The organism is Martinezella sp. CNPSo 3732, from assembly GCF_057784515.1.
On sequence record NZ_JBXSOO010000003.1, the window covers coordinates 228,296 to 285,634 of the forward strand.

Below are 57,339 nucleotides of genomic sequence, written 5' to 3' on the forward strand. Positions count from 1 at the left end.
GGCCCCGTGCGGTTCGAAGACCCCTTCGCTTCCCGATGCGAAGGAGAAGAAGGGAAACTTCACCTTGAGTTCGACATCATCGAGGATATCGGTTTGCACGCCGAGCCGCCGAGCCGCTTCTACGACATCGCCGACATAAGCTATTTCACCGCCCCGCTTCGGCCCGACAACAAGGCAGCCAACCGGGGCATAGAATTGAATGCCGCTATCCCGTTCGATATCCGCATAACGGGCGATCGAACGGTTTGCGAGACGAGCCCAGTCCGTGTCCGGGTCGATCGTGCGCGTGATGCGGCCTTCGTCGTAATGACTGCCGAATACGCCCTGATGGCTGGCGCGATCTTCAGGTTCATCCGGCCCGATGACGGCAACCCCGTCCGTTCGGTTTGCCAGGTGACGGGCAGCGGCTGCCCCCATCATGCCCCGGCCAACGACGATGAACCTGAAATCCGCTGCCATGCTGTAACCCTCATCCATAGTCGCGATTTCGATAGCACGGAAAGCGATTCCGCCCTACCCGAAATGCTAGCATGAATGTCAGTCCAGAAGTGCAAGCACCTTGCCGCAATAGCGCTTCGAGATCGGGTTCATGCGCGTGGCGCCATGGCCGGCATTGTATTTGAGGATGGTGTTGCAGGTCGGTCCACCGCCGAGATCCTGCGCCATGGCGAGATATTTCATGCCGAACTTGATGTTCGTTTCGGGATCGTAGAGATCTTTGGTGCGGCCGGTATAGCCCATCAGCTTGGCGGTCGCCGGCTTGATCTGCATCAGGCCGATTTCGCCTGCACTTCCACGAGTTTTCGGATTGAAATTGCTTTCGATCCGGATGACGGCAGTGGCGAGTTCAACTGCAACGCCGTTTTGTTTTGCATATTTGGCAATCAGCGCGGAATAGCGATTTTGCCGTGCGAAGGAGGTCTCGGCGTCGCGCAATTCGGCGGGAACATTGGGAACCGGAAAGCCGGTGGTGCGGCTGACGATCTTGAGAGGAACCGTTTTCTGCTTTGCGTGGCGCTCGCCCGCAGAGGCGCAATCGTATCCCACCAGCAGCACGCCCACGCATGCCACAGCCGCAACAATCAAATTTTTCATGTAGTCTTTTGTCTCCAGGGGCGGGACCACAGATAGCGCAAGCCATCACGTCCGGCTGGAGGCAAAAAGAGCCGCCGGAATGCACAGTCCCCATTAGTCGTCTACGGTCGCGCGACACACAAACCCAGACGGCGCGACCGCCGTTCAGCGAGCGTCGTTAGACCAATGCAATGCGGAGATAATAGGGAAAAGCTGTGGCGCAGCAGGGAGTTACGCTTTTTTACATCCATAGCCGGCTATAAATGCAAAGGACACGATCGAACGAATTAGGAATAACGGGGCAAAGCCGAGAGCAGGCGATGCAGCGTATCGATCGTGGAGAAGTCAGCAATGCCGTCCACTCGCTCCTGCCGGAAATGGCGCTGGAAGGCTTCAACGTCGCCCTTCAATTTTTCCGAGAATTCGCCATTTATTTCAGTGCTATAGCCATAAAGCGAAAGCATCGACTGCAAGGCTTCGATCGGCTGTCCCACATCACCCTTTTGGAAGAATCGGCCGCCGGTGATCGAAGCCGGCTCAACCCAGTGCCCGACACCGGCCGCAGCCAGTCGCGCCCAGGGGAATTTCTCACCCGGATCGACCTTGCGCACCGGCGCAACATCGGAGTGTCCAAGCACACGTTCGGGCGCGATTGCCCAGCGTTGGCCGCAATCGCGACACAGTTCGATCACCGCCTCGACCTGAGCATCAGGGAATTCAGGCAGTCCGCCGGGATGGCCGGCATTGGCGATCTCGATGCCGATAGACGCTGAATTGATATCGGTCTCGCCATGCCATGAGCTCTTGCCCGCATGCCAGGCACGACGCTCTTCCGGGACTAGCTGCATGACGCGCCCATCCTCGAAGACGAAATAATGGCTGGACACCTGGCTCTCCGGACGACAGAGCCAATTGAGAGCGCCCTCAGCCGTGCCCATGCCGGTATAATGCAGAAGGATGATGTCAGGCCGACGCCCATCCCGCCTCTCGCTATGATTCGGCGAAGGCTGCACATGGGCGCGAGCGAAATCGGCCTTGAATGCACTCATGCTGCGCGGCGTTCTTTCTCGATCTCGGCATAAGCCGCATTCAGAGCCGCCATGCGCTCGTTGGCGATGACATGGAACTCTTCCGGCACCCCACGCGACACGAGGCGATCCGGATGGTTCTCGTAGACGAGGCCATGGTAACGGCGGCGGATGGTCGGGAAATCGTCGTGGCGCGAGACACCGAGCACCTTATAGGGATCGCGACCGCCAACGTTTACATGGCGGGCCATGATCTGCTCGAACCGCTCCTCGCTCATATGGAAGATTTCGGCTACATGCTGAAGGAAATCCATTTCCTTCTCATGGATCAGGCCGTCGGCCTTGGCGATATGGAAAAGACCGTCGAGCACGTCTTCCAGCACCGGGCAATTCTTCGTGCAGGTCTCGCAAAGGGAGGACAGCCGCTCCGCATAGGCTTCGTAGCCGGCCACGTCCTGGCGCGCCAGATTATAAAGACGGGCGACATTTTTCGCTTGATCAGACGGAAATTCGAAGATCTCCCGAAATGCATTGACTTCGTTTTCCGTCACCACGCCATCTGCTTTCGCCATTTTGGCGGAAAGAGCGATTATAGCGACGGAAAATGCCACCTTACGGCGCGTTTCCGGATCGCCTTCGAAGACGGTGCGAATAGCCTCGACCACCGCCGACAGGGCATTGCCGGCAGTGCTACCGATAGCATTCAGCAATTTTTCCCAGAACGACATGCCGGTCTCGATATCCTACTAAACAGTAGAACACCTTGATCAAATAATGGTTGCCATTGCAAGCAGTCCATTCGTCGCAAGCCCGAAAACACTTTTCACAATTTGGTAATGATGCTGCAAATGCGAACGTCGTCCGAACGCCCTCGCCCGGCTTTTGAAGACGAAACAAACCACCGCTTTCTTAAATTCTTTACTTTACACCCTTGCCTGCCTGTCGCATCCATTCCACCGCAACCATTGAAATGAAGCAGCTTGCCTGCAAGGAGGATCCCATGGCCAAACAGAAAGTCGCAATGCTCACTGCCGGTGGATTGGCGCCCTGCCTTTCGTCTGCCGTTGGCGGGCTGATCCAGCGCTATAGCGATGTGGCGCCTGATCTCGACATGATAGCCTATCGTTCCGGCTATCAGGGGGTTCTGCTGGGTGACAGCATCGAGGTGACGCAGGCCATGCGTGAAAAGGCCTATCTGCTGCATCGCTATGGCGGCTCGCCGATCGGCAACAGCCGCGTCAAGCTCACCAACATCGCAGACTGCGTGAAGCGTGGCCTAGTCAAGGAAGGCGAAAACCCGCTGCGCGTCGCAGCCGAGCGACTGGCCTCCGACGGCGTCACCATCCTTCACACGATCGGGGGCGACGATACCAACACGACGGCGGCCGATCTTGCTGCCTATCTTGGCGCCAATGGCTATGATCTGACTGTCGTCGGCCTGCCGAAAACCGTTGATAACGATGTCGTGCCGATCCGTCAGTCCCTCGGCGCCTGGACGGCGGCCGAGGTCGGCGCTCACTTCTTCGACAATGTCAGCAACGAACAGACCGCCGCACCGAAAACGCTCGTCATTCATGAAGTGATGGGCCGCCACTGTGGCTGGCTGACCGCAGCAACCGCGCGCGCCTATATCCAGAAGAGCAGCGCGAACGAATATGTCGAAGGCTTCATGATGAATGCCGAGATGAAGGGTATCGACGGCCTCTATCTGCCGGAAATGGCATTCGATATCGAGGTGGAAGGCGAGCGCCTGCGCAATATCATGGAGAAGACCGGACAGGTGACGCTCTTCGTATCGGAAGGCGCCGGCCTCGACGCCATCGTCGCCGAACGGGAAGCCTCCGGCGAAACCGTCAAGCGCGACGCCTTCGGCCACGTAAAGATCGACACAATCAACGTCGGCGGCTGGTTTCAGAAACAATTCGCCGCGATCATCGGCGCCGAACGCTCCATGGTGCAGAAGTCGGGCTATTTCGCGCGCTCCGCCCCCGCAAACGGCGAGGACCTCCGCCTGATTCAAGGCATGGTCGACCTCGCGGTGGAAAGTGCGCTGAATAAGGTGTCCGGCGTTACGGGACATGATGAAGGTCAAGGCGGCAAGCTACGCGTCATCGAATTCCCGCGCATCAAGGGCGGCAAAGCCTTCGATATCTCCACTCCCTGGTTTGCCGAAGTCATGGATCATATCGGGCAGAAATACTCACAAGCCTGACCGAATGGTGATCAACCGGACCGATTGGCGATCAATCGGCCTAATCGGTGGTCAATCCGCCTGATTGACAATCAGGCGGATTGACGGATCGCAAATCCAATGTCTTTGCTGACGGCGGAAGAGGAATAGAGGAGGATTCTATGTCCATCGAAACCTGGCTCGCTTTCGCCGCCGCGTCCTGTATCATGTTGGCCATACCGGGTCCGACCATTCTCCTGGTGATATCCTATGCGCTCGGCCACGGCCGCAAGACGGCGCTGGCAACGGTGACTGGTGTCACGCTTGGGGATTTCACGGCAATGACCGCATCGCTAGCCGGTCTCGGCGCTCTTCTCGCCACATCAGCGACACTATTCACGATTCTTAAACTGATCGGCGCAGCCTACCTCGTTTTCCTCGGAATCAAGCTCTGGAGAGCCCCGATTGTGACGGGTCCTCTAGGCGACAATGACAATCTCCCAGAGGAAAAACCGTTAAAAATTCTCTTACACGCATATGTTGTAACGGCTCTCAACCCGAAAAGCATCGTCTTTTTCATTGCATTCGTTCCGCAATTTCTCGACATGTCGAAGCCATTTCTTCAGCAAACGCTTATTCTAGAGGCAACTTTCCTCACCTTGGCGGCCTTGAATTCGCTTATTTATGTGTTCGTCGCCGATATGGCACGTGGCTTCATCCGCAAGGCAAGCGTGCAACGCGTCGTTAACAGAACCGGCGGAACCCTGTTGATTGCAGCCGGTGCAGTGACCGCCGGATGGCCGCCTGAGGCGGCGCAGGGTTGCGGGGTGATCACGGATAGGTTAATGGGGATTCATAATTTTATCGATCCTGTGACCGAATTTGGCGGTCCTGTGGCCGAATTGCATCGAAATTAGGTTTGGTTTTTTCGAAAGTGACAGAATGGTAACGATCGGATTTCCCAGCCTGAAGCGCAGCGTTGCCTTGTCGGCAATGATGTGCGGCGCTCTCGCCGGGTGCGCAAGCACTCAGCAGCAGCAGACGTCTCAGGCAGAACTCCCGTCGGCACATGCCAACGTGCCGCATCCGAATACGACCCTGACCGCCACCGGCGCAACCGCGCCTGCAGGCGGCATCGCAGTGGCCGCGGTATCGCCGAATTTCATCGGTCCGCGGCAGCCGCAACAAACAGCAATGGCAAAGTCCAGTCGCGTTGTTCCGGGTACGACAAACGTTGCCGCCACAAGCCAGCAACAGATGGACGCGGGACGTTTCGGCACGCCTGTTGCGAGCGCTGCCAATCAGGGAACCGCCGCAATCGCTGCCGCAACGGGCGCTCCCGTGGGCAGCACGTCAGCCGCAGCGGCCTATGCAGCACCCGACGTGCCGCTGGTGCCTTCCGTGGTCGCGATCCCGATGCCCAATCCGGCGCGTCCCGGCGATGCCGCGCTCACACCGGTCTCCTCCCTCGCGGCTCAGAGCCAGACGACCATTCCGATGACCTCGGATGTCGCAGCCATTCAGGTCGCCGTGCCGACGCCACGTCCTGGATCGACGCCGCAGGCTGAAGTCGCCTTTGCCACGCCCGCGCAGATCGGCGTTCCGCGCTATGCGGACAACCGTATGCATTACGACTTCAATTTCGACAGCAGCGGTCCGACGGTCGTGCCGGCTGTCATGACCACCACCAACACCGCGAATTACGATTCCGATGTTCCGGCTGAGGAAAAGAGCTACGTTTCCAAGCTCATCCAGAAATACGCCAAGCTTTACGAAATTCCGGAATCCCTGATCCATCGCGTCGTTCACCGCGAAAGCCGCTACAATCCGAAAGCCTATAATCGCGCCGGATATTTCGGCCTCATGCAGATCAAGTACAATACGGCGAAGTCCATGGGCTACGAAGGCCCGGCGTCCGGCCTTCTCGACGCAGAAACCAACATCAAATATGCGGCCAAATATCTACGCGGCGCATGGATGACGGCCGACAGCAAGGCTCAGAACAAGGAAGCCAATGCCGTCCAGCTTTATGCCCGCGGCTATTACTACGACGCCAAACGCAAGGGCCTGACGGACGTCGCCAACGGCAATTACTGATTTTATCGTGATCGTTCTGAAAAGCCGGCCTAGTTCGTGGCCGGCTTTAACACATCCATGATCCGCTTCAGCAGGATTTGCGGCCGATAATCCGCCCAGGTTGGCGTCAGCCCCATCCGCACGACGACGAGATTGGCGGACGGGACGATCGCAACCGTTTGGCCGTCGTGACCAGTCATCCAAAAAGTATCCGCGGGCAAACCGAATTGGGCATTCGAGCCGCCAGGACCCGCAAGCCAGGTCTGAACCTGCGAGTAGACACCCTCGGAGGCGTTCGTGGGCGTGCGCATAGCGCCGACAAAACCTTCCGGCAGCAGGCGGTGCCCATTCCAGACGCCGTCCTGCAGCAGAAAGAGACCAAAGCGCGCCCAGTCGCGGGCGTTGGCATAGAGATAGGAGCTGCCGACAAAGGTGCCGCGCTCGTCGGCCTCGAAAACTGCGCTGTACATGCCGAGCGGTCCGAAAAGTGCCTCGCGCGGATAGGAAATGGCAGCGCTCAGATTGGGCAGCCGGTTCATCCAAAGGCGCGAAAGCAGCGCTGCTGTACCGCTGGAATAGCTGAAACGCTCACCCGGCGCTGCCAACTGATGCGCGTTGGCTGCTATGCTGGTCACGTCCGCGTCGAGATAAAGCATGCGCGTTACATCCGATACGGTGCCATAGGATTCGTTGAACGCAAGCCCGCTTTCCATGGCAAGAAGATCGCTGAGCTTGATGTCCTTGCGCGAGTCAGCGCTCCATTGCGGCAGAAGATTTTGATCGTCAAAGGACATGCGCCCGGCCAGCATGAGTCGGCCGATGATGGCGGCATTGACCGTCTTGGTCATCGACCAGCCGATCAGCGGCGTTGCCTTGCTGAAACCATCGCCATAAGTTTCAGCGACGATGCGCCCGTCTTTGACGACAACGATCGCGCGCATGGCAGGCCCGGCGAGATCCGAATTCGATACGATATCGGCGAGCTTCGCACCGACATCGCCCTGACCGAGGGTTACCATATCCCCATCCGGCCACACCGCATCGTTCTTTGGCGCCTTCACCTTGTTAAGGAAGACGGCACTACGGGCCGTTTGCAGATCACCGTCCGGCACCAGCGCACAACCGAGCGCGCCGCGATAGAGCGCACGGTTCGGCGCGAACAATCCCAAGAACCGGGCCGTAACCACGCCCTCATCCCGGTCAACATAGACGCGAATGAGCTTCAATGCCGGATTGCCTGGAGCCTGTACATCCTCCTCCATCACCTTATCCGGATCCCGCTTGGCCACGAACGTGTTGGAGCAGACGATCTTTGCCGCGTAGCCATCACCGACCTTCAGCAATTCCGGCGGATAAAGAGAGAGCCAGACGGCCCCGCCGGCGACAATGATCAGCAGCAGAACAATAAGAGCCCCGATCACTCTCGATATCAAACGCATGTCACATATTCTCCAGAAAGGTAGGCGGAGACAATCAGGAAACGCAGCAAGATGAAAGACCTATGATGGTTAGAGCTCCTTAAATATGTGCAAGGATGCTTCTCCACCGGATCTGCCAACAGCCCGCGTCATCAGACTGTAGCATTGCCGGGTTACACGCCCTGAACTTCACAAATCGGTGACAAGACTCAGATGACGGAATTCGCCCCGGATGCCGGTCTCCAAAAGAACCGGAAACTCAAGGACGCTCTGCTGCAGCACAAGGCATTGTCCAAAGCGGGTCTCTCCGAGCGCTTGTTCGGCATGTTGTTTTCCGGCCTTGTCTATCCGCAGATCTGGGAAGATCCGGATATCGATATGGAGGCGATGGAACTGCAGGCGCATCATCGCATCGTCACCATCGGTTCAGGCGGCTGCAACATGCTCGCCTACCTCTCGCAAAATCCGGCATCCATCGATGTCGTCGATCTCAATCGCCACCACATCGCACTGAACAAGCTGAAGCTCGCGGCCTTCCGCCTGCTTCCCGGTCATGCCGACCTGGTGCGCTTCTTCGGGACCCCCGACATTGCGGCCAATAGCCAGGCCTACGACCAGTTCATCGCGCCGCGCCTCGACACGGCAACGGCTGACTACTGGGATGGTCGCGATCTTTATGGCCGCCGCCGCATCACGGTCTTCAACCGCAACATCTACAAGACCGGCCTTCTCGGTCGGTTCATCGGCGCCGCCCATATACTGGCACGCCTGCACGGCGTTCGCCTCCAAAAGATGACTGAAGCCCGTACCATGCGCGAGCAGCGTCAGTTCTTCGAGGAGGAGATCGCTCCGATCTTCGACAAGCCGGCCGTCCGCTGGTTGCTCGGCCGCAAGAGTTCGCTTTTCGGTCTCGGCATCCCGCCTCAGCAATATGATGAGCTTGCAAGCCTGGCCGGTGACGATTCCATTTCCGCCGTGCTGAAACACCGCTTGGAAAAGCTTGCCTGTCATTTCCCCATGCGCGACAATTACTTTGCCTGGCAGGCATTCTCGCGCCGCTACGCTGCCCAGCACCAAGGCCCCCTGCCCACCTATCTCAAGCCGGAGCACTACGCAGCGATCCGCGCCAATGCCGATCGTGTGAGCGTCCATCACGCCAATTTCACCGAGCTTCTCGCTTCGAAGCCGGCGGCCTCGCGCGATCGTTATATTTTGCTCGATGCGCAGGACTGGATGACCGACGAGCAGCTCAATGGCCTCTGGGCCGAGATCACCCGCACGGCGCGCGAAGGCGCCCGCGTCATCTTCCGCACCGCCGCGGAAAAGAGCATCATCGAAGGCCGCCTCTCTCCAGCGATCCGCGACCAGTGGGTCTATTTCGAAGAGCGTTCGCAGGAGCTCAATGTTCGTGATCGCTCGGCCATCTATGGCGGCTTCCACATCTACGGGAAAAAAGCGTGAGCCAGGCGGATACAAGCATAGAAAGCGGCGCGAACAACCACGCCAAGCTGATGGACGGCATGTACCGTTATCAGCGTCATATCTATGACCTGACCCGCAAATATTACCTGTTCGGCCGCGATCGAACCATCGAACAACTGAATGTTCCGGTCGGCGGCTCGCTTCTGGAAGTGGGCTGCGGCACGGGCCGCAATATGCTGCTCGCCTATCGGCGCTTCCCTTCTGCCCGCCTTTATGGCCTCGATATCTCGCAGGAAATGCTGATCTCCGCCCGCAATAATTTCCGCAGCCTGAAACAGATGCCGGATTTTCGCGTCGCCGATGCCACGGCTTTCTCGCCCGACGATTTCGGCACCGAGAGCTTCGACCGTGTGATGATCTCCTACGCGCTGTCGATGATCCCCGACTGGAAAAATGCCATCGACGCGTCGCTCGATGCTGTCGCACCGGGCGGTGAGCTACACATCGTCGATTTCGGCCAGCAGGAAGGGTTGCCAGGCTGGTTCCGTGCCATGCTGAAGGGCTGGCTGAAGAAATTCCACGTCACGCCGCGCGCCGATCTTCTGACGGTGCTAGAAGAGAAAGCTGCAGCGCGAGGCATGTCGGTGAAAGCCGAAAGGATCGGCCGCGGCTATGCCTGGCGGGCCGTGGCGGCACGGCACGGCGCCTGAGTGCCGATGGATTCCAGCGCAAAATCCGGCTTCGGAAGGCGCCAAGCATAAGAATTTGCTTGAAGATAACGCATTTTTTACGTTGATATGGTGAATAAAGTGGCAAGACCATCTGGCAACGGTATGGTCTGCCGCTCTTTCGGATTCTCGGGGACCATATTACGGAAGCCAAATCTTGGGGCAGCAAGATCACTCGGGCCATAACAGGATATCTATGCGCCGGCTTCTGGCATGCCTACTGCCGCTCGCTCTTGCGTTGACTGGTTGCACAACGGGCTATGATGCCTTATCGACGGCGGCCCTTCCCAAGACCAGATTCGCCGATACAAAGCCCCAGGACTTCGGTCGCGATCATCCGCAGCGCCATCCCATCCATGGCATCGATATTTCCAAGTGGCAGGGCGATATCGATTGGAAAGCCGTCAAGGGTTCAGGTGTCGCCTTCGTCTTCATCAAGGCGACGGAGGGCAAGGACCGGATCGATCCGCGCTTCACCGAGTATTGGAATGAAGCGAGCGCTGCCGGGCTTCTGCATGCGCCCTATCATTTCTTCTATTTCTGCTCGACGGCCGACGAGCAGGCCGATTGGTTCATCCGCAACGTGCCGAAGGATGCCATGGCGCTTCCGCCCGTCGTCGACGTCGAATGGAACCCGGGCTCCCCGACCTGCAAGACCAGACCGGCTCCCGAAACGGTACGCAGCGAGATCAAACGCTTTATGGATCGCCTGCAGGCCTATTACGGCAAGCGCCCGATCATCTATACTTCGGTCGACTTCCATCGTGAAAATCTAGTCGGCTATTTCCAGGATTATCATTTCTGGGTCCGATCCGTTGCCAAGCACCCGAAAGAGACTTACGCCGGTCGCAACTGGGCCTTCTGGCAATATACGTCTACGGGTGTCATTCCGGGGATCAAAGGCCCGACGGACATCAATGTTTTCGGCGGTTCCGAGCAGAACTGGCAAAACTGGGTGGCTGCAGTAGAGAAGCAGGGAAATTCTTAATACTGAGCCCATTTCACTCTTGCTTATGTCACAATCTTCTGTGAAAGCGACCCTATTCTATCACTTGGAAGGATCGCTCATGGATCGTCACACCATTCGACGCGGCGCTCTTGCGTTGCTCCTCGCCTCAGCCATGACTGGTACGGCATTGGCTCAAAGCGCATCCCCGGCCGCAGTGCCGCCCGCAAGCAGCGACGCCACTCCGAAAGTAGCCTGCGGTGGCGATCTCACTGCATTCCTTGCCGGCGTAAAGGCTGAAGCGATTGCCGATGGTGCGGATGCAGCCTCTGCCGACAAGACACTCGCCGGCGCCCAGATTGACCAGAAGGTTCTCGCCATGGACCGCAGTCAGGGCGTCTTCCGACAGACCTTCCTCGAATTCTCCCAACGCACCGTCAGCCAGGGCCGTCTCGACATCGGCCGCCAGAAAATGAAGCAATATGCCGATGTCTTCGCCAAGGCCGAACAGGACTATGGCGTACCTCCGGGTGTCATCACCGCCTTCTGGGCGATGGAAACCGATTTCGGCGCCGTCCAGGGCAATTTCAACACCCGCAACGCGCTGGTCACCCTCTCGCACGATTGCCGCCGGCCGGACTTCTTCCGCCCGCGCCTGATCGCACTGATCGAACTCGTCCAGCGCGGCGATGTCGACCCGGCAACGACGACCGGCGCATGGGCCGGCGAAATCGGCCAGACGCAGATGCTGCCGCCCGACATCATCGCTTATGGCACCGATGGTGACGGCGATGGCCATGTCAACCTGAAGACCAGCGCACCTGACGTCATTCTGACGACCGCACGTTTCCTCCAGCATCTCGGCTTCCAGCGCGGCCAGCCCTGGCTGCAGGAGGTGACGGTTCCGGACAATCTTCCCTGGGAAAAATCCGGCATCGGCGGCCCGCTGACTGCGGGCGATTGGTTCAAACTCGGCGTCACGCCACGCGACGGCAACACGAGCTTCGGCTCCCTGCCCGCTGCTCTCATCCTGCCGCAGGGTCGAAAAGGACCTGCCTTTCTGACCTATCCGAACTACAATACCTATCTCGGCTGGAACCAGTCGTTCATCTACACGACCTCGGCCGCCTATTTCGCCACCCGATTTGCCGGCGCTCCGCCCTATAACAAGGGCAATCCCGAGCCAGGCCTGAACGATGTCGACATGAAGGCGCTTCAGACCAAGCTCGTGGCCCGCGGCTACGATGTCGGCAAGATTGATGGCATCCTCGGCTCCGGCACGCGTGTCGCCATCCAGAAGGAACAGTTCCGCCTGGGTATGCCGGCCGACGGCTGGGCAACGACGGCACTGCTCAACGCGCTCTGATTTCTCTCCTATATGTCGATCGAAAGGCGGCTCCATGCCGCCTTTTTTGCATCTGCTCTCCTTGGGCCCATGGGCAAAACAGCAAGAAACGGGTGGAGAGCCTGCACTCTTCCGGTTTAGATGCATCGAAAGAGGAGAGATGCCATGACTGGCGAACATCGAATGAGCGCCTCGACCTGGGGCCTGCTGCTGTTGCTCGGATTGATCTGGGGCGGCTCGTTCTTCTTCGCCCGTATCGCCGTTCATCATGTGCCGCCCTTTACGCTCGTCTTTCTGCGTCTGTCGCTGGCGGCCGTGGCATTGCATCTCTATCTGGCTGGTCGTCTCAATATCTATCAGTCCCTGCGCCGTCATTGGCCGCAATTTCTGCTGCTGGGCTTAATCAACAATGCGATACCGCACACGCTGATCTTCTGCGGCCAGACGCAGATGGGTGCCGGGCTCGCATCCATCTTGAACGCGACGACGCCGATGTGGACCGTGTTGATCGGCAATCAGCTCACCACCGACGAACGCTTGACATCAGCCAAGCTAGTCGGCTGCCTCACCGGCCTCCTCGGAACGATCGTGTTGCTCGGACCGAGCATTACCAGCAGCGGCTCGGTACCCTTCTGGGCGCTCTCATTGCCGATCTTGGCGGCAATCTCCTACGGATTCGCGGCAATTTATGCCAAACGCTTCAAGGGCATCGCGCCGCCGGTTGTGGCAGCGGGCCAGTTGACAGGCTCCTCACTCCTCATGCTGCCGGTCGCGCTGGTGATCGACCAACCTTGGACGCTTGTCGCCCCGCCGGTGACGGCAATTGCCGCCATTCTCGGCCTGGCGCTGCTGTCGACCGCTTTTGCCTACATCCTCTATTTTCGCATCATCGAGCTCGCCGGCGCCACCAACACCTCCCTCGTCACTCTGCTGGTGCCGCCGAGCGCGCTATTGCTCGGCTTCCTCTTTCTCGGCGAGCGGATGGGGCCTACCGAAATCGCCGGCATGCTGCTCATCGCCGCAGGTCTGCTCGTTCTCGATGGACGGCTTTTCATGTGGATGAAACACGGGGCCAGAACGCGGGAAACATGATCTCCTGCTCCATTCGGATGGTCCCCAGTCACAACATATTAATATTTATTCACAGCCCGTCATCGAGTTAGAAATCGACATTTATAAAGCAATATCAAAGCACTGCTGCGAATTTGTGAATCATGTTGCGAACTCGATACCGCGTCGCAGCATCGAATGTTCTTTCCAAACAACACATTTTCGACATAAAATTTAGCGCTGACTGAGGAGGAAGACATGGGATTAACGCGATCCATCAACGTCCTAGTGGTCGGTGCGGCCTTCGCTTTCGTCGTGACGATGCTCTTCATCTGACGGCTTCGGCGAAATTCGCAAGCGACCAAACTCCGAAAAGCTAACAAAACCTCTGTTTCATTAGAAAGGCGCATGCCCCCGCCGGACATGCGCTTTTTCATTAGCGTGTGCGACACGCTTTAGGCGGCGGCGCCGGCCCGTGCATTCACCTTACGCTCGAGGCCCAGCCGTTCAAGCACGGCGGAAACCAGTGCCGAACGGTTCATCGTATAGAGATGAAATTCGTGAATGCCGCGGCGCATCAGGTCCTGGATCTGCTCGGCGGCAACATCGGCGGCGACCTTGGCGCGCTCCTCCACATCCTCATCCAAACCATCGAAACGCTCGTCGAGCCAGCTCGGAATATTCGTGCCACAGGCGCCGGCGAAGCGCTTCAGTTGCGTCAGGTTCTGGATCGGCATAATGCCCGGCACCACGGGAATCTTGATGCCGGCGGCGCGAACGCGATCATGATAACGCTCGAAGGCATCATTATCGAAGAAGAACTGGGTCAGCGCCCGGTCGGCACCATTCTCCGCCTTGCGCTTCAGCATGTCGATATCGGCTGCCGTATCGCGGCTTTCGGGATGCTTTTCGGGATAGGCGGAAACGGAAATATCGAAATCGCCGCGCTCGCGCAAAGCCTGCACCAGTTCCGCGGCATTGGCATAACCGCCCGGATGCGGCTGATAGGCCGAGCCGACGCCACCCGGCGGATCGCCGCGGAGCGCGACGAAACGGCGAACGCCGGCAGCAAGGAACTCATCGATCACCCGATGCGTGTCCTCACGCGTTGCCCCGACGCAGGTCAGGTGCGACGCGGTCGTGAACGGCGTCTCATGGATCATTTTGCGCACGGCAGAAAGCGTCGGCGCCTTGGTCGAACCGCCTGCCCCATAGGTCACTGAAACGAACTCAGCGTCCCAATCACTGAGCTCCTCGACGGTGTTCCACAGCTGCTGCTCGGCCTCCTCCGACTTCGGCGGAAAGAATTCGAAGGAGATGCGGATACCGTCGCTATGGCTTTCTGATCTCGAAGACATGTCAAACTCTCCCGGCAAGAATGGGGGATGACTGATGGCCCTGGTCGGACGCAATCAGCAATCGTGGGTCGCGCGCCAGCCAGATGGTGACGGTCAGCGCCTGCCCGCCTTCCCTCCCCGAATGAAGATCCTGCACGCGCTCCACATCCAGCCCCGCCAGTTTCAGCCAATCCGAAATGATCTGATGCGAGAAGCCGAGGCGCAGATGCGCATGTTCGTCACGCAGATATTCCAGCCCGTGCGGCGCGAGGTCGATGATGACAAGGCGGCCGCCGGGCCGCAGCATTCGTGCGGCTTCATTGATGGCAACCTCCGGCTGATCAAGGAAATGCAGCACCTGGTGGATGGTAATGAGATCGAAATCCTGCTGCTCCAGCGGCAGGTTGAAGATATCGCCATGCCGCACCGAGGCAGCGGTGATATTGGCCCGGTCGAGATTGGCCCGGGCAACGGCCAGCATGTCACGGCTGGCATCGATGCCGACGGCGCGGCGATAGTGCCCAGCCAGAAGCTGCAGCATCCGGCCCGTGCCCGTACCGAGATCGAGGAAGGAGTCGATCGGCTGCGGACCGATAAGATCGATCAGCGCCTTGTCGACATCCTCATCCGCGACATGGAGACGTCGCAGCTCATCCCACTCCGCGGCATTCCGGCTGAAGTAGGCCTGAGCGCGCTCGGCGCGAACGCGCTTCACGGAGGAGAGACGTTCTCCGTCACGCAGCAGCACCGTATCCTTTTCGGCGGTATGGCGCAGTAGGCTGCGGGCCAGCGTCACCGCCTTGCCTTCCTGCTTCAGGCGGAAATAAGCCCAGGCGCCCTCCTGGTATCGATCGATCAGGCCGGCTTCGCCGAGCAGCTTGAGGTGCCGGGAAATGCGAGGCTGCGACTGACCGAGAATTTCGGTAAGATCGGTCACGGTGAGATCGCCTGCCGCCAGTAGCGCCAGAAGACGCAGCCGGGTCGGCTCGCCGACCGCCTTCAGCACGTCTACCACGTCATCCAAGCCGAGTTTAACCAGATCCGTCATTTCACACCCAATCAAGATATAAAGATATCTTTATGTGATTTGGCCTTTCATGGCAAGAGCCAATCGGCCAGCCATGGGAGTTCGACGTCGGAAATCTGTTAGTTTTCGGCGAAAACGAAACATCGCCGGCAGTTGCTACATAAACGAAAACCCCGGACAAGCCGGGGTTTTCAAAGAGCCAACCGAGAGCTTAGCGCGTCAGGCGCTTATGAGCCTGGCTGCCCGGATTGAGGGCATCGGGGCCGAGGCGGCGGATCTTGTCCTGCTCGTAATCCTCGAAATTGCCTTCGAACCATTCGACATGGCCTTCGCCTTCAAAGGCCAGGATGTGCGTGGCCAGACGGTCGAGGAACATGCGATCATGGCTGATGATGATGGCGCAACCGGCGAAGTTTTCGAGCGCGCTTTCCAGCGCCCCCAGCGTTTCCGTATCGAGGTCGTTGGTCGGTTCGTCGAGCAGAAGCACGTTGCCGCCAGCCTTCAGCATCTTGGCCAGGTGAACGCGGTTGCGCTGACCGCCAGAGAGATTGCCGACCTTCTGCTGCTGGTCGCCGCCCTTGAAGTTAAAGGCGCCGCAATAGGCGCGCGAATTCATGTCGAACTTGCCGAGCTTGATGACTTCGGCGCCGCCCGAGATTTCCTCCCATACCGTCTTATTGCCGTCAAGCGCGTCGCGGCTCTGGTCGACATAGCTGAGATGCACCGTCTCGCCGATGCGGACCGTGCCGGAATCCGGCTTTTCCTGCCCGGTGATCATCTTGAACAGCGTCGTCTTGCCGGCCCCGTTCGGGCCGATGATGCCAACGATGCCGCCGGGCGGCAGCTTGATCGACAGATCGTTGATCAGCGTGCGGCCTTCGAAACCCTTGGTGATGCCCTCCATCTCGATCACCACCTGGCCGAGACGCTCGCTGACCGGAATGATGATCTGCGCATCACCAGGACGCTGATTTTCGGCAGCATCGACCAGCTGTTCGTAAGCGTTGATACGCGCCTTGGACTTGGCCTGACGGGCTTTGGGGCTGGAGGCGATCCATTCCTGTTCGCGGCTGATCGCCTTCTGGCGGCCGGCTTCTTCGCGGGCTTCCTGCTGCATGCGCTTGGCCTTGGCCCGCAGATAGGCGGAATAGTTGCCTTCATAGGGAATGCCACGGCCGCGGTCGAGTTCCAGGATCCAGCCGGTAACGTTGTCGAGGAAGTAGCGGTCATGGGTGATCATCATCACGGCGCCCGGATAGTCGCGCAGATGTTTTTCCAGCCAGGCAATGGTCTCAGCATCGAGATGGTTGGTCGGTTCGTCGAGCAGCAGCAGGTCCGGCTGCGAGAGAAGCAGGCGGCACAGTGCGATACGGCGGCGCTCACCGCCTGAAAGGCTGGTGACTTCGGCATCGCGCGGCGGGCAGCACAAGGCTTCCATCGCCATCTCGACCTGGCTTTCCAGATCCCAGAGATTTTGGCTGTCGATGATGTCCTGGAGCTTGGCGCCCTCTTCCGCCGTCTCGTCGGAATAGTTCATCATCAATTCGTTGTAGCGATTGAGGATTTCGGTTTTCTTGGCAACGCCTTCCATGACGTTTTCGAAAACCGTCTTGTTGGGATCGAGCTGAGGCTCCTGCGCCAGGTAGCCGATGGTGGCGCCTTCGGCCAGCCAGGCTTCGCCGGTATATTCCTTGTCGAGGCCGGCCATGATGCGCAGCACGGTCGATTTACCTGCACCGTTCGGGCCGAGAATACCGATCTTGGCATCCGGGTAGAATGATAGATGGATATTCTCGAGAATCTTCTTGGCGCCATAGGACTTATTCAGACCGGCCATATGATAAATGAACTGACGTGCCATAGCTTGGGTTGCTCCACGGACGAATAGCGTTGCGATTTGTGCCGCTATGTAGGCGAAACCCCGCCCTCGGGCAACGGCGAAACCTTGTCCGAGGGCATTATCCGCGTCAGAAAGGCCGTATTTTCTCAGAAACCGGCCGCGTCCACGACACCCCGATCACAGCCGAAGGAGGTGCTGCCGGCCCCCTGGATCAGTTTGGCGAGCCGCGGCTCACTGCCCTGCTGGGGATCGATCGCATCTTCCGAGAGACCGATGGTCAGCTCCGAAATCATTCGGACATCTCCGACGCGCCGGCAGCTCATCTTGATGCGGGCATTGGCGCCCTCGCCGAAGCTCTGGTCAAAGGCTGCCTTGATGCTTTCGGCATCCAGCTCCTTGCCGATATTCTGCGCGAAGAGATCGCGCACGGCGGACGTATTGAGTTCGGCGATCAGGCCGGCAGCAATGGAGAAATATTGGTCGGCGCTAAGCTTCGTGCAGGTGCCGTGCTTGATCCATTCATGCCGCTCCAGGCCGGATTGAGTGCCTGGCATTGCCTTCTCCAGCTTCGCCTTGACGTCCTGGGACAGCTGCACGGCAGGCAGGTCCTTCCAGTCGCGGCCACGATCCGCCTGCTTCAGATCCTCGGAAACATCGCAATATTCCTGCCGCATCGGCCAGAGGCCATGCAGAGAAAAATTCGTGGCATCATGATTGTCCGACGACTGATTGCGGCATTCCGCCTTCTTCTGGTTCGTCTGACAAAATGCCGGCTCCCAGCTCGCCGCCAGGATAAAGCGCGTCCGCCCGCGGCTATGTTCCTGCGCAACGGCGCTGGACGCCGCCCCGACCGAAACGAGCACAACCATAAACACCCGAAGCCACTGCTTCATTCGTACCTCCAACTAGAACATTATAGGAACAAATAAGCAGTTTGATCGAGCGGGCGCAATCCTGAATCGCAGCGCTCGGAAAGATTTATTTCTGTGAGCTTTACCACCTATCCATTGCAATCGGGCGGATGATAACCTTTCGTCCAACTGGGGAGGAACGTATAATGTTCGCCGAGACGAAGCGCCTGAAAAGTCCTACAGGCGCAACCCTTGCTTATCATCATTTGCCGGCGGTAAGCGATGCTCGCGGCATCCTGCTGATATCGCACGGTCTCGCCGAGCATTCCCGCCGATACGAGGCCTTCGCGAGGGCGATGGCGGGCCGAGGCTTTCATGTCTATGCCCACGATCATCGCGGCCATGGTGAGACGACGGCCCCTGATGCCCCCATCGGCCGCTTTGCCCGGAGAAATGGTGTCGAGCAGGTGATCGCCGACGTGCTCGCCATGCGCGAGCTTGCCGCAACGACCTATCCGGGTCTGCCGATCATCCTGTTCGGGCATTCCATGGGCGGATTGATCAGCCTGAACACCGTGGTCACGCATCCGGACAAGTTCGATGCCGTCACGGTCTGGAATTCCAATTTCAACCCGGGCTTCGCGGGCCGTGCCGCGCAGCTCACCCTCAAAACGGAGCGCATGTTCAAGGGATCGGACGTCCCGAGCGGGCTACTGCCGAAACTGACCTTCGGCACCTGGGGCCAATCGATCGCCAACCGCCGCACCGATTTCGACTGGCTCTCGCGCATTCCGGAACAGGTGGACAAATATATCGCCGATCCGCTTTGCGGCTTCGATGCCTCCGTCTCGCTCTGGCTCGACCTATTCGAGTTGACCTTCCGGGCGCTGCAAAGAACTTATCTCGATCGTCTCCGACGCGACATGCCGATCCATCTCGTCGGCGGCGGCAAGGATCCGGCGACGAACAACGCGAAAGCGATTTCCTGGTTGGCAAACAATTTGAAAAGGACCGGTTTCTCTCGTATTACCATCGAGATCTATCCCGACATGCGGCACGAGACGCTCAACGAAATCGATGCCGAAGAAGCCATTTCCAACTTCGCCGACTGGTGCAAGAGGATAACGGCAAACAACTGATTCTCATGGGAATTCCACAATGAATACCTCCAGCGGCTCCTCGGCGCGATTGCCGCAATCGGAGCTGACCTTCGGTTTGGTGATGATGTTTCTCTCCGTCATCCTCTCGCCGATCATCGACATCTTCTCCAAGCTCGCCGCAGCCACCATTCCGCCGGGTGAAGTGACCGCCGCCCGTTTCATCTTCCAGGCTCTTTTTGCGCTGCCTATGATGGCGGTGCGCTGGAAATGGGGCGTGTGGACATGGCGGCGTAGCGGCGTCCATGCCATCCGTGCCGCCGTACTCACGCTCTCCATGGTGTCGTTCGTGACCACGCTGCAGGTGATGGAAGTGGCCGATGCCATCGCCATCTTCTTCGTCGAGCCGATGATGCTCACCATCTTGAGCAGCATCTTCCTGAAGGAAACCATCGGCTGGCGGCGCTATACGGCCTGCGCCGTCGGCTTTTTCGGCGCGATGCTGATTATCCAGCCGAGCTTTCAAGAAGTCGGCTTCATCGCCTTGCTTCCCGTCGTTACTGCGCTTTGCATCGCCGTCTATGTGATGATTACGCGCGTCGTCTCTCATAGCGAGGATGCCTCGTCAATGCAGTTCCAGACCGCCGTGTGGGGCATTGGCTTCAGCCTGATCCTGCTCGCCATCGGCCGGGCGACGGGGTCTGCAATTCTCGATCCGGTCATGCCGGATCTGACGGCCATGCTCTATCTGCTCGGCGTTGGCGCCACGGCGGCAGCGGCGGGCATCCTCACGGTATATGCCTACCGTGCTGTGCCGGCCTCGACGCTCGCGCCGCTGCAATATTTCGAGATCGTTTCCGCCACGATCTTCGGCTGGCTCGTCTTCGACAATTTCCCGGATGCGATCAAATGGCTCGGCATCCTCATCATCATGGGCTCCGGGCTCTACATCCTCTGGCGCGAGCGGCGCTTTGCTTCCAAGCCCGTATCCGATACATCTAAAACAGCATTCACGCCCTAAGCGGGAGAGCGGACAGACATGACAGAACAAAAGACCAAGAAACCTCCGCTGTCCGGTATTCGCGTCATCGAACTCGCCCGCGTGCTGGCCGGCCCCTGGGCCGGGCAGATGCTGGCCGATCTCGGCGCCGATGTCATCAAGGTGGAAAATCCCGACGGCGGCGACGACACCCGCCAATGGGGGCCTCCCTTCGTCGAAGGCAAGGATGGAGAAAATCTCTCTGCTGCCTATTATCACTCCGCCAATCGCGGCAAGCGCTCCATCACCGCCGATCTCAAGACCGAAGAAGGTCAAGAGCTGGTGCGCCGCCTCGTGAAGACAGCCGATGTGGTCATCGAGAACTTCAAGCTCGACGGCCTGGTCAAATACGGGCTGGACTATGAAAGCCTGAAGAATATCAATCCTCGCATCGTCTATTGCTCGATCACCGGCTTCGGGCAGACCGGCCCCTACGCCAGTCTCGCCGGCTATGACTATATCGTCCAGGGCATGTCCGGTTTCATGTCGATCACGGGCGAACCGGATGGTCAGCCTGTTAAGGCGGGCGTCGCGATCGCCGATATCTTCACCGGCATCTATGCCGTCTCGGCGATCGAGGCCGCCCTGATCCACGCCTTGAAATCAGGCGAAGGACAGCTCATCGACATGGCGCTGCTCGACGTGCAATCGGCCGTGCTTGCCAATCAGAACATGAATTATCTGATCTCGGGCAAGCCGCCCGTGCGGCTCGGCAATGCCCATCCCAATATCTCGCCCTATGAAGTCGTACCCACCGCCGACGGCTATCTCATTCTTGCGGTCGGCAACGACGGGCAGTTCCGGCGGCTCTGCACCATTCTCGGCATGGAAACCAATGCGGACGATGAGCGCTATGCGACCAACAAGGCTCGCGTCGCTCACCGCAACGAGGTACGGGCCTTCGTCTCGGCGGAGACGCTGAAGTGGAATAAGGCGGAGCTGCTTCACGCATGCGAAGCCAATGCCGTCCCGGCCGGCGCCATCAATACGATCGAGGATATGTTCGCCGACCCGCAGATTAAGGCGCGCGGCTTGAGGATCGATCTTGAAGACGGTGCCGGCACGATAATCCCGAGCGTACGCACGCCGATCATGCTGTCGGAGACACCATTGACCTATACGCGGCCGAGCCCGCGCCTTGGGGAGCATCAGGAGGAGGTTCTCGCCGAATTGGCGGAACTGGAGGGAAAGGCGAGGACATGAAACGAACGGGCGGCCAACTCATCGTCGAAGCTTTGAAGGCAAATGGCGTGCAGCGCATTTCCTGCGTGCCGGGCGAGAGTTTTCTCGCCGTGCTCGATGCCCTGCACGACAGCGATATCAAAATGCTCGTCTGCCGCCAGGAGGGTGGTGCGGCGATGATGGCGGATGCCTGGGGTCGATTGACCGGCGAACCCGGCATTTGCATGGTCACCCGCGGCCCCGGCGCCACAAACGCTTCTGCCGGCCTTCACATAGCCCGGCAGGATTCGATCCCGATGATCCTGTTCATCGGTCAGGTCCAGCGCGATGCCCGCGAACGCGAAGCCTTTCAGGAAGTGGAGTTTCGGAGAGCCTTTACCGAATTCGCCAAATGGGTCGGCGAAATCGACGATGCCGCCCGCATTCCGGAATTCGTCACCCGCGCCTTCGCTATGGCAACATCTGGTCGCCCCGGTCCCGTGGTGCTGACCCTCCCCGAAGACATGCTGCGCGATGAAGTCGAAGCGCCGCAAGCACTGCCCTACGTCCCAGTTGCTGCCCATCCGGGCCGCGGCCAGCTTGCAGAGCTTAACCAGCGTCTTGCGGCTGCGCAGCGGCCGATGGTCATTCTCGGCGGCACGCGCTGGAACGAAGAAGCGGTTGCCGGCATCAGGCAATTCGCAGAGCGTTTCAAACTGCCGGTCGGCTGCTCCTTCCGCCGGCAGATGCTGTTCGACCATTTGCATCCCAATTATGCCGGCGATGTCGGCATCGGTATCAACCCGGCGCTGGCAAAGGAAATCAAGGAGGCGGATCTGCTGATCCTTCTCGGCGGACGTCTTTCCGAAATGCCATCCTCCGGCTATACGCTGATCGATATTCCCTACCCGCGCCAGCAGCTCGTCCATGTCCATCCCGACCCTTCAGAGCTCGGACGCGTCTATCGACCGGATCTGGCCATCTGTGCCAGCCCGGCGGATTTCGTTGCGGCTCTCGCGGATTTGGAGCCGCTGCACGAAATGCCTTGGGCCGACCGAACCGAACCTATACACGCCGCCTATCTCGCCTGGTCAAAGACACCGGAAAAGAGCCCCGGCGCCGTCCATATGGGCCGCATCATGGATTGGATCGAAGCCAATACGGCCGATGATGCGATCTTCACCAACGGCGCCGGCAATTATGCCACCTGGCTTCACCGCTTCCATCGCTTCCGCCGTTTCAACACGCAAGCGGCTCCGACATCGGGCTCGATGGGATATGGCCTGCCGGCAGCGGTTGCCGCGAAACAGCTCTTTCCCGAGCGTGAAGTCATCTGCTTTGCCGGCGACGGCTGTTTCATGATGCATGGGCAGGAATTCGCGACTGCCGTCCAGTATGACCTGCCGCTGATCGCCCTGGTCATCAACAACGGCATGTACGGCACCATCCGCATGCATCAGGAGCGGGAATATCCCGGCCGCGTCAGCGCCACGGCACTCGACAATCCGGATTTCGCGGCCTTGGCACGCGCCTATGGCGGCCATGGCGAGACGGTGAAGGCAACGGAAGAATTTGGCCCGGCCTTCGAACGGGCGCGCGCTAGCGGCAAACCGGCCATCATCGAGATCGCGCTCGACCCGGAAGCGATCACGCCCTCGCGCACACTGACAGAAATCGCCCAAACAAAAGGCCGGTGAGCGCGAGCCCACCAGCCTTTTCATGAATCTGCCAGATCGACTTAGTCAAGCGCGGCGGTCACGATGAATTCGACCTTGTACTTCGGCGCTGCGAGCTTGGCTTCGCTGGTCGCACGGGCCGGCGTATGGGCCGGATCGACCCAAGCTTCCCAGGCGGCGTTCATTTCGGCGAAGTAGGAAATGTCAGAGAGGTAGATGAGCGTCTGCAGAATCTTCGATTTGTTGGAGCCGGCCGCAGCGAGCAGGCGATCAACTTCAGCGAGTGCCGACTTGCACTGTTCGGTAACGCTTTCGCCTTCGCCAACCTGGCCGGCGAGATAGACGGTGTTACCGTGGATGACAGCGCCGCTCATGCGGGCGCCAACGTCGATACGCTTGATGCTCATGGTGTTCTCCTGATGTTGTTCTTCGACAGGTAAACAAGGCATGACCCATGGTCTGCCTTGCGCTCAAAAGGCCGGGGAAGGACCCGTTCAGCCGCGAATGTGATGCGTCTTCTGATAGATCGCCGTCGAGCGTGCGCCCGAGCGGCAATAGCCGAGCATCGGCCGAGGAAACTCGTCCAGCGCATCGACCATGCCCTGCACGGCCTCTTCCGTCACCCCCATCGGGCCGACGGGCACATGGGAAATCTCCAAGCCAAGTTCCTTGGCGCGGGCCTCGATGACGCCGAACGGTGTCTGATCCGGGCTCTCGCCATCGGGGCGATGGCAGACGATGGACTTGAAACCCAGGGCCTTGATGTGGTCGAGATCCTCTACGCTGATCTGACCGGATACCGAGTATTCATCGTCGATCGGGCGGATATCCATGGTTCGTGTCCTCTCTAAAACCGTGGCCTTGATCTACGCCGCGACAGAGCGAGCGTCAACCGCGGCGCACTCTCAAACGAATGCAAAATTGAGCATGAAATTGCGGGCTTCACCGGGCTGGAGAATATTGAATTCACCTGTCTCTTCCAGCTCGGCCCGCGAGACCCAGCGATGCGAAACAGGCTCGATACCGAGCACATGCGCCGGCGCGCGCTGATTGCGCCAGACCTGCAGGAATGGCAGCGTGTCCGTTCCGAAACGCACCCTTAATGTCTTGCCGCTAATGGCCGCGATCGGGCCGAGACTGATCTCCGCCCAATCCTCGCCCTTGTCCTGCGCCGGCACACAGAAGATATCGCCCTCCTTCTCGCCGAAGGTCCAGGGAAAGCCGCCATTGTCCAGCATCTGTCCGGCAAGGCGCGTGCCATTATCGAACCATTTGCCGCCGATATTCATATGGTACATCAGGAAGACCGACATCGCCTCCGTGCTGGTATTGACGATACGGTCCGCAAGCGAGACCTCGCCCGTCGCGCCATCGATCTGCCAAAGTCGTTCGAGCCTCGCCGTGCGGCGTTCGGCGGTGATGACATCGATATCGGCGCGGCATTCCGCGTTGCCATTCTCGAATTTGGTCCAGAGAATTTTGGCTGGATGGGACGCGAAGGAACCATGTAGCGGATAGCGCTTGCCTTCATAGGCGCCGGACATCGGCTCGGGATGGCGGATATGATCCGGCCCGCAGGTGAAGAGAAATCCTTGCACAGAATGGCTGATACGCGGATCGCCATCGTCAGGAACTGCGCTTCCGGGCGCAAGATTATTGCCCTCGACGATGCAGGCGCCGATATCCAGAACAGAGCCCTCGTCCAACGTCAATTTCGGCCCCTTGGCCGCAGAAAAATCCATCATCCCTAAAGTCCTCCCTGATCAGCTCTGCGCGCGCACATTGTCCCAAGGTGGCGCGCGGCTGAAATAAGCAGCTATTTGGCTTACCAAATCTTAACTCGAAGCCTTGATCACATAAATTTTTATATTTTATTCAGCATGATAATCTAAATCTCCATACTGGCGTCAAAATTGCCATGTGTGTGTCAGCCAAACGACCATCCCGAGGATCCGACAGACGTGAACCGGTTCGTAAAATTGAGTTTTGCCCTGGCAATGACTGCCACCGTGTCCATGCTCGCGCTCACGGACGCGCAGGCACAATACTATCGCAGCGGCAACGGCAACACGGTTCTCGTCACTCCCGACGGCCGCATCCTCGATCAGTATCCTTACGGCGGCGGATATTCCATGGCACGCGACGGACGCGGTCGCCGGGTTCTGATTGATGCCTACGGCAATGTCGTCGCCACGGAGATGAGGGCCAGCACCTACTATCCCCGCGCCCCAGCCCGCGATACCTATGGCAATAATGTCGGCCGGTACGGCGACACGCAGCTTTCCAACAACGGCGACTACCAGGACTATCGTCAGTATCGCTCCGACAGCTACGGAAATTACGACGGCGCACCCAACAATGGTTACGACCAGCAGGATCGCGGCGTGGTCACCGGCGGAATTCCGCGCGACAGCGATATCCAGCGCCAGCCGCTCGACAATCAGCCGCTGCCTGGCAAGAACCAGGGCCAGACGAACTTGAACGGCAACGACTACGCGTCGATCGATCCACAGCAGAGCGCGCCCGACATCGTCAACAAGCCGTCACCGGCCGAACCCGTCATCACACTTAAGGGCAAATCGAAGATGGAGATCACCGCGCTGGAGGTCTTCCTCGCGCGGCAGGGCATTTCGCCGGGTGCGATCGACGGCAGAATGGGTGCCAACGTCACCAAGGCGATCTATGCCTATCAGCAGATGACCGGCCAGACGCTCGACCCGAACAATACCGACGCGATCCTCGAGCAGCTGCGTATGTCCGGCGGCATGCCGATCGTCAACTATACGATCACCGCTGCTGACGCCGCTGGTCCCTACGTCGCCTCGATCCCTGAGGATTATGCGGCAAAGGCACAGATGCCGTCGCTTGGCTATACTTCGACCACGGAAATGCTCGCGGAACGCTTTCACATGGATGAAGGCTATCTGAAGGCGCTCAATCCCGGCGTCGATTTCACCGTGCCGGGCAGCATCATCAAGGTCGTCAATACCGGCCCCAGCAAGACCGGCACGGTTGCCAAGATCCTGGCGGACAAGGGCCGCAAGCAGGTTTTCGCCTATGATGCCAACGGCACGCTGATCGCCGCCTACCCGGCCAGCATCGGCTCCGCCGACACGCCCTCGCCGTCAGGCACGGTCACGGTCGAGCGCGTCGCCTTCAATCCGGGCTATACCTACAATCCGAAGATCAACTTCCAGCAGGCCGGAAATGACAAGGTTCTCAACATCCCGCCTGGCCCGAACGGTCCGGTCGGTACGGTCTGGATGGCCCTGTCGAAGCCAACCTATGGCATCCACGGTACGCCGGATCCTTCGCGGATCGGCAAGACGCAGAGCCATGGCTGCGTTCGCCTAACCAACTGGGATGCGACCGAACTCGCCAAGATGGTCAAGCCCGGCGTCGTCGTCGAATTCGTGGATTGATTACCAGACAGAGCTTCAATGAAAAAGCCGCCGGGTGACACTCGGCGGCTTTTTTGTTTGGCCTGATATGCTGCCAATTTCATCCCGCATATCGGGGAGCGGAGCGCAGTATCAGAAGCAATCCCGGAAGAGAGCCTTGGTGTTTTCCAGCGTCAGCGGCACCGGATTGCCGCCGGCACTCGGATCTTCGATCGCCATGGCGGAGAGCTCGTCGATCCGATCGGGCGCGATGCCCATGGCAGTCAGATTTTCCGGCACGCCGAGTTCCGAGCGCAGTTGCAGCACATAGTCGTAGAAGCCGTCGAACCCGCCCGAAATGCCGAGATAGGCCGCGGCGCGGGCAATCTTGTCCTCAATAGCCTTGCGATTGAAACGCAGGACGGCCGGCATGACGACGGCATTGGTCATGCCGTGATGCGTGTTGTAGACGGCACCGATCGGATGCGAGAGCGCGTGGATGGCGCCAAGCCCCTTCTGGAAGGCGACGGCGCCCATGGCGGCGGCACTCATCATATTGGCCCGGGCTTCGAGATCCGTTCCCTCGCGATAGGCGCGCGGCAGGAATTCCTTGACGAGCCGCATGCCTTCCAGCGCGATGCCGGCCGACATCGGATGGTAGAACGGGGATGAATAGGCTTCCAGGCAATGAGCGAACGCGTCCATGCCAGTGCCGGCGGTGATGATCTTCGGCATGCCGACGGTCAGTTCGGGATCGGCGATGACGACGCTCGGCAGGAACTTCGGATGGAAGATGATCTTCTTCACATGGGTTGCGGAATTGGTGATGACGCTGGCACGGCCGACTTCCGAACCGGTGCCGGCCGTCGTCGGTACGGCGACGATCGGCGCAATGCCTTCGACACTGGCGCGCGTCCACCAATCACCGATGTCTTCGAAATCCCAGACCGGACGCGTCTGGCCGACCATGAAGGCGACGCATTTGCCGAGATCGAGGCCGGAGCCGCCGCCAAATGCGACGACGCCATCATGGCCGCCATCCTTGAACGCTTTCACGCCGGCTTCGAGGTTCTTCTCGTTCGGGTTCGGGTCGACGTCAGCGAAGATGGCGCGACCGAGACCTGCATCTTCCAGAATATCCAACGCCGTCGCCGTGATCGCCATCGAGGCAAGTCCCCGGTCGGTGATGAGAAGCGGCTTCTTCATGCCCAGGCTCTTGCAGGCGTCCGCCAGCTCCTTGATGCGGCCACGGCCGAGCTTGAAGGCGTTCGGATAGCTCCAATTGGCTGAGATAGTGCTCATGCTGTTACTTTCTTCAGGTGATAGGATTTCGGGCGCGTCAGATTGTGGAAGCCGATGATCGACAGCGAGCCGCCGCGACCGGTTTCTTTCACGCCGGTCCAGCACAGCGCCGGATCGAGATAATCGGCGCGGTTCATGAAGACGGTGCCGGTTTCGATCTCGCGGCCGATGCGCGAGGCACGCTCGACATCCTTCGTCCACAGCGAAGCCGTCAGGCCGTAGGGGCTGTCGTTCATCAGTTCCAGCGCTTCCGCGTCGCTCTTCACCTTCATGATGCCGACGGCCGGGCCGAAGGTCTCCTCGCGCATGAAGGCCATGGAATGATCGACATCGACGAGGATCTGCGGCGCGAGATAGGCACCGCCATCATCGGCCGGGAACAGCTTGGGATCGACCAGCGCCTTGGCGCCCTTGGCGACGGCATCGGCGATCTGTTCGCGCACGACCTTGGCAAAGCGCTTGTGCGCCATCGGTCCGAGCGACGTCTCGGGATCGAGGGGATTGCCGAGCTTATAGTTCGAAACCCAGGCAACCGACTTCTCGACGAAACTGTCGTAGAGCGATTCATGCACATAGATACGCTCGATGCCGCAGCAGCACTGGCCGGAATTATAAGTCGCCCCATCCATCAGTGTATCGACGGCGGCGTCGAGATCGGCGTCCTCCATGACGTAACCCGGATCCTTGCCGCCAAGCTCCAGTCCGAGGCTGGTGAAGGTGCCGGCAGCGGCGCGCTCGATCGACCGGCCGCCTTCGACGGAGCCGGTGAAATTGACGAAGTTGAAGCTGCCGGCCGCAATCAGCGCCGAAGTCGTTTCATGATCGAGGAAGACATTCTGGAAGACATCGGCGGGAACGCCGGCCTCGACAAAAGCCTGCACCAGCCGCTCGCCGACGAGTAGCGTCTGGCTTGCATGCTTGAGAATGACGGTATTGCCGGCCATCAGCGCCGGCGCAACCGTGTTGATCGCGGTCATGTAGGGATAGTTCCACGGCGCGATGACGAAGACGACGCCATGCGGTTCGCGCTCGATGCGGCGGGCAAAATTAGCGCTATCCTCGACCACCAAGGGGGCAAGCGCATCGGCAGCGATCGAGGCCACATAGTTCGAGCGCTCGTTGAAGCCCCGATACTCGCCGCCATACTTGATCGGACGGCCCATCTGCCAGGCAAGCTCCGGCACGACCACATCAGCTATCTCATTGAGCCGGGCAACGCCCTTGAGCACGAGCTGGACGCGGTCCTCTAGCGGACGACGCGCCCAATCCTTCTGCGCCTTGCGGGCGCGGGCTACGACGTCCGTGGCGGCATCCAGCGACAGAGCCGGACGTTCGGCATAAACCTCTCCATTCACCGGAGAGACACATGTGATCACGGTCATGATCGAATTCCTGTTTTCTTGGTCATCCAATTGATTGCCTAATGTTGTAGAACCTTTGGCCGCCTCTAGGAAGAAACGGCAGGTCAACAAGCATTCCGGCGCGCCCTGCCCGATCCTAGAATGAAAATCGGGCAAGAGGCAGATCGCAAAAGCCTTACGCTCTTTCGAATCCGCGCGCCACTTCCCAATCCGTGATGCGACGATCGTACTCTTCCTGCTCCCATTCGGCAGCGCGGGTATAGTGATCGATGACATCGTCACCGAAGGCGGCGCGCAGCATCTTCGAATTGGTCAGGGCTTCGGTCGCAGCACGCAGGGTGCGCGGTATCTCGCGAACTTCGCGCGCGCCATAGGCGTCGCCGACGAAGGGCGCCTCCAGTTCGAGCTTGTTTTCGATGCCATCAAGGCCGGCGGCAATCAGGGCAGCAAATGCCAGATAGGGATTGAGATCCGAGCCGCCGACGCGGCATTCGATGCGAATGCTCTTGGTCTCGGCGCCGCACAGGCGATAGCCGGCCGTGCGATTGTCGGTGCTCCAGATTGCCTTCGTGGGTGCGAAGGTGCCGGCAACGAAGCGCTTATAGGAGTTGATATAGGGCGCAAGGAAATAGGTGATTTCGCTGGCATGCGTCAGGAGGCCCGCGACATAGTGCTTCATCAGCGGCGTCATGCCGTGTTCTTTTTCTTTGTCGAAGAATAGCGGCGTCTTGCCGTCTACGCTCCAGAGCGACTGATGAATATGGGAGGAACTGCCCGCAGCGCTATAGTTCCACTTCGCCAGGAACGTAATGGCCTTGCCCTTCGACCAGGCTATCTCCTTGCAGCCATTCTTGATGATTGCGTGGCGGTCGGCCATGGTCAGAGCATCGGCGTAGCGGACGTTGATTTCCTCCTGGCCGGCGGATGCCTCGCCCTTGGAGTTTTCGACGGGGATCTCCGCGCCCTGCAGTCCCGTGCGGATTGCCCGCATCACATCTTCTTCCTTCGTTGTCTGGAAGATGTGGTAATCCTCGTTGTAGCCGCTGACGAGATTGAGATTGCGATAGCCGGACTCGCGTGCGCTGTCATAGCTTTGGTCGAACAGGAAGAATTCGAGTTCCGAAGCCATATAGGCTTTCATGCCCATGGCCTCCAACCGCTTCACCTGCTTCTTGAGGATGGCGCGCGGAGAATGCGCGACTTCTTCATGCGTATGGTGGTCGAGCACGTCGCAGAGCACCAGCGCCGTGCCTTCAAGCCAGGGAATGCGACGCAGCGTGGCAAGGTCCGGCTTCATCGTATAGTCGCCATAGCCCTTCTCCCAGCTCGTCGACTTGTAGCCGGAGACGGTCTCCATCTCGATATCGGTCGCCTGCAGATAGTTGCAGCTATGCGTTTCCTTCCAGGCGCTTTCAATGAAGAATTCCGCCTGGAAGCGTTTGCCCATCAACCGGCCCTGCATGTCGACTTGGCATGCCAGAACCGTATCGATGCGCCCTTCGGCCACATCTCGCTTGAGCTCGTCGAACGTATAGCTGCTGCTCATAATTTGGTCCGCCTGAACAATGAATTGAAACGTCGGCCTGCCGAACGATACCGCCTAGCGGATAATCTGCGCGCGTGCCGCCGTGTCGCTACCGGTGAAAAGGGCCGCAGGTCTGCGACCCCATTGCTTATAAAGATTGGATTTCGCTTACTTCTCGCCGACGGCGGCTTCCGCTGCCGCGATCTCGGCCTTGCGCTTGGCGATCGCATCGCCGATCGGCGGCCCCTTGAAACGGCGGCGCTCGAAACCGAACCAGACGATGCCGGTCAGCACAAGGAAGCCGACGGTGATGATGCCGGCCCAATCGTTTGGCGGCTGAATGCCGAGGACGAAGATGATGATCATCGCGATGATCGTCAGCACGGCAAACAGCTTGAACAGCCCTTCCCCGAGGTTCCAAGGACCCATCTTGTCCCACTTCGCCGTACCCCATGCGAAAAGACCGAGCGTGATCGGGATCGCGAAGGAGAAGAACAGGAAGATGACGGTGCACGAGACGACGATGGTGTAAACCGGCGTATCGCCGATAGATACCAGCGACGAACCCCAGACGAAGAGGACGGAAAGGATCGAGCCGATCCAGATCGCCGAAACCGGCGTGCGGTATTTCGGGCTGACCCGGGACAGGGCCTTGGATCCCGGTAGACCGCCGTCACGCGAGAAGGCGAAAATCATGCGCGAAACCGAGGTGACTGTCGCAAGACCGCACAGCCACTGGCTGATGAAGATCAGCAGGTAGAGAATGTCCTTGACGATAGGATTGACCCGTGCGTCCATTGCCCAGAAGAACACATTCCAGCCCTGCTTGGCGGCATCGTCCATATTCGGCAGCATCAGCACGAATGAGCAAAGCATGATATAGCCGAATAGCGCCGACCACAGAACCGAAGACACCATGCCGCGCGGCACGGAATGGGCGGCTTTCACCGTCTCTTCCGAGGTGTGGGCCGAGGCGTCGTAGCCGGTGATCGTGTAGATCGGCAGCAGAAGGCCGAGCGCGAAGACCCAGAAGGTCGAAACCTGCGGCCAGACCGGTGCGCCGGTTGCCGAGCCGTCGGCAGCAATCGTCGCCAGGCCGGAATAATTGGTGAAGGTGAAAAGCCGCGCAAAATCATAGGATGGCGCAGCGATCAGGCACACAGCCGCCAGAAGGATCGAGGTTGCGAAGATTAGATAGCCGGAAAAGTCGGTCAGCTTCGCTGTCAAACCGATACCCATGTGATTGACCAGTGCCTGAAGGCCTGTGATGACCACCAGGAACACGATGCGCACTAGCGTGGTGTCGGTCATGTTGAAGTAGCCGCCGAAGGCGCCGACGAAGAAGTAATAGGTGCCGACATTGATGGCGCCGAGGACCGTGACGAGGCCGAGCAGGTTGAACCAGGCCGTCAGCCAGCCGGTGAAGCGATTGCCGAGGATCGAGCCCCAGTGATAGAGACCGCCGGCGGTCGGATAGGCCGAGCTGATCTGCGCCATCGCCACGGCGAAGACGAGAGATATGAAGCAGCCGACCGGCCAGCCGATGCCGATAGCGGCTCCGCCCGCACCCGATGTCGCCTGGGCGAGCGAATTGATGCCGCCGGATAGAATGCAAATGATCGAGAAGGACACGGCGAAATTCGAGAATGAACTCATCCGCCGTTCCAGCTCCTGGGCATAGCCCATGGAGTGCAGGATCTGGACATCCTGCTTTTTGTCTAACTCTGAATAATCAGACATGCCATTCCCCCTAAAGCCCGGTTGTCCGCGGGATTGCGGAAAACCATGTGTCACATTGACCGCTGGCGTTTCGCCATGCGGCCCGATCGCAGTTGAACTGCTCCCCGGGGTCTTTTTCTTTTATGCTCAGGCTTCCAGACTGCTCTGGAGAAGCCCCGTCAGATAATCGGCCATGACCCCTTGGCCGACGTCATCTTGAATGAGGTCGTTGCGGACCTCGATCATCACGTTATGCAGGCCGTTGGCGATCCCATGCAGCTTCAGCGTATGGGTGACGCCGTCTTCCGGCCCGTAGGGTTGGTTACGTTCGGTCTGATAGAGCGGAGCCTCGGCCGCCGCATCCAGCATGCGATCGGCCAACCAACGATCTTCATCATGCAGAATGCCAAGCTCCACTGCCCGTGGTCTGCCATTATAGACCGGTGTGAAGCTGTGGATTGTCACGATCACGGTTTTTTGTCCGCGCGTTGCCCGCTCCGTCAAGAGCGCCTGAATGCGATCGTGAAACGGGATGTAGAGCCCTTCCGTACGTGCCTTCCTATCCGCCTCGCCCAGGTGCTGATTGCCGGGGATGGTATAGATCTCGCTCGTTTCCGGCATGGCACCGGCGCTTTCGGGGGGCCGGTTGCAATCATAAATCAGCCGAGAGAAGCGTTGAAAAACCAAGGTGGCATTCAAGCCGGCGGAAATACCTCTTGCAACCGCGAGTGCACCCGGATCCCAGGCGATGTGGCTGGAAAGCGCCTCGGCAGAAAGCCCGAGATCGCCGAACTTCTCCGGAAGGGCGCGAGAGGCATGCTCGCAGACGAGCAGAACCGCACTGCTTCCGTCCGGTCTTTCGACCGTAACACAATCGCCGTCCGCCTTCGTCAAAATGCCTTGCTGCGCAAGCATTGGAGACGCCCCACTGCCGATTAATAGAATGTTTATAAGAAAAGAATTCTTCAGGTTCTCGTCGCTGTCAACTGGAAACTGAAATTATTTCTTCATTTGTGACATTGACTCGAAATGTGACAGCGTTGTTATATCCTGCAAGGAAAGCGGCATCAGACCGTTCCGGGGAGCAAAATCGAGTGAACAATGCGTCGAAGACAGTTTCGGACGTAATCAATGCGCGCTTTGACACGCTGACGCGTGCCGAAAAGCAGCTCGCCAAGAGCCTGCTCGACAATTATCCCGTTTCCGGGCTGGGCAGCATTACCACCGTCGCCGAGAATGCGCGGGTTTCGACCCCGACGGTCGCTCGCATGGTGCAGAAACTCGGATACAAAGGCTATCCGGACTTCCAGGCCCATCTTCATCAAGAGGTCGAGGCGACGATCTCCAACCCGCTGACAAAGCACGATCGCTGGGCATCCAACGCGCCAGGCACGCATATCCTCAATCGTTTCGCCGACGCCATCATGGGCAACCTGCGACAGACCCTGTCGGATATCGACGTGGCAACCTTCGATGGCGTTGCCGCGCTGCTGTCGGAAAGAAAACGCGGCCTTTATTTCGTGGGCGGGCGCATTACAGGGGCGCTTGCCGAGTATTTCTTCACCCATATGCAGGTCATCCGGCCCAACACGACGCTGCTTTCTTCCAATTCAAGCACCTGGCCACAATATGTCCTGAACATGAATCCGGGTGATCTGCTCGTCATATTCGATATTAGGCGTTACGAGCAGGAAATGGTCAATCTCGCCGCCGCCGCCCGCCGGCGCGGCGCCGAAATCATCGTCTTCACCGACCAGTGGGCAACGCCCGCCGCCAAGCACGCGAAATACACGTTTCGCGTGCAGATCGAGGCGCCGTCCGCCTGGGATTCATCGGTCGTCACTCTCTTCATCGTCGAAGCCCTGATCGAAGCCGTGCAAAGCTCGACATGGGACGAGACAAGCGAGCGCATGAAGACACTGGAAGGTCTTTTCGAACAAACCAAGCTGTTTCGCAAGCTAAGCTGAAGGGGAATAAAAACAGAAAATAACGGCTCGTGGAGGATGTGAAATACAGCGACTGTCATACTTGTCGACTAGAAGCAAAAATCGACTGCATTTTCAGCAAACCCAACGCTTTGAAGTCGTCACACAACCTTCATGTAACGTCATTAACAGCAACGCCAGACACTGAAAACCTAAAAGGAGGAAATGCAGTGATCTCGAAAATTCATCGTCTTCTGACAATTTCTACGGCGATGCTCGTCGCTTCGACGGCAATTGCCGCTGCAGAACCGAGCGCCGATCTCATCGCTGCCGCCAAGAAGGAAGGCACGCTGACCACCATCGCCCTGCCCCACAACTGGTGCGGTTATGGCGACCTGATCGCTGCATTCAAGGCGAAATACGGCATCGAAGTCAACGAACTGAATCCGGATGCCGGCTCGGGCGATGAAGTCGAAGCAATCCGCGCCAACAAGGGCAACACCGGCCCGCAGGCTCCTGATGTGATCGACGTCGGTCTCTCCTTCGGCCCGACCGCTAAGAAAGAAGGCCTGCTGCAGCCCTACAAGGTTTCCACCTGGGATTCGATTCCGGACAGCGCCAAGGATGCCGAAGGTTACTGGTACGGCGACTACTACGGCGTTCTTTCCTTCGTCACCAACAAGGACGTCGTGAAGAACCCGCCGAAAGACTGGGCTGACCTGCAGAAGCCCGAATACGCCAACACCGTTTCGCTCGCCGGCGACCCGCGCACCTCGAACCAGGCCGTTCAGGCCGTCTATGCCGCCGGTCTCGCTGCCGGCGAAAAGGACGCCACCAAGGTCGGCGCCGCCGGTCTCGACTACTTCGCGAAGCTCAATAAGGCAGGCAACTTCGTTCCGGTCATCGGCAAGTCCGCTTCGCTGGCGCAGGGCGCAACGCCGATCGTCGTCGCATGGGACTACAACGGTCTTTCCTGGCGCGACAGCCTGAACGGCAACCCGCCGGTTGACGTCACCGTTCCGGCTTCAGGCGTTATCGCTGGCGTTTACGTCCAGGCGATCTCGGCCTTCGCTCCGCATCCGAACGCTGCCAAGCTCTGGATGGAGTTCCTCTATTCCGATGAAGGCCAGATCGGCTGGCTGAAGGGCTATTGCCACCCGATCCGCTTCAACGACCTGGCGAAGAACAAGAAGGTTCCGCAGGAACTTCTCGACAAGCTGCCGCCGGCCGCCGCTTACGAAAAGGCCGTCTTCCCGACGCTCGAAGAGCAGGATGCCGGCAAGACCGCCATCACCACCAAGTGGGATTCTGTCGTCGGTTCGAACGTACAGTAATTTGACCTGACATGACCTCCCCGCTCCGGCGGGGAGGTTTCCGTTTTTCTGACGCCGCGGATTGGGCCAATCATGAGCATCGCCACAACATCAACGGTCAGTTCCACTCCGATGATCAACAAGCGTGTGGTTGTCGATTGGCTGGGAATAACACCCTTCCTGATCTTCGCGCTGCTGTTTCTGATTTTGCCGACGATCTATCTGATAGCAGGCGCGTTTCTGACGCCTGACGGCAGCCTGACGCTGAAGAATATCGGCGATCTCTTCACGCCGACAATCATGAGCGCCTATTGGATCAGTATCAAAATCTCGGTCGCTTCGGCGCTGGGTGGCGCGATCATTGGCTTTTACCTGGCTTGGGCACTCGTCTTGGGCGGACTTCCCGCCTGGATCCGCCATGCCTTCCTGACTTTCTCGGGGGTCGCATCGAATTTCGCCGGCGTGCCGCTGGCCTTCTCGTTCATCGCCACGCTCGGCCGCCAGGGTTTGGTCACGATATTGCTCGCTCATTTCGGCTTCAACCTCTACGGCACGGGCTTCAACCTGCTGAGCTTCTTCGGCCTGACCATTACCTACATGTACTTCCAGATACCGCTGATGGTGCTGATCATTACACCTGCGCTCGACGGCATGAAGAAGGAATGGCACGAAGCGGCTTCCATTCTCGGCGCAACCAATGGACAATATTGGCGGATGGTCGCCCTGCCGATCCTCTGGCCGAGCCTGCTTGGCACGACGCTGCTACTGTTTGCAAATTCGTTCGGCGCCATCGCGACGGCAATTGCACTTACCGGCAGCTCGCTGAATATCGTTCCGATCGTGCTCTATGCGCAGATCCGCGGCGACGTGCTGCACAATGCCAATCTAGGCTATGCGCTGGCGCTCGGCATGATCGTCATCACCGGTATTTCGAACGTCATTTATATCTTGATGCGCATGCGCGCTGAACGGTGGCAGAAATGAAGCTGCAAAAACTCTTCGCCTGGATCGCCGTTGCCATCGGCCTCATCTATTTCCTGGTGCCGCTCATCGGTACACTGGAGTTCTCGCTGCGCATGCGGCGCAACGCTTACAGCTTTGACGCCTATGCCTCCGTCTTTTCGGATTTCGGCTTCATAACGGCCTTTGGCTTCTCGATGTTGATGGCGCTTCTGACCATTATCTTCGGCATGCTGCTCGTTGTACCCACGGCCTATTGGGTGCGGCTGCGGCTACCGCAGCTTCGCCCTGTCGTAGAATTCATCACCCTGATGCCGTTGGTCATTCCGGCCATCGTCATCGTCTTCGGCTATCTGCGGCTCTATAATTCGTCGTCAATCCTGCCGCTGACCGGCTATAATTCGACGACGAACATTCTGCTCGTCTGCTCCTACATTGTATTGTCGCTGCCCTATATGTATCGTTCGGTCGATACGGCGATGCGTACCATTGATGTCGGCACGCTGACGGAGGCTGCCGAAAGCCTTGGTGCAAAATGGACAACCATCATGTTCAAATGCATCTTTCCAAACGTCATGAGCGGTGTGCTTTCCGGAGCTTTCATCACCCTTGCGATCGTCATGGGCGAATTTACCATGGCATCGCTGCTCAACCGTCCGGCATTCGGGCCCTACATGCAGCTCATGGGCGCCAATAGGGCTTACGAGCCCTCTGCGCTGGCCATCATCGCCCTTGCCGTTACCTGGCTCAGCATGGGCCTCTTGCAGCTCGTTTCCCGTTTCTCAAAATCCGCTCCGATTAAGGCGTAAGGCTTCTCACCATGGCTTTTCTCGAACTCACCCACATCAAGAAGTCCTTCGGCGACATCCAGGTCGTTCACGATTTCAACATGAAAATCGAAAAGGGGGAATTCGTCTCCTTCCTCGGACCCTCAGGCTGCGGCAAGACGACCGTGCTCCGCATGATCGCCGGTTTCGAAACGCCGACCGCCGGCACCCTGTCGATCAACGGCAAGGATCAGCGGGCGTTAAAACCGAACCAGCGCAATATCGGCATGGTGTTCCAGGCCTACGCGCTGTTCCCGAACATGACGGTGCACGACAATGTCGCTTTCGGCCTCAAGGTGGCCGGCATGGCAAAGCCCGACATCGATAAGCGCGTCAAGGAGATGCTGGCTCTCATCAAGCTCGATCATCTGGCCGGCCGCTATCCCTATCAGATGTCCGGCGGCCAGCAGCAGCGCGTGGCGCTCGCCCGCGCCATCGCCGTCAAGCCGCAGGTGCTCCTGCTCGACGAGCCGCTTTCGGCCCTCGACGCGAAGATCCGCATCTCGCTGCGCGAAGAAATCCGAGCCATCCAGCAGCAGCTCGGCATCACCACCGTCTTCGTGACGCACGATCAGGAAGAAGCCCTGTCGATCTCCGATCGCATCGTCGTCATGAATGCCGGCCGCGCCGATCAGATCGGCACGCCTTTCGAAATCTACAACACACCGGCAACCCGCTTCGTCGCCTCCTTCGTCGGCACGCTGAATCTCATCGAAGGCAAGGTCGTCGATCCCGACAGCAACCGCATCATGATCGGCGATCAGGGTGTGACCCTGAAGCAGTCGGTGACAGCCTATAAGCCGGGCGATACCGTATCGCTGGCCCTGCGTCCGGAAGCAGGTTCGCTGGCGGAATCGGCCAAGGGCGACACGGCGCTGACGGGTGAAGTCTCCTCGGCACATTTCCTGGGCTCGGTCATCCGCACCCGTATGAATGTCGCCGGCAACACGATTTCCTTCGACATGTTCAACAGCCCCGGGATGATGCCTCCGAGCGTTGGCGAGAAGGTGACGCTACGCTTCGCCTCTTCCGACCTGCTCGTTATTCAGGATTGAGCGCACCTCTGCGCCGCAGGGAAACTTTGAAAAATTATTCGCAGGCGCCGGGTCAAAAGCCCGGCGTTTTTCTTTGATTTCCATGAAGGAAAACATCTATAGTCCAGGCGTTCTCAGGGCGGGGTGCAATTCCCCACCGGCGGTATGGGGATCTTCCCCGAGCCCGCGAGCGCCTTCCGAGCTTTCGGAAGGGTCAGCAGATCCGGTGAAATACCGGAGCCGACGGTATAGTCCGGATGGAAGAGAGCAAGCAGGGTCGCACCTCCTCCGTACGGGGAGTGCCGCGTTCATGCGTGTTCGCCCAAGGGATAATTGACAACAACCCTTGAAAGGCAAAATTCATGACCATTTCGATTTCTACCCAGCCGAGCCGCGTCGCGATCATTCGGGCTCGCTGGCATGCCGATATCGTCGATCGCTCGGTCGACTCGTTCGTTGCCGAATGGCAGACGACGGAAGGTGCATCGCCGATCGATATCTTCGACGTGCCCGGCGCCCTGGAAATTCCGCTGCATGCTCAGACGCTTGCCCGCAACGGCCGTTATTCCGCAATCGTTGCCACCGCTTTCGTTGTCGACGGTGGCATCTATCGCCATGAGTTCGTTGCAAATACGGTTCTCGACGCCATGATGCGTGTCCAGCTGGACACCGGCGTGCCGATCCTGTCGGCAGTCCTGACCCCGCATCACTTCCAGGAGTCGGAAGCCCACATCCAGTTCTTCAAGGAACATTTCATCATCAAGGGCCGGGAAGTCGCCAGCGCCTGCCGCCACATCCTGGCGGAGCGCGCCAAGCTGCTGCCGGCCGTCACGGTCTGAACCAGCATCGTGGAGGCGCGGCTTGAGCTCGCCTCCACATCACAAGGGAGAAACGTCAGTGACCGTCCTACGCATCATCCCGAACCTGCCCGCCGCCGATCCCGCCACGGCCCGTCTTTTCTACCACGACCTGCTCGGCCTCGACATCGTCATGGATCACGGCTGGATCCTGACCTTCGCCTCCGAAGCGGCAACAGTGCCGCAGATCAGCGTCGCCAGCGAGGGCGGTTCGGGAACGCTCGTCCCCGACCTTTCCATCGAAGTCGACGATGTCAACATGCTCTATCAGCGCGCCACCTCCATGGGCTTCGGCATATTGTACGACCTGACGGACGAGCCATGGGGTGTCCGTCGCTTCTATGTCCGCGACCCTTTCGGCAAGGTCGTCAATATCCTCTCCCACCGCTAATTCAAGCTCGCGGAGAGCCTCAAGGGCTCCCTAGCACTCTCACCGCAGATCGAGATTGAATGTGGTGCGCTCGGCCGGCCAGACCGATTCGGAATAGGTGATCGGCACTCCATCGGTATCCGCATCCACCTTGCGCGTCACCAGCAGCGGCGCGGATTTCGGCTGGCGCAGGATCCGTGCCTCGTCGGCTGTCGGCATACGGGCCTCGATCTCCGTCGACAAGCGCTCATAGTCGGTAACGCCATAGCTGGCGAGCGCCGCCGAGATTGTCGGATATCGCAATCTGGCCTTGTCGAAATCGGGAAAACGTTCGGCTGGATAATAGGAATCACCCAATTCCACCGGAATGTCGTCGGCCGTCATCACGCCGCGACGATGGATGACCATTACCCCAACTGCCAGCTTCAGATAGCTGGCAACGCATTCCGTCGCCGGCACGATCTCATGGACGAGCAACTCGCCACCCGGCTCGAAACCCTGCTCGATCAGGTTCTTGTGAAAACGGGTGCGCTTCGACAGCGTATAGTCGAGCACGCCCCTATGAACGAAGGTTCCCCGTCCCTGCTCGGCGCGCACCAGTCCGCGTTGCTCCAGATGCCCCAGTGCCTGACGCACGGTAAAGCGGCTGACACCGAAGCGCTGCATCAGTTCGGGTTCGGTCGGCAATTTCTCTCCGGGCACGAAAGTCCCGGCGGCAATATCACCCGCCAGGATCTCGCCGATCTGATGCCAGAGGGCGCTGCCGCCCTTGCGGTCGATCGTCTCCATATCAGATACGCTTCTCGAGCCGGAACAGAAGCTTGTATTCGGCCGGATAGCTCAACGCATCGAGAATGCTCGGATAGTATTTGCGGTCTTTCGTCGCGCGCACGAAACCGTCATAGCCGAAACGCCTGACGGAAACATCGAAGCCGGCCGCCGTGAAGGCTTCGATATAGTCCTGTGGCGAGCGATCCTGCATCGGCGCATTGCTGTTGTTGCCGATCAGCTCGAGCCATTTCGGCCAAAGCGGCATTTCATTGTGGCAACCGGTCACGGCGTAGTAGACGCCCCCATCGCGCATGGCCCGGAACATCCCCTCGGCATGCTCTCTCAGTTGCGGCAGCAGATAGATCACCTCATAGCTGAAGGCCACATCGAAGCTGTCGGCAAAGGGCGATAAATCGGTCGTCACATGAAATTGGAGCGGCATATTGCCGACAGCCTCGACGGCAGCAGCCGCGGACTCCGAAGCGATATCGATGCCGACGCCGCGTCGGAACGGTCGCATGGCGTAAAGCAGCCGCAGAAAGCCGCCGCGGTTGCAGCCGAAATCCAGGATAGTCTTGGAGGAGAAATCCCGCTCCGGCACCGTCTCGATGAAGTGCCGCCAATAGGGGCTGTGCGATTCCGCCATTGCGGCGTCGCCCTGCGGTTCCTTGTGCCAGGTTGCATAAGTCATTGCTGCGTTCGTCATGATGCTCTCGCTGTTGGAGTGGACTGAACTTAAGATAGCGCAGCTTCATGACAGTGGCATGAATTCGTCCGGACGACTGGACTAATTACGATAACCCTCAATATGATGGGCTGCTACTATTGCAGGCAGTCCCCCATCCATTGCACATCGAACCGATCCGTCAGCTTGCCGTAGTAGCTGCCCCAAGGCTGAACGGCGAGCGGTGTCGTCACCCTGCCGCCTTCAGCCAATCGTGCAAAAATCCTCTCGGCAATCTCTCGGTCATCCACCATGAGCATATGAGCGGAACCTCTCATCGGCTCAGCATCATAATTGTCGGAGGCGAAGAAGTAGACGCCTCGCCCCTCAAAGCGAGCGTGCATTACCCTGCCCCGCATCGCCTCGTTGGCAAGCGGCACCCCATCCGTATCGTGACGGACTAACAGTGTCACTTCGCCAAGCCCGCAGGCCGTATAGAAAGCAAGCGCTTCCTCGCAATGTGTCGTAAAAAACAGATAATTGGCGAGTTGCATCTCCTGCCCCCTTGTTGTCGAACGAGCGACCAACGCGGCCGCCCGGTATTGATGCCAATTTCCTCACTTCAGGCGCGATGAGCTTCGACCTCAGGCGCCGCAGCGCTTGCAATCGCAGCGACAAGATCGGCATTGCTGTAGCTTTGTCCCGCAATGCCCCAGGCACCCTCGGGCGCATAGACGATATTCGACCAGATATGCTCGCGCTTGATCCGCCCTTCGGCCGCCTGCTCGACAACATCGGTCGCCCTTGCAATGAAGGCGCGCTTGGCTTCGGCAGTCGCAAGGGCGATTTCGGGCAGCTTGAGTTCAATGAAAGCCGCGGCAACGGGCTTTCCACCTGCCAGCACATGTGCGGCCGGAAGCACATTGATCGACCCGATGACATTGGCCGTCATGAATTCATTCCCGGCCAAGCCGGCAACATCGAGGACTGCATCCGTTAATCCGGCAAAGGCTTGCGCCTGCGCTTCGGATGAAAGCAGCCCTTCGGATACGGTAAGTGTAATGGGCATGGATATCTCCTTGTTGGACCTGTGACGGCAATTGATATATACCGATCACTCTTTAACGATACATATCGATCACTCTCTATGCAAGCAATAAAGAGAGATCGCTCTCAATGGAGGCGCCAATGCGCTACAGCGCCGAGCACAAGGAAGAAACCCGGACTCGTGTCGTCGCGGCCGCGGGACAAGTATTTCGCAAGGAAGGCTATGGCGGCGCAGGCATCGATGCGCTGACAAAAGCGGCCGGCGTTACCAATGGCGCCTTCTACGGACACTTCAAGTCCAAGAGCGAAGCGTTTCGCACCGCTGTCGTGGAAGGATTGGAAGAGTTGCGCCAAGCGATCCTGACGCTCAGGCAAAACCAGCCGAAAGACTGGCTAAAGGCGCTTGCCAGCCTCTATCTCGGCTACAAGCGGACCTGCGATCTCGGCGACAGCTGCACGCTGCCGAGCCTTTCGCCCGATGTGATGCGTGCCGACGAGGAAACACGTCGCGTCTATACGGCAGAGTTGAAAAAATTGATCGCCGATGTCGCCGCCGGCCTGCCGGAGAGCACGAACCCTGGCGAAACGACGGCGGATGATCGAGCCATCGTTCTTCTCGCAACGCTGAGCGGTGGCCTGACGCTTGCCCGCGCCGTCTCCGATCCCGCCCTGTCCGTGCACATAGCCGAAGTCATCGAGCGGGCTGCTCTGACGGCGGGCGATCCTTTGCGGTCGCAAGGCGAATGACGATGCAACTCAAGCAATGACAATACAGCCGAGACGGAACCTCTTGGTTCGTCTCGGCGGGTCCATTAGGCCCGGATCGCCTTGTCATTCACATCGAAACGATGCATCTGGTTCGCATCCGGCGTCGCATAAACCATCTCGTCCGGCTCGTATTTGTGTTCACCGAAGAGACGCGCGGTGAGTAGACCGGTAGTCTCCGACTCCAGATAGATGATCGTGTCCGCACCGAGATGCTCGACGTGGATGACTTTGGCGGCCCATGTACCCTGATCGCGTGCTAGCGTGATGTGCTCGGGGCGTATGCCGACGGTCTTGGCGCCACTTTGGCCGAGGCGCTCGGCCGGGATGAAATTCATCTGCGGCGAGCCGATGAAGCCCGCAACGAAGGTGTTGGCCGGACGGTTATAAAGCTCCATCGGCGAGCCGATCTGCTCGATCGCACCGGCATTGAGCACGACGATCTTATCGGCAAGCGTCATTGCCTCCACCTGATCGTGGGTAACGTAGATCATGGTTGCCTTCAGGCTGCGATGCAGCCGGGCGATTTCGAGACGTGTCTGCACACGTAGCGCCGCATCGAGATTCGACAGCGGCTCGTCGAAGAGGAAAAGCTCCGGTTCGCGCACGATGGCGCGGCCGATGGCGACGCGCTGGCGCTGGCCGCCGGAAAGCTCCGATGGCCGGCGGGCGAGATAGGGCGCTAGTGAGAGCATGCCGGAGGCCTTTTCGACACGGCCGTCGATCTCGGCCTTCGCGGTGCCGGCTTGCTTGAGGCCCAGGCCCATATTGTCCTTGACGGTCAGATGCGGATAGAGCGCATAGGACTGGAAGACCATCGAGATGCCACGCTTGGCAGGCGGTGTCACAGTCACATCCTGGCCGTTGATCAGCACGGCGCCGGAGGTCACGTCTTCGAGGCCGGCGATGCTGCGCAGAAGGGTCGACTTGCCGCAGCCGGAAGGACCGACGAAGATGACGAACTCGCCATCCTTCACCTCGAGGTCGATGCCCTTCAGCACGTCATGCGTACCATAGGCCTTGCGGATGGATTTCAGTTGAAGCGATCCCACAGTCTTTTGTCCTTATAGATAAACGGGCTTGCCGGTGCGCACGCTCTCATCGGCGGCAAGGCATATGCGCAGCGATTGAACGGCATCGGCCATATGGCGATTGAGGTCGAGATCCTCGCGGATGGCCTTCAGCATGAAGGCCTGCTCGAAGTCGCAGAGTTCCTGGTGACCCGGTTCGCCGTCCATACGCAAATCCTGATCCGTCCGGATGAACTGGCCGTTCGGTCCCGTCTCAGCGCTATGCAGCCGGATGACCGACGTTTTCGTATGCATGTCGATATCGTCGGACTTGGCGTTCTGATCCATGGCGATCGAAACCGAGCCGTTCGGCGACATCACATCCTTCACGAAGAAAGCCGTCTCCGAAATCATCGGACCCCAGGCGGCCTCGTACCAGCCGACGGAACCGTCTTCGAAGATCACCTGCAGATGGCCGTAATTATACATGTCCGGCTTGATTTCCTGCGTCAGTCGCAGGCCCATACCGCGCACCTCGACGGGTTTGGCATCGGTGATCTGGCACATGACGTCGACATAATGCACACCACAATCGACGATCGGCGAAGTGTTTTGCATCAACGCCTTGTGCGTCTCCCAGGTCGGGCCGCTCGATTGCTGATTGAGGTTCATGCGGAACACATAGGGGCCGCCGAGCTTGCGCGCTTCGGCAATCAACCGCATCCACGAGGGATGATGGCGCAGGATGTAACCGATCGTCAGCTTCTTGCCGGCTTTCTTCGCAGCCGCAACCACACGCTCGGCATCTTCGACCGTCGTGGCCAGCGGCTTCTCGACGAAAACGTGACAACCGGCTTCGAAGGCCATGACGGCGAAATCGGCATGGCTGTCGGAATAGGTATTGATGGAGCAGAGGTCCGGCTTCAGCTCCTTCAATGCGGTCTCGAAATCCGGATGGATCGTATATCCCCGCAACTCCTCGGGCAGCTCCCGCTTGGAGCGGTTGACGAGGCCGACGATCTCGAAGCCCGGATTATTGTGATAGGCCAGCGCATGGCTGCGACCCATATTGCCAAGGCCGGCAACGAGAACGCGGATCGGCTTTTCAGATGGGCTCACTTGACTGCTCCAGATGTAATGCCGCGAATAAGTTGGCGCGAGAAGATAACGTAGAGGATGAGGATCGGCAGGATGGCAAGCGTCAGCGCCGCCAACACCGCATTCCAGTTGGTGACGAACTGGCCGATGAAAATCTGCGATCCGAGCGTCACCGTCTTGGTCGCCTCGCTCGGTGCCAGGATCAGGGGGAACCAAAGATCGTTCCAGATCGGGATCATGGTGAAGACCGCGACCGTCGCCATCGCCGGGCGAACCAGCGGCAGCACGAGGCGGAAGAAGATGGCGTACTCGCTGAGGCCGTCGATGCGGCCGGCATTCTTCAGGTCGTCGGAAACCGTCCGCATGAACTCGGACAGGATGAAGATCGCCAGCGGCAGGCCCTGCGCCGTATAGACGAGGATCAGCGCCGTCAGCGTGTTGACCAGGCCGGCAGCGACCATGCCCTGCAGGATCGCGACGGTACCGAGCCGGATCGGGATCATGATGCCGATCGCCAGATAAAGCCCCATCACCGTATTGCCGCGGAAACGGTATTCCGACAGCGCGAATGCGGCCATGGCGCCGAACAGCAGCGTCAGGATGATCGAGACGATCGTGACGACGAAGCTGTTCTGGAAATAGGTGAGGAAGTCCCCCTGCTTGAGAACGGTGTCATAGCCGATCATGCTAAAGGAGGATGGCGTCGGGACGCTCAAGGGCGCGCGGAAAATCGAGGCGCGATCCTTGAACGAATTGATGACGGTCAAGAACACCGGAAAAATGGCAACCAGCGTATAGGCGATGAGCGCCAGATGCACCAAGCCGGTGCGAAGAGTGGACGTGCGTGCCTTGGACATGGGCCGCGCTCCTCAGAACTGGTAGCGACGGATGCGCCGCTGCACGATGAAAAGATAGAAGGAAACACCGGCCAGAATGATGAGGAACATCACCGTCGCGATCGTCGCCCCCATCGAGCGGTCACCCAGCTGCAGCTGGAAGCCGAAGAAGACGCGGTAAAGCAGCGTGCCGAGAATATCCGTCGAGCCGTCAGGCCCCGCCAGTGCGCCTTGTACGGTATAAACCAGGTCGAACGCATTGAAATTGCCGACGAAGGTGAGGATCGAGATGATGCCGATCGCCGGCAGCACCAGCGGCAGCTTGATCTTCCAGAACTGGCTCCAGCCGGTGATGCCATCACATTCGGCCGCCTCGATCACCTCGTCGGGGATGTTGAGCAGCGCGGCATAGATCAACATCATCGGAATGCCGACATATTGCCAGACCGAAATAAGGGCCACGGTAATCAGGGCCGTGCTCGGCCTGCCGAGCCACGGGGCAAAGAACGATTTCAGACCAATGACATTCAGAAGCTCGGGTGCAACACCCCAGAGCGGCGAGAGGATCAGCTTCCAGATGAAGCCGACAACGACGAAGGAAAGCAGCGTCGGCAGGAAGATGGCGGTGCGGTAGAAGGCGACGAAACGCAGCTTCGGCAGGGACAGGAGTGCGGCCAAAGCGACACCGATCGGATTCTGCACGCACATATGGATGGCGAAGAAGATCAGGTTGTTGCGCAGCGCATTCCAGAAATCATGCGACCAGCGTTCGTCGCCGAACAAAACCTTAAAATTGTTCAGGCCGACGAAGACGGACTGATTATCAACGACATTGTAAAGCGACAGCCGCAAGGTCTCGATCAGCGGCAGGATCATGACCGCCGTATAAACAACGAAGGCCGGGAAAAGGAAAACGAGTATGTGCCAGCGCTTGGAGCGCCTGATCGGCGTCACCCCAAGGGCGTCTGATGTCGCGGCGTCGCTCATGGCTTTCTGCCTGTTTTTCTTGGCTGCTTGATGAGGCGGCAGCGCAAAGGTTCAAATCCGCCCGTTGCCCCCGGCTCTCCGGCCGAATGGAAGCGATATCAGGCGTGTCGAATGTAACGGCGAGACGATCGCCAATCCAATTACTCAAGATAACGAAAAAGGCGAGGAGCCTGGAAGGCCACTCGCCCGTGTCATGCAATGCTTACTTGCCCGGCTTGTACCAGCTGTCGAGGCCCTTCTGGAGCTTCTCGCCAGCCTGTTCTGGAGTGTCCGTGCCGTTGATCACGTTTGCGGATTCGGTCCATGTCTCATTTTCCAGGTTCGGCGTGCCGCGCGACAGGATCTGATAGGTGGAACGAACGGTCGACTTGTGGTTGTCACGCCAGGAAACGAATTCCTGGGCGAGCGCATCGCTCATCTTCACCGGATGCGAGTTCAGGCTGAAGAAGCCCGGCAGCGAGTTGGCATAGATGGTTGCAAACTCGTCGGAAGCGACCCAGTCGAGGAACTTCTTGGCTTCTTCTTGGTGCTTGCTCTTCCTATTCAGGCCGACACCGATATCAGGATGGTCGGAGATGTAGGCGGTGTCACCAGCCTTGGCGACGGGCGGTGGGAAGGCGCCCATCTTGAACTGCGCCTGGGTGTTGAAGAGAGCAATTTCCCACGAGCCGGCCGGATAGATCGCAGCCTTCCCAAGCGTGAAGAGGTTCTGGCTGTCGGCATAACCCTGCGCTTCGAAGCCGTCACCGAGGTAGGGCTTCCACTTGGCCAGTTCCTTATAGGGATCGACCCACGGAGCGTCCGTCAGCTTTTCCTTGCCGGCGATGAGAGCCTTGCGGCCTTCCTCGCCCTTCCAGTAGTTCGGGCCGATGTTCTGATAGCCCATGGTTGCGGCTTCCCAGAGGTCCTTCGTGCCCATGGCCATCGGGATGTAGGTGCCGTCAGCCTTGATCTTGTCGAGGACCGCGAAGAACTCGTCACGCGTCGCCGGAACCTTCAGGCCGAGCTTGTCGAAAGCGTCCTTGTTGTAGATGAAGCCGTGGATGACTGAAGCCATCGGCACGCAGAAGGTCGACTTGCCATCATCGGTGGACCATGCGGCCTTGGCGACAGCCGAAAAGTTTTCCAAGCCCTTAAGCTTGGTCAGATCGGCAAGATGCTTCTTGTTGAAGAGGTCGAGCGAAGCATCGAACGGACGGCAGGTGATGATGTCGCCGGCGGAACCGGCATCGAGCTTGGCATTCAGCGATGCGTTATATTCGGTCGGCGCCGTCGGTGAGAAGACGATCTTGATGCCCGGATTCTTCGCTTCGAAAGCCGGGATGATCTTTTCCTGCCAGATCTGCAGGTCGTCGTTACGCCAGCTTTCAACCGTCAGCGTCACATCGGCCGCATGTGCCAGGCTGACAGAAGTCAGCAGGCTCGAGGCAAGAAGCAAGCCTTTCAGAACATTGGTTTTCATTTCCCTCTCCTGTTTTCCGCGCCGTAGCTAGGCGCTGTTCTCGATCTGATATCCGCTGGCCTGTCCGAGGAACCGGTCAGCGCTCCATAGGGACCGCCAATATTGCCGACCCCTCCATGCAAAAGGCTTCAGAGGCTTTATGCCCGATCGGCCCGATCAATTGCCGTCGCCGCCACCAGACGGAGACGCAGCAAGAACCACGCGGGAAAATTATGACGAACGTCGAAACGGGATCCTCCTGATCCCTAACGGCCTGGCGCAACGACCAGATGCGCGCCCTTCCGCCCACTTACCGGCTGTTGTTTTTCTGCCGGCTTTGCCGATGTCCATTCGTACTGTTCCCTTGCCTCGAATTAAGGCCAAAAAAATACCAATTGTCCAGCCGAATTTAACTTTCGGACAGAAAAAGATGGAGCCTCATTAATTTATCCAGATAATTCAATGGGATAAAAACAGTCAAAAATGCCCGCTTTGCCTATTGGTAAATGGTATTTTTTTGGTATTGTACGGGAAAGCGGGAACAGGCGGCATCCGGAGGCATGATGGGGCAGTTTGCAATTGGTATCGATGGCGGTGGCACGAGTTGCAGAGCGGCTGTCATAGACGCTACGGGACAGGTGCTTGGCACCGGCAAGGCGGGCGCGGCGAACATCCTGTCCGATCTGGAAAACTCGCTGATTCATATCGTCGCCTCGGCAAAGCAGGCCCTGATCGATGCCAACCTCGCCCCGGAACTGCTGCGGGAATTGCCTGCCGTTATCGGAACCGCCGGGGCCAATGTCGGCAATTATGGTAAACAGGTCGAAGGCGCCTTGCCCTTTGCCAGCACGCATGTGGTCACCGATGCGACCATCGCCCTTCAAGGCGCGCTTGGCGATGCCGATGGTGTTATCGGCGCCTTCGGCACCGGCTCTGTCTACAATGCCCGCCATGGCGGCAAAAGCTGGGGCATCGGCGGCTGGGGGTTTGTCGTCGGCGATCAGGCGAGCGGCGCGCGCCTTGGCCGCGATCTGCTGGAAAGAGCGCTTCTGGCGCATGACCGGGTGACACCGGGCTCAGCGCTGACGGCATCGATCATGGCCGAATACGGCAATGATCCCGAACGGATCGTCGAATTTGCGCACGCCTCCAAGCCCAAGGATTTTGGCCGCTACGCACCTATTATCTTCGAATATGCCGGAATGGAGGACGCGGTCGCCATCGACATCGTGAAAACTGCGGTCAAATCGATAACCGAAAGCCTGGACGCGCTGCTTTGGCCGGAATGCCCTTCGATCTGCCTTCTCGGCGGCGTCGCTCAGGCTTATCGTCCCTGGCTCGACGAACGTCACAAGACGATTCTGGCCGAACCCAAGGGCGATGTCTTGCGCGGCGCCGTAGAACTGGCGGCAAAATTGCTGCGGGGTGGAGAGGAAAACAAGGCATGACCGAAGATTTGAGTGCAATCTTCTCGCCGGAACGCCTTTCCGTGGGCGGCACAGGCCCGCTCTATGTCAAGCTGCGCCGCACGCTCGAGGAGGCTGTGAAGGTCGGAAGGCTGAAGCACGGGGACGCGCTGCCGCCGGAACGTGACATTGCCGAATTTGCTGCGGTTAGCCGCGTCACTGTCCGCAAGGCGATCGACGATCTCGTCGCCGAAGGCATACTCGTCCGCCGTCATGGCTCGGGCACCTTCGTCGCAAAACCCGTTTCAAAGGTGGAGCAGCGGCTGTCGCAGCTGACATCCTTTACCGAGGATATGGCACGGCGTGGGATGACAGCTCGCTCCGAATGGCTGCATAAGGGTATCCACACGCCCTCCCCGGATGAGATGATGATCCTCGGCCTTGCCGCCGACACCAAGGTATCGCGGCTGAGCCGTCTCCGCATTGCCGACGACCAACCACTGGCGATCGAGCATGCCAGTGTCTCCGGCGAATTCCTGCCGGATCCGTCTGTGGTGACCACATCGCTGTACGCAGAACTGGAAAAGCGCCAGGTGCGCCCTGTTCGTGCGGTGCAGCGCATATCCGCGACCAACATGAAAGAGGCCGATGCGGGCTTGCTCGGCGTTCCGGTCGGCGCGGCCGGCCTCTCAATCGAGCGTATCTCTTATCTCGGTTCGGGTCGGGCGGTCGAATTTACCCGGTCGCTCTATCGCGGCGACGCCTATGATTTCGTCGCGGAACTGACGATTGGCGCGAACTAGCTCAACTAAAGCAATTCCAGGAAAAGTGCGAAGCGGTTTTCCGTCCGGAATTGCGTTAAAACAAAAGAATAGTGCGTTTTCGCGATTCGAAGAAAAGCGGGAAAACTCTAGGCGAAACAGAAAAATCCCGGAATCAAAAAAACGCCGCCCCAGCCGAGTAAGCTGGAGCGGCGTTTGCATGCAGGATCAAATTTCAAGCGAAGCACTGCGAGTCTTTGAAACGACTCGCAATCAGGCTGCGTCGTCGATCGCAGCCTCGCGCTTCTCCGGCACATAATTGAGAACCGGACCCAACCAGCGCTCCACCTCGCCCACGGGCATGCCCTTGCGGGCAGCATAATCCTCGACCTGATCGCGCTCGATCTTGGCGACACCGAAATAGTAGGAAGACGGGTGAGCGATATAAATGCCGGAGACGGAAGAACCCGGCCACATCGCATAGCTTTCTGTGAGCTTTACGCCCGTTGTCGCTTCGGCATCCAGCAGGCGGAAAAGCGTATCCTTCTCGGTATGGTCAGGCTGCGCCGGATAGCCAGGTGCAGGACGGATGCCCGCATAGGCTTCGAGAACAAGCTCCTCGCTCGTGAAATTCTCATCCGCAGCATAACCCCAGAACTCTCGACGCACCCGCTCATGCATCCGCTCCGCGAAGGCTTCGGCAAAGCGGTCGGCCAGTGCCTTCACGAGGATCGACGAATAATCGTCATTGGCCCGCTCGAAGCGTTCGGCAATGGCCACCTCCTCGATACCGGCCGTGACGACGAAGCCGCCGACGTAATCGCCGACACCACTGGAAACCGGCGCCACAAAATCCGACAACGCCACATTCGGGCGACCGTCTCGCTTCGATAGTTGCTGCCGCAGCGTGTAGAAAGTGGCGAGCTCCTCATTGCGGCTTTCGTCGGTGAACAGCCTGATATCATCGCCGACCGTGCCCGCCGGCCAGAAGCCGATGACCGCACGCGGGCGGAACCAGTTTTCCGTGATGATCTTTTCGAGCATCGCCTGCGCATCGCTGTAAAGCTGTCGTGCCGCCTCGCCCTGCTTTTCGTCTTCGAGAATTGCCGGAAAACGACCCTTGAGCTCCCAGGTCTGGAAGAATGGAGTCCAGTCGATATATTTCGCCAATTCAGCAAGATCGTAGCTCTCGAACACCTTGGTCCCGAAGAATTGCGGTCTGACCGGCTCGTAATCAGACCAATCCACCCTCTCGGCATTCTCGCGCGCCCTTGCAATCGGCAGGCGCACCTTCTCCGCCTCGCTGCGCGCATGGGCGGCGGCGACCTTGGAATACTCAGCCCGAACGGTATCGATATAGCCCTGCCGCGCATCCGGCGATAGCAGAGCGGATACGACGCCCACGGCGCGGCTCGCATCCGTAACGTAGACAGTTTGCCCCCGGTGATAGCCGGGATGGATCTTCACCGCAGTGTGGACGCGGCTCGTGGTAGCACCACCGATCAGCAATGGTATATCGAAGCCCTGCCGCTCCATCTCGGACGCGACATGCACCATTTCGTCCAAAGAGGGCGTGATCAGCCCCGACAGACCGATGATATCAACCTTCTCGGCAATCGCCGTTTCCAGGATCTTCGTCGCCGGCACCATGACGCCGAGATCGATGATCTCATAATTGTTGCAGGCGAGCACGACCCCGACGATATTCTTGCCGATGTCATGGACGTCGCCCTTGACGGTCGCCATCAGCACTTTGCCGGCCGACTGTCGTTCGCTGCTGCCGCCATTGGCAACCTTCTCGGCTTCCATATAAGGCAAGAGCACGGCAACGGCCTGCTTCATCACTCGCGCTGACTTCACCACCTGCGGCAGGAACATCTTGCCCGAGCCGAAAAGGTCACCCACGACATTCATGCCGGCCATCAGCGGGCCTTCGATGACATGCAACGGCCGCTCGGCAGCCTGGCGCGCTTCCTCGGTATCGGCTTCGATATACTCGGTAATGCCGTTGACCAGCGCATGTTCGAGCCGCTTCTCCACCGACCATTCACGCCAGGAAAGATCCTGCGTCTTGGCTTCCTTGCTGCCGGAACCGCGGAAGCGTTCGGCAATCTCAAGCAGGCGCTCCGTGCTGTCCGGACGGCGGTTAAGCACGACGTCCTCGCAGGCTTCCCGCAATTCCGGGTCGATATTGTCGTAGACGGCGAGCTGCCCGGCGTTAACGATGCCCATGTCCATGCCCGCCTGAATGGCGTGGTAGAGGAACACGGCATGCATGGCCTCGCGGACAGGTTCGTTGCCGCGGAACGAGAAGGAAAGGTTCGAGACACCACCGGAAATATGAACGAGCGGCATCGTCTGGCGGATCGTCCTCGTCGCCTCTATGAAATCGACACCGTAATTGTTGTGCTCTTCGATGCCAGTCGCAACGGCGAAGATATTCGGATCGAAAATGATGTCTTCCGGCGACAGGCCCGCCACTTCCGTCAACAGCTTATAAGCACGCGAGCAGATCTCGACCTTGCGCTCGTAGCTATCCGCCTGCCCCGTCTCATCGAAGGCCATGACGACGACCGCCGCGCCGTACATCCGCATCAACCGCGCCTGCTTGAGGAAGTTCTCCTCACCTTCCTTCAGCGAGATGGAGTTGACGATCGGCTTGCCCTGAACGCATTTCAAACCGGCTTCGATGATCGAGAACTTCGAGCTATCGATCATCACCGGAACGCGAGCAATGTCCGGCTCGGCAGCAATGAGGTTCAGGAATTCCACCATCGCCTTTTCGGAATCGATCAGGCCCTCGTCCATGTTGATATCGATGACCTGCGCACCATTCTCGACTTGGTCGCGGGCGACGGCAAGCGCTGCGGTATAATCGGCATTGGTGATCAGCTTGCGGAACTTCGCCGAGCCAGTGACATTAGTACGCTCACCGACATTGACGAAAGGGATATCCTTGGTGAGCTCGAACGGTTCCAGCCCCGAGAGCGACATGAACGGCCGATGTTCGGCAATTCGGCGCGGCGGATATTTCGAAACCGCCTGAGCGATGGCTGCAATATGGTCGGGCGTGGAGCCGCAGCAACCGCCGACGATATTGACCAGACCTTCGCGAGCGAACTCCTCGACCTGGGCCGCCATCATCTCGGGCGTCTCGTCATACTGACCGAATTCGTTCGGCAGACCGGCATTCGGATAGGCGCAAATGAAGGTATCCGCGGCCGCGGAAAGCTCCTGCAGATGCGGCCGCATGGCATTGGCTCCCAGCGCACAATTCAGGCCGATCGTGAAGGGGCTGGCGTGGCGCACGGAATTCCAGAAGGCTGACGGCGTTTGACCGGACAGCGTGCGCCCCGAAAGATCGGTGATGGTGCCCGATATCATGATGGGCAGATGAATACCCTTGGCCTCGAAACGCTCCGCGCAGGCAAAGATCGCTGCCTTGGCGTTCAGCGTATCGAAAATCGTCTCGATCAGGATGATATCGGCGCCACCATCGATCAGGCCATCGATCTGCTCGCCATAGGCAAGACGCAAATCATCAAATGTGACCGCACGATAGCCAGGATTGTTGACGTCGGGAGAGATCGAGGCGGTCCGATTGGTCGGACCGATGGCGCCCGCGACAAAGCGGCGCTTGCCATCTTCACGCTCGGCGCGGATCGCCGCTCGGCGCACGATTTGCGTCCCCTCCTTGTTGAGATCGTAGACCGCACCTTCCATCTGGTAATCCGCCTGCGCAATGCTGGTGGACGAGAAAGTGTTGGTCTCCAAAATATCGGCGCCCGCCTTGGCGTAGCGATAATGGATCTCTTCAATCGCATCGGGCTGGGTCAAAATGAGAAGGTCGTTGTTGCCCTTCTGGTGGCAGGCACAGCCGATGAAGCGATGACCGCGAAACTGATCTTCGTCAAAGCCGAGGCCTTGAATCTGCGTGCCCATGGCGCCATCAAGCACGAGGATCCGCTCGCTCGCCGCTTGTCGCAAAGCCTCAAACACCTCGCTGCCGTCGCGCTTCGCCGTTCCCGAACCAAAAAGATTGTCAAACATAAGCGAACTCCTCTGGCCTGATTGCGACTCCGCACTCAGATCACATAAAGATATCTTTATGTCAACATATCTATGCTTTTAACCGCTCGATAGCAAGGACGATGCTTCCATCCTTCGGCCGTTTCAGGAAAATGACCGTACCTGCGCTAATTGCCGATCCGACCATGGACAACGAAGGGCAGACGACACAGTTTCATCCATAACGCCATGACAGCGCTTTCGAGCGGCGCTATACGGCGTCAGGAAAAGAATCCATGGAGGACGGCATGAATATACAGGTTGAACCCGCAGCGCTCGGAAACTGGAGCACGCGCGCCTACCATCGGCGTTGGCTGCTTGATCAAGCGGACGCGCTTTTCGATTTCTTCCAGTACCGCGCCGTCAATCCCAAAGGTGGCTTCTACGACATGGACGATGCCGGCAAGCCGTTGGATAAGGCAAATCCCGTACGCGGCATTCATTCGACCGCCCGCATGGTGCACTGCTTCTCGATCGGGTCGTTGCTCGGTCGTCCCGGCGCTAACGAAATTGTCGACCACGGCATGAACTATCTATGGAATCATCATCGCGACACGGCGCATGGCGGCTACTTTTGGTCGCTGAACAATGACGGCCCCGTCGATTCCAGCAAGCAGGGCTATGGCCACGCTTTCGTGCTGCTTGCTGCCTCATCCGCAAAGACGATCGGTCATCCACTGGCCGATGGCATGTTGGCAGATGTCACGGAAATTCTGAATACTAAGTTCTGGGAAGCAAAGCACGGGGCGATTGCCGAGGAATTCAATCGGGATTGGTCCTTGATCGACGGTGGCACCTATCGCGGCCAGAACTCCAATATGCACCTGACGGAAGCCCTGATGGCCGCATTCGAAGCGACCGGCGACAAGACATATCTCGAAAAAGCAGAAAGCATCGCCGATCTCGTCATTCGCCGTTCGGCAGGATCCGTCGGCTGGCGCGTTGCCGAACACTTCAACGCCGATTGGGTGCTCGATAAGGATTACCGCGGCAATGAGATGTTCCGTCCATCGGGTACGACACCGGGCCATTGGTTGGAATGGGCGCGTCTTATCCTGCAACTCTGGGCGCTTGGAGAAAAGCGTCATGACTGGATGCCGGAAGCAGCCAAGGGTCTCTTCTCTCAATCCATGTCACTTGGCTGGGACAGCAAGAAGGATGGATTCTTCTATACGCTCGACTGGGAAGATGTGCCTGCAAAGCGCAACAAGCTTTGGTGGCCTGCATGCGAGGGTGCCGGTGCGGCTCACTATCTGAATGAACACGTCCCGAGCGATTTCCACGAAGAGAGCTACCGCAAGATCTGGAGCGTAATCGGCCACGCCTTTATCGATCGTGCCAATGGCGGCTGGCATGAGGAACTGACGGAAGATCTCGTTCCTGCTCACACGCTGTTCCCGGGCAAGGGCGATATCTATCACGCCCTGCAGGCATGCCTCATCCCCCTCTTCCCGGCAACCGGAAGCTTGACCAAAGTCATCACCGAGGCTGGTGGCAAGATCTGAAGGCGGCGGCGGCGCCCCATCGACGTGCGCCGCCTTGTCGCTCTATGCGAGGCTGAGATTGTGAAGCTCGTGGCCGAGGGTGAGAGCCAAGGCTTCGACAACGAGATTGTGGTCTTCGCGCTGCGGCAGCCCAGAAACGGTGACGGCGCCGACACATCCCGTACCATTGACGAAGATCGGAAAGCTGCCACCAGAGGCAGCATATTCGGTGCTTGAAAGCCCGTTGTCCTCGATCGTCTTGCCCTGCTGCTGCAGCCGCAACGCACTGGCGTAGCTGCTTCGGAAATAACGCAGCACCATGTTGCGCTTCCGACGGATCCAGTTGGAATTGTCAGGCGTCGAACCGGGCAAAGCTATGTAGAAAACCGGCATGGAATGAAGCGTGATATCGATAGCAACACCCATGTTGCGCTCGCTGGCGAGGTCGCGCAACAGCTTGCCGAGCACCCAAACGGTCGAAAGGTCAAAAGCATCGAAACGCAGCGTTTCCTCTTGCAGCCCGATACGAGCAAGGTCCTGATCGATCGTCATGGAAAACCTTCTTTAAAAATAGATCGGCCTATCAAACGCGCAGGGAATGATTTGTCCACCTATCTCTTCGGTATTTCGAAGCCAAGCTGCCACTTCTGACCGATCGAGAAGTCATATTCATCCGGCTCGAATGCCTCGAAACCTCCCCCTGGGTAGAAGGTCAACTCCCCGACACGGACCCACTCCGCCGACGCATAGAGATCGACACGAACGAAGTCGATATCGCGAGAAACGTTTCAGTGACATGAATCATCTCCCTCGCGTGGGCAAAAACGCATGCGACGTCACGATCACAATTTTTCGTCGTAGCTGCGGCTCTCGACTGCCCAACTCGAGTTCACCATTTGCCAAAGGTGGTCCCCAACAGCGACCTTCAGCCGGTTTATGTCATGACCGACATTCAAACGTCGATGAGGTCGCAGCGACGAACAGTCATGTCCGGGGCATTGATAGCCGCAACCAAAGCCCAATTCTGCGGGATATGAACCGCAAAGCGTCTAACATGCGGTTAAAATTGTATCATCAATGATCACATTCACAGGCTGCATTCGCCTGAAATTGATTGGAATTGACTAAAGGATCATCAACCCG

The 57,339-nt window shown here is 58.8% G+C and carries 52 protein-coding genes, 1 pseudogene and 1 riboswitch (1 of these 54 running past the window's edge); of the genes and pseudogenes, 24 read left to right on the forward strand and 29 right to left on the reverse strand.

Annotation, left to right across the window (positions count from 1 at the left end; translation table 11 throughout):
- From AC13RM_RS09755 to AC13RM_RS09770, 4 genes are all read right to left on the reverse strand, one after another.
- Positions 1–459 carry the 5' end (the start) of an NAD(P)/FAD-dependent oxidoreductase gene (locus tag AC13RM_RS09755; protein WP_285171355.1) on the reverse strand. 735 nt of this gene lie to the left of the window's left edge, so 459 of the gene's 1,194 nt are visible here — the first part of the coding sequence; its start codon is at positions 457–459; its stop codon lies off the left edge, out of view.
- Positions 460–537: 78 nt separating this feature from the next.
- Positions 538–1,095: a lytic transglycosylase domain-containing protein gene (locus AC13RM_RS09760; protein ID WP_285171354.1), complete on the reverse strand. Its 558-nt coding sequence runs from the start codon at positions 1,093–1,095 to the stop codon at positions 538–540.
- A gap of 266 nt (positions 1,096–1,361) precedes the next feature.
- Positions 1,362–2,123 carry an N-acetylmuramoyl-L-alanine amidase gene (locus AC13RM_RS09765; RefSeq protein ID WP_285171353.1) on the reverse strand — a complete coding sequence of 254 codons (762 nt, stop codon included), beginning with the start codon at positions 2,121–2,123 and terminating at the stop codon, positions 1,362–1,364.
- Positions 2,120–2,830 (reverse strand): J domain-containing protein, encoded by a 711-nt coding sequence (locus AC13RM_RS09770; protein WP_285171352.1) that lies wholly within the window; start codon positions 2,828–2,830, stop codon positions 2,120–2,122. Before AC13RM_RS09770 ends, AC13RM_RS09765 begins: the two co-directional genes overlap by 4 nt.
- 272 nt (positions 2,831–3,102) lie before the next feature.
- Here AC13RM_RS09770 and AC13RM_RS09775 point away from each other — a divergent pair, with 272 nt between their 5' ends.
- From AC13RM_RS09775 to AC13RM_RS09785, 3 genes and pseudogenes are all read left to right on the forward strand, one after another.
- On the forward strand, positions 3,103–4,314 hold the full coding sequence (locus tag AC13RM_RS09775; RefSeq protein ID WP_374815055.1) for a pyrophosphate--fructose-6-phosphate 1-phosphotransferase: 1,212 nt from the start codon (positions 3,103–3,105) through the stop codon (positions 4,312–4,314).
- Between the two features lie 140 nt (positions 4,315–4,454).
- Positions 4,455–5,087: pseudogene (locus AC13RM_RS09780) on the forward strand (LysE family translocator); the annotation flags it as partial.
- Positions 5,088–5,214: 127 nt separating this feature from the next.
- Positions 5,215–6,369: a transglycosylase SLT domain-containing protein gene (locus AC13RM_RS09785; RefSeq protein ID WP_374815057.1), complete on the forward strand. Its 1,155-nt coding sequence runs from the start codon at positions 5,215–5,217 to the stop codon at positions 6,367–6,369.
- 29 nt (positions 6,370–6,398) lie between these two features.
- Here the strand turns inward: AC13RM_RS09785 and AC13RM_RS09790 are convergent, their stop codons facing one another.
- Positions 6,399–7,787: a serine hydrolase domain-containing protein gene (locus tag AC13RM_RS09790; protein WP_374815059.1), complete on the reverse strand. Its 1,389-nt coding sequence runs from the start codon at positions 7,785–7,787 to the stop codon at positions 6,399–6,401.
- A gap of 192 nt (positions 7,788–7,979) precedes the next feature.
- On the opposite strand from AC13RM_RS09790, the gene AC13RM_RS09795 reads away from it, so the two are divergent.
- The 5 genes from AC13RM_RS09795 to AC13RM_RS09815 all read left to right on the forward strand — a co-directional run bounded on the left by AC13RM_RS09795 (position 7,980) and on the right by AC13RM_RS09815 (position 13,299).
- On the forward strand, positions 7,980–9,227 hold the full coding sequence (locus tag AC13RM_RS09795) for a BtaA family protein (RefSeq protein WP_374815061.1): 1,248 nt from the start codon (positions 7,980–7,982) through the stop codon (positions 9,225–9,227).
- The gene (locus AC13RM_RS09800; protein WP_374815063.1) at positions 9,224–9,898 is read left to right on the forward strand and encodes a class I SAM-dependent methyltransferase; all 675 of its coding nucleotides are present in this window, start codon (positions 9,224–9,226) and stop codon (positions 9,896–9,898) included. The genes AC13RM_RS09795 and AC13RM_RS09800 overlap by 4 nt, the downstream gene beginning before the upstream one ends.
- A gap of 214 nt (positions 9,899–10,112) precedes the next feature.
- The gene (locus AC13RM_RS09805) at positions 10,113–10,904 is read left to right on the forward strand and encodes a glycoside hydrolase family 25 protein (RefSeq protein ID WP_113230490.1); all 792 of its coding nucleotides are present in this window, start codon (positions 10,113–10,115) and stop codon (positions 10,902–10,904) included.
- Between the two features lie 133 nt (positions 10,905–11,037).
- Positions 11,038–12,228 carry a lytic murein transglycosylase gene (locus AC13RM_RS09810; protein WP_374815617.1) on the forward strand — a complete coding sequence of 397 codons (1,191 nt, stop codon included), beginning with the start codon at positions 11,038–11,040 and terminating at the stop codon, positions 12,226–12,228.
- A gap of 144 nt (positions 12,229–12,372) precedes the next feature.
- Positions 12,373–13,299 carry a DMT family transporter gene (locus AC13RM_RS09815; RefSeq protein ID WP_374815066.1) on the forward strand — a complete coding sequence of 309 codons (927 nt, stop codon included), beginning with the start codon at positions 12,373–12,375 and terminating at the stop codon, positions 13,297–13,299.
- A gap of 413 nt (positions 13,300–13,712) precedes the next feature.
- On the opposite strand, the gene metF is transcribed toward AC13RM_RS09815, so the two are convergent.
- The 4 genes from metF to AC13RM_RS09835 all read right to left on the reverse strand — a co-directional run bounded on the left by metF (position 13,713) and on the right by AC13RM_RS09835 (position 18,354).
- Entirely contained in the window at positions 13,713–14,615 is a 903-nt protein-coding gene (gene metF / locus AC13RM_RS09820) for a methylenetetrahydrofolate reductase [NAD(P)H] (RefSeq protein ID WP_113230487.1), read from the reverse strand.
- Position 14,616: 1 nt separating this feature from the next.
- Positions 14,617–15,642 carry a metalloregulator ArsR/SmtB family transcription factor gene (locus AC13RM_RS09825; protein ID WP_113230486.1) on the reverse strand — a complete coding sequence of 342 codons (1,026 nt, stop codon included), beginning with the start codon at positions 15,640–15,642 and terminating at the stop codon, positions 14,617–14,619.
- A gap of 190 nt (positions 15,643–15,832) precedes the next feature.
- The gene (ettA, locus tag AC13RM_RS09830) at positions 15,833–17,482 is read right to left on the reverse strand and encodes an energy-dependent translational throttle protein EttA (RefSeq protein WP_113230485.1); all 1,650 of its coding nucleotides are present in this window, start codon (positions 17,480–17,482) and stop codon (positions 15,833–15,835) included.
- Positions 17,483–17,607: 125 nt separating this feature from the next.
- Positions 17,608–18,354 carry a ribonuclease T2 family protein gene (locus AC13RM_RS09835; RefSeq protein WP_374815074.1) on the reverse strand — a complete coding sequence of 249 codons (747 nt, stop codon included), beginning with the start codon at positions 18,352–18,354 and terminating at the stop codon, positions 17,608–17,610.
- A 164-nt stretch (positions 18,355–18,518) separates the two neighbouring features.
- Here AC13RM_RS09835 and AC13RM_RS09840 point away from each other — a divergent pair, with 164 nt between their 5' ends.
- Genes AC13RM_RS09840 through AC13RM_RS09855 form a run of 4 tightly spaced genes read left to right on the forward strand, consistent with a single transcriptional unit; the run spans position 18,519 to position 23,306 of the window.
- The gene (locus AC13RM_RS09840) at positions 18,519–19,451 is read left to right on the forward strand and encodes an alpha/beta hydrolase (RefSeq protein WP_374815076.1); all 933 of its coding nucleotides are present in this window, start codon (positions 18,519–18,521) and stop codon (positions 19,449–19,451) included.
- Positions 19,452–19,470: 19 nt separating this feature from the next.
- Positions 19,471–20,430, forward strand: a complete 960-nt coding sequence (locus tag AC13RM_RS09845; protein ID WP_374815078.1) for a DMT family transporter — start codon at positions 19,471–19,473, stop codon at positions 20,428–20,430.
- Between the two features lie 18 nt (positions 20,431–20,448).
- Entirely contained in the window at positions 20,449–21,651 is a 1,203-nt protein-coding gene (caiB, locus tag AC13RM_RS09850) for a succinate--glutarate CoA-transferase (protein ID WP_374815080.1), read from the forward strand.
- Positions 21,648–23,306 carry a thiamine pyrophosphate-binding protein gene (locus AC13RM_RS09855; protein WP_374815082.1) on the forward strand — a complete coding sequence of 553 codons (1,659 nt, stop codon included), beginning with the start codon at positions 21,648–21,650 and terminating at the stop codon, positions 23,304–23,306. Before caiB ends, AC13RM_RS09855 begins: the two co-directional genes overlap by 4 nt.
- Positions 23,307–23,347: 41 nt before the next feature.
- Here AC13RM_RS09855 and AC13RM_RS09860 read toward each other — a convergent pair whose 3' ends face one another.
- The 3 genes from AC13RM_RS09860 to AC13RM_RS09870 form a co-directional block, all read right to left on the reverse strand.
- Positions 23,348–23,692: a RidA family protein gene (locus tag AC13RM_RS09860; RefSeq protein ID WP_374815084.1), complete on the reverse strand. Its 345-nt coding sequence runs from the start codon at positions 23,690–23,692 to the stop codon at positions 23,348–23,350.
- An 87-nt stretch (positions 23,693–23,779) separates the two neighbouring features.
- Positions 23,780–24,118, reverse strand: coding sequence for a protein tyrosine phosphatase family protein (locus AC13RM_RS09865; protein ID WP_374815086.1), 339 nt, complete (start codon positions 24,116–24,118; stop codon positions 23,780–23,782).
- Positions 24,119–24,190: 72 nt separating this feature from the next.
- Positions 24,191–25,030 (reverse strand): DUF4432 family protein, encoded by an 840-nt coding sequence (locus AC13RM_RS09870; RefSeq protein ID WP_440477740.1) that lies wholly within the window; start codon positions 25,028–25,030, stop codon positions 24,191–24,193.
- 216 nt (positions 25,031–25,246) lie between these two features.
- Here AC13RM_RS09870 and AC13RM_RS09875 point away from each other — a divergent pair, with 216 nt between their 5' ends.
- Positions 25,247–26,707, forward strand: a complete 1,461-nt coding sequence (locus AC13RM_RS09875) for a L,D-transpeptidase (RefSeq protein WP_440477739.1) — start codon at positions 25,247–25,249, stop codon at positions 26,705–26,707.
- 111 nt (positions 26,708–26,818) lie between these two features.
- Here the strand turns inward: AC13RM_RS09875 and AC13RM_RS09880 are convergent, their stop codons facing one another.
- The 5 genes from AC13RM_RS09880 to AC13RM_RS09900 form a co-directional block, all read right to left on the reverse strand.
- The gene (locus AC13RM_RS09880) at positions 26,819–27,967 is read right to left on the reverse strand and encodes an iron-containing alcohol dehydrogenase (RefSeq protein WP_440477738.1); all 1,149 of its coding nucleotides are present in this window, start codon (positions 27,965–27,967) and stop codon (positions 26,819–26,821) included.
- On the reverse strand, positions 27,964–29,349 hold the full coding sequence (locus AC13RM_RS09885; RefSeq protein ID WP_440479279.1) for an aldehyde dehydrogenase family protein: 1,386 nt from the start codon (positions 29,347–29,349) through the stop codon (positions 27,964–27,966). The genes AC13RM_RS09880 and AC13RM_RS09885 overlap by 4 nt, the downstream gene beginning before the upstream one ends.
- Positions 29,350–29,503: 154 nt before the next feature.
- Entirely contained in the window at positions 29,504–30,874 is a 1,371-nt protein-coding gene (locus tag AC13RM_RS09890) for a glutamine synthetase family protein (RefSeq protein ID WP_488554895.1), read from the reverse strand.
- A gap of 147 nt (positions 30,875–31,021) precedes the next feature.
- Positions 31,022–32,593: an amino acid permease gene (locus AC13RM_RS09895; RefSeq protein WP_285171328.1), complete on the reverse strand. Its 1,572-nt coding sequence runs from the start codon at positions 32,591–32,593 to the stop codon at positions 31,022–31,024.
- Positions 32,594–32,719: 126 nt separating this feature from the next.
- Entirely contained in the window at positions 32,720–33,487 is a 768-nt protein-coding gene (locus tag AC13RM_RS09900; RefSeq protein ID WP_285171327.1) for an N-formylglutamate amidohydrolase, read from the reverse strand.
- Between the two features lie 179 nt (positions 33,488–33,666).
- Here AC13RM_RS09900 and AC13RM_RS09905 point away from each other — a divergent pair, with 179 nt between their 5' ends.
- The 7 genes from AC13RM_RS09905 (at position 33,667) to AC13RM_RS09935 (ending at position 39,879) form a co-directional block, all read left to right on the forward strand.
- Positions 33,667–34,539, forward strand: a complete 873-nt coding sequence (locus tag AC13RM_RS09905; protein ID WP_095435308.1) for a MurR/RpiR family transcriptional regulator — start codon at positions 33,667–33,669, stop codon at positions 34,537–34,539.
- Positions 34,540–34,727: 188 nt separating this feature from the next.
- On the forward strand, positions 34,728–35,831 hold the full coding sequence (locus tag AC13RM_RS09910) for an ABC transporter substrate-binding protein (protein WP_113230471.1): 1,104 nt from the start codon (positions 34,728–34,730) through the stop codon (positions 35,829–35,831).
- 72 nt (positions 35,832–35,903) lie between these two features.
- Positions 35,904–36,794, forward strand: coding sequence for an ABC transporter permease (locus AC13RM_RS09915; protein WP_113230470.1), 891 nt, complete (start codon positions 35,904–35,906; stop codon positions 36,792–36,794).
- Positions 36,791–37,579 carry an ABC transporter permease gene (locus AC13RM_RS09920; RefSeq protein ID WP_374815098.1) on the forward strand — a complete coding sequence of 263 codons (789 nt, stop codon included), beginning with the start codon at positions 36,791–36,793 and terminating at the stop codon, positions 37,577–37,579. Before AC13RM_RS09915 ends, AC13RM_RS09920 begins: the two co-directional genes overlap by 4 nt.
- An 11-nt stretch (positions 37,580–37,590) precedes the next feature.
- Positions 37,591–38,652 carry an ABC transporter ATP-binding protein gene (locus AC13RM_RS09925; protein ID WP_374815100.1) on the forward strand — a complete coding sequence of 354 codons (1,062 nt, stop codon included), beginning with the start codon at positions 37,591–37,593 and terminating at the stop codon, positions 38,650–38,652.
- 105 nt (positions 38,653–38,757) lie between these two features.
- A riboswitch (FMN riboswitch) is annotated at positions 38,758–38,904 on the forward strand.
- Between the two features lie 89 nt (positions 38,905–38,993).
- A complete protein-coding gene (locus tag AC13RM_RS09930; protein ID WP_113332874.1) occupies positions 38,994–39,470 on the forward strand; it encodes a 6,7-dimethyl-8-ribityllumazine synthase in 477 nt (158 codons plus the stop codon).
- A 58-nt stretch (positions 39,471–39,528) separates the two neighbouring features.
- Positions 39,529–39,879, forward strand: a complete 351-nt coding sequence (locus tag AC13RM_RS09935; protein WP_285171324.1) for a VOC family protein — start codon at positions 39,529–39,531, stop codon at positions 39,877–39,879.
- A 39-nt stretch (positions 39,880–39,918) separates the two neighbouring features.
- Here AC13RM_RS09935 and phnF read toward each other — a convergent pair whose 3' ends face one another.
- The 4 genes from phnF to AC13RM_RS09955 all read right to left on the reverse strand — a co-directional run bounded on the left by phnF (position 39,919) and on the right by AC13RM_RS09955 (position 42,362).
- Positions 39,919–40,647 carry a phosphonate metabolism transcriptional regulator PhnF gene (gene phnF, locus AC13RM_RS09940; RefSeq protein ID WP_285171323.1) on the reverse strand — a complete coding sequence of 243 codons (729 nt, stop codon included), beginning with the start codon at positions 40,645–40,647 and terminating at the stop codon, positions 39,919–39,921.
- A 1-nt stretch (position 40,648) separates the two neighbouring features.
- Positions 40,649–41,335, reverse strand: coding sequence for a class I SAM-dependent methyltransferase (locus AC13RM_RS09945; protein WP_285171322.1), 687 nt, complete (start codon positions 41,333–41,335; stop codon positions 40,649–40,651).
- A 116-nt stretch (positions 41,336–41,451) separates the two neighbouring features.
- Positions 41,452–41,847: a VOC family protein gene (locus AC13RM_RS09950; RefSeq protein WP_285171321.1), complete on the reverse strand. Its 396-nt coding sequence runs from the start codon at positions 41,845–41,847 to the stop codon at positions 41,452–41,454.
- A gap of 68 nt (positions 41,848–41,915) precedes the next feature.
- Complete coding sequence (locus AC13RM_RS09955; RefSeq protein ID WP_285171320.1) at positions 41,916–42,362, reverse strand: tautomerase family protein; 447 nt, start codon at positions 42,360–42,362, stop codon at positions 41,916–41,918.
- Between the two features lie 119 nt (positions 42,363–42,481).
- On the opposite strand from AC13RM_RS09955, the gene AC13RM_RS09960 reads away from it, so the two are divergent.
- The gene (locus tag AC13RM_RS09960; RefSeq protein ID WP_285171319.1) at positions 42,482–43,087 is read left to right on the forward strand and encodes a TetR/AcrR family transcriptional regulator; all 606 of its coding nucleotides are present in this window, start codon (positions 42,482–42,484) and stop codon (positions 43,085–43,087) included.
- A 65-nt stretch (positions 43,088–43,152) separates the two neighbouring features.
- Here AC13RM_RS09960 and AC13RM_RS09965 read toward each other — a convergent pair whose 3' ends face one another.
- From AC13RM_RS09965 to AC13RM_RS09985, 5 genes are all read right to left on the reverse strand, one after another.
- Positions 43,153–44,157, reverse strand: coding sequence for an ABC transporter ATP-binding protein (locus AC13RM_RS09965; protein WP_285171318.1), 1,005 nt, complete (start codon positions 44,155–44,157; stop codon positions 43,153–43,155).
- Between the two features lie 12 nt (positions 44,158–44,169).
- Positions 44,170–45,234: a Gfo/Idh/MocA family protein gene (locus AC13RM_RS09970; protein WP_285171317.1), complete on the reverse strand. Its 1,065-nt coding sequence runs from the start codon at positions 45,232–45,234 to the stop codon at positions 44,170–44,172.
- Positions 45,231–46,070, reverse strand: a complete 840-nt coding sequence (locus AC13RM_RS09975) for a carbohydrate ABC transporter permease (protein ID WP_015340408.1) — start codon at positions 46,068–46,070, stop codon at positions 45,231–45,233. Before AC13RM_RS09975 ends, AC13RM_RS09970 begins: the two co-directional genes overlap by 4 nt.
- Before the next feature lie 12 nt (positions 46,071–46,082).
- Entirely contained in the window at positions 46,083–47,036 is a 954-nt protein-coding gene (locus AC13RM_RS09980) for a carbohydrate ABC transporter permease (RefSeq protein WP_285171316.1), read from the reverse strand.
- A 202-nt stretch (positions 47,037–47,238) separates the two neighbouring features.
- Complete coding sequence (locus AC13RM_RS09985; RefSeq protein ID WP_285171315.1) at positions 47,239–48,498, reverse strand: ABC transporter substrate-binding protein; 1,260 nt, start codon at positions 48,496–48,498, stop codon at positions 47,239–47,241.
- Between the two features lie 542 nt (positions 48,499–49,040).
- Here AC13RM_RS09985 and AC13RM_RS09990 point away from each other — a divergent pair.
- Complete coding sequence (locus AC13RM_RS09990; RefSeq protein ID WP_113230684.1) at positions 49,041–49,925, forward strand: glucosamine kinase nucleotide-binding domain-containing protein; 885 nt, start codon at positions 49,041–49,043, stop codon at positions 49,923–49,925.
- Positions 49,922–50,686, forward strand: a complete 765-nt coding sequence (locus AC13RM_RS09995) for a GntR family transcriptional regulator (RefSeq protein ID WP_069612582.1) — start codon at positions 49,922–49,924, stop codon at positions 50,684–50,686. Before AC13RM_RS09990 ends, AC13RM_RS09995 begins: the two co-directional genes overlap by 4 nt.
- A 231-nt stretch (positions 50,687–50,917) precedes the next feature.
- Here AC13RM_RS09995 and metH read toward each other — a convergent pair whose 3' ends face one another.
- Complete coding sequence (gene metH / locus AC13RM_RS10000; protein WP_488554896.1) at positions 50,918–54,694, reverse strand: methionine synthase; 3,777 nt, start codon at positions 54,692–54,694, stop codon at positions 50,918–50,920.
- A 266-nt stretch (positions 54,695–54,960) separates the two neighbouring features.
- Between metH and AC13RM_RS10005 the strand changes: the two genes are divergently transcribed.
- Complete coding sequence (locus AC13RM_RS10005) at positions 54,961–56,217, forward strand: AGE family epimerase/isomerase (protein ID WP_374815120.1); 1,257 nt, start codon at positions 54,961–54,963, stop codon at positions 56,215–56,217.
- A gap of 42 nt (positions 56,218–56,259) precedes the next feature.
- On the opposite strand, the gene AC13RM_RS10010 is transcribed toward AC13RM_RS10005, so the two are convergent.
- A complete protein-coding gene (locus AC13RM_RS10010) occupies positions 56,260–56,748 on the reverse strand; it encodes a heme-degrading domain-containing protein (RefSeq protein WP_374815122.1) in 489 nt (162 codons plus the stop codon).
- Between the two features lie 59 nt (positions 56,749–56,807).
- Complete coding sequence (locus AC13RM_RS10015; RefSeq protein WP_374815618.1) at positions 56,808–56,969, reverse strand: ATP-grasp fold amidoligase family protein; 162 nt, start codon at positions 56,967–56,969, stop codon at positions 56,808–56,810.
- Positions 56,970–57,339: the final 370 nt, after the last annotated feature.

Excerpts from the sequence above, each read along its gene's own strand:
- AC13RM_RS09895 (WP_285171328.1), bottom strand. The coding sequence starts at position 32,593 with ATGTCTGATTATTCAGAGTTAGACAAAAAGCAGGATGTCCAGATCCTG.
- metF (WP_113230487.1), bottom strand. The coding sequence starts at position 14,615 with ATGTCTTCGAGATCAGAAAGCCATAGCGACGGTATCCGCATCTCCTTC.
- phnF (WP_285171323.1), bottom strand. The coding sequence starts at position 40,647 with ATGGAGACGATCGACCGCAAGGGCGGCAGCGCCCTCTGGCATCAGATC.
- AC13RM_RS09760 (WP_285171354.1), bottom strand. The coding sequence starts at position 1,095 with ATGAAAAATTTGATTGTTGCGGCTGTGGCATGCGTGGGCGTGCTGCTG.
- AC13RM_RS09840 (WP_374815076.1), top strand. The coding sequence starts at position 18,519 with ATGTTCGCCGAGACGAAGCGCCTGAAAAGTCCTACAGGCGCAACCCTT.
- AC13RM_RS09825 (WP_113230486.1), bottom strand. The coding sequence starts at position 15,642 with ATGACGGATCTGGTTAAACTCGGCTTGGATGACGTGGTAGACGTGCTG.
- AC13RM_RS09975 (WP_015340408.1), bottom strand. The coding sequence starts at position 46,070 with ATGTCCAAGGCACGCACGTCCACTCTTCGCACCGGCTTGGTGCATCTG.
- AC13RM_RS09890 (WP_488554895.1), bottom strand. The coding sequence starts at position 30,874 with ATGAGCAGCAGCTATACGTTCGACGAGCTCAAGCGAGATGTGGCCGAA.
- AC13RM_RS09985 (WP_285171315.1), bottom strand. The coding sequence starts at position 48,498 with ATGAAAACCAATGTTCTGAAAGGCTTGCTTCTTGCCTCGAGCCTGCTG.
- AC13RM_RS09775 (WP_374815055.1), top strand. The coding sequence starts at position 3,103 with ATGGCCAAACAGAAAGTCGCAATGCTCACTGCCGGTGGATTGGCGCCC.
- AC13RM_RS09860 (WP_374815084.1), bottom strand. The coding sequence starts at position 23,692 with ATGAGCATCAAGCGTATCGACGTTGGCGCCCGCATGAGCGGCGCTGTC.
- AC13RM_RS09915 (WP_113230470.1), top strand. The coding sequence starts at position 35,904 with ATGAGCATCGCCACAACATCAACGGTCAGTTCCACTCCGATGATCAAC.
- ettA (WP_113230485.1), bottom strand. The coding sequence starts at position 17,482 with ATGGCACGTCAGTTCATTTATCATATGGCCGGTCTGAATAAGTCCTAT.
- AC13RM_RS09990 (WP_113230684.1), top strand. The coding sequence starts at position 49,041 with ATGGGGCAGTTTGCAATTGGTATCGATGGCGGTGGCACGAGTTGCAGA.
- caiB (WP_374815080.1), top strand. The coding sequence starts at position 20,449 with ATGACAGAACAAAAGACCAAGAAACCTCCGCTGTCCGGTATTCGCGTC.
- AC13RM_RS09770 (WP_285171352.1), bottom strand. The coding sequence starts at position 2,830 with ATGTCGTTCTGGGAAAAATTGCTGAATGCTATCGGTAGCACTGCCGGC.
- AC13RM_RS09765 (WP_285171353.1), bottom strand. The coding sequence starts at position 2,123 with ATGAGTGCATTCAAGGCCGATTTCGCTCGCGCCCATGTGCAGCCTTCG.
- AC13RM_RS09835 (WP_374815074.1), bottom strand. The coding sequence starts at position 18,354 with ATGAAGCAGTGGCTTCGGGTGTTTATGGTTGTGCTCGTTTCGGTCGGG.
- AC13RM_RS10010 (WP_374815122.1), bottom strand. The coding sequence starts at position 56,748 with ATGACGATCGATCAGGACCTTGCTCGTATCGGGCTGCAAGAGGAAACG.
- AC13RM_RS09980 (WP_285171316.1), bottom strand. The coding sequence starts at position 47,036 with ATGAGCGACGCCGCGACATCAGACGCCCTTGGGGTGACGCCGATCAGG.
- AC13RM_RS09960 (WP_285171319.1), top strand. The coding sequence starts at position 42,482 with ATGCGCTACAGCGCCGAGCACAAGGAAGAAACCCGGACTCGTGTCGTC.
- AC13RM_RS10005 (WP_374815120.1), top strand. The coding sequence starts at position 54,961 with ATGAATATACAGGTTGAACCCGCAGCGCTCGGAAACTGGAGCACGCGC.
- metH (WP_488554896.1), bottom strand. The coding sequence starts at position 54,694 with ATGTTTGACAATCTTTTTGGTTCGGGAACGGCGAAGCGCGACGGCAGC.
- AC13RM_RS09790 (WP_374815059.1), bottom strand. The coding sequence starts at position 7,787 with ATGCGTTTGATATCGAGAGTGATCGGGGCTCTTATTGTTCTGCTGCTG.
- AC13RM_RS09855 (WP_374815082.1), top strand. The coding sequence starts at position 21,648 with ATGAAACGAACGGGCGGCCAACTCATCGTCGAAGCTTTGAAGGCAAAT.
- AC13RM_RS09785 (WP_374815057.1), top strand. The coding sequence starts at position 5,215 with ATGGTAACGATCGGATTTCCCAGCCTGAAGCGCAGCGTTGCCTTGTCG.
- AC13RM_RS09925 (WP_374815100.1), top strand. The coding sequence starts at position 37,591 with ATGGCTTTTCTCGAACTCACCCACATCAAGAAGTCCTTCGGCGACATC.
- AC13RM_RS09930 (WP_113332874.1), top strand. The coding sequence starts at position 38,994 with ATGACCATTTCGATTTCTACCCAGCCGAGCCGCGTCGCGATCATTCGG.
- AC13RM_RS09920 (WP_374815098.1), top strand. The coding sequence starts at position 36,791 with ATGAAGCTGCAAAAACTCTTCGCCTGGATCGCCGTTGCCATCGGCCTC.
- AC13RM_RS09870 (WP_440477740.1), bottom strand. The coding sequence starts at position 25,030 with ATGATGGATTTTTCTGCGGCCAAGGGGCCGAAATTGACGTTGGACGAG.
- AC13RM_RS09805 (WP_113230490.1), top strand. The coding sequence starts at position 10,113 with ATGCGCCGGCTTCTGGCATGCCTACTGCCGCTCGCTCTTGCGTTGACT.
- AC13RM_RS09900 (WP_285171327.1), bottom strand. The coding sequence starts at position 33,487 with ATGCTTGCGCAGCAAGGCATTTTGACGAAGGCGGACGGCGATTGTGTT.
- AC13RM_RS09845 (WP_374815078.1), top strand. The coding sequence starts at position 19,471 with ATGAATACCTCCAGCGGCTCCTCGGCGCGATTGCCGCAATCGGAGCTG.
- AC13RM_RS09795 (WP_374815061.1), top strand. The coding sequence starts at position 7,980 with ATGACGGAATTCGCCCCGGATGCCGGTCTCCAAAAGAACCGGAAACTC.
- AC13RM_RS09815 (WP_374815066.1), top strand. The coding sequence starts at position 12,373 with ATGACTGGCGAACATCGAATGAGCGCCTCGACCTGGGGCCTGCTGCTG.
- AC13RM_RS09955 (WP_285171320.1), bottom strand. The coding sequence starts at position 42,362 with ATGCCCATTACACTTACCGTATCCGAAGGGCTGCTTTCATCCGAAGCG.
- AC13RM_RS09810 (WP_374815617.1), top strand. The coding sequence starts at position 11,038 with ATGACTGGTACGGCATTGGCTCAAAGCGCATCCCCGGCCGCAGTGCCG.
- AC13RM_RS09880 (WP_440477738.1), bottom strand. The coding sequence starts at position 27,967 with ATGAGCACTATCTCAGCCAATTGGAGCTATCCGAACGCCTTCAAGCTC.
- AC13RM_RS09950 (WP_285171321.1), bottom strand. The coding sequence starts at position 41,847 with ATGCAACTCGCCAATTATCTGTTTTTTACGACACATTGCGAGGAAGCG.
- AC13RM_RS09995 (WP_069612582.1), top strand. The coding sequence starts at position 49,922 with ATGACCGAAGATTTGAGTGCAATCTTCTCGCCGGAACGCCTTTCCGTG.
- AC13RM_RS09865 (WP_374815086.1), bottom strand. The coding sequence starts at position 24,118 with ATGGATATCCGCCCGATCGACGATGAATACTCGGTATCCGGTCAGATC.
- AC13RM_RS09885 (WP_440479279.1), bottom strand. The coding sequence starts at position 29,349 with ATGACCGTGATCACATGTGTCTCTCCGGTGAATGGAGAGGTTTATGCC.
- AC13RM_RS09945 (WP_285171322.1), bottom strand. The coding sequence starts at position 41,335 with ATGACGAACGCAGCAATGACTTATGCAACCTGGCACAAGGAACCGCAG.